This window comes from Vreelandella sp. L-25 (assembly GCF_056857535.1).
In genome coordinates this window covers 1-50,184 of sequence record NZ_JBSXNH010000073.1, presented here as the reverse complement: position 1 = coordinate 50,184, position 50,184 = coordinate 1, and the positions used below count along the sequence as shown (strand labels likewise).

The 50,184-nt window shown below is 57.0% G+C and carries 45 protein-coding genes and 1 other RNA gene; 19 read left to right on the top strand and 27 right to left on the bottom strand.

The window, feature by feature from the left end; all coding sequences use genetic code 11:
• The first annotated feature begins 311 nt into the window (after positions 1-311).
• Positions 312-1,337: an aspartate carbamoyltransferase gene (locus AC13CN_RS12245; RefSeq protein ID WP_044628642.1), complete on the top strand. Its 1,026-nt coding sequence runs from the start codon at positions 312-314 to the stop codon at positions 1,335-1,337.
• Positions 1,338-1,349: 12 nt separating this feature from the next.
• On the opposite strand, the gene ruvX is transcribed toward AC13CN_RS12245, so the two are convergent.
• From ruvX to AC13CN_RS12210, 7 genes are all read right to left on the bottom strand, one after another.
• A complete protein-coding gene (gene ruvX / locus AC13CN_RS12240; RefSeq protein WP_062361456.1) occupies positions 1,350-1,805 on the bottom strand; it encodes a Holliday junction resolvase RuvX in 456 nt (151 codons plus the stop codon).
• A gap of 28 nt (positions 1,806-1,833) precedes the next feature.
• Positions 1,834-2,391 carry a YqgE/AlgH family protein gene (locus AC13CN_RS12235; RefSeq protein WP_062361460.1) on the bottom strand — a complete coding sequence of 186 codons (558 nt, stop codon included), beginning with the start codon at positions 2,389-2,391 and terminating at the stop codon, positions 1,834-1,836.
• 67 nt (positions 2,392-2,458) lie between these two features.
• The gene (gene gshB, locus AC13CN_RS12230) at positions 2,459-3,415 is read right to left on the bottom strand and encodes a glutathione synthase (protein ID WP_044628534.1); all 957 of its coding nucleotides are present in this window, start codon (positions 3,413-3,415) and stop codon (positions 2,459-2,461) included.
• Between the two features lie 69 nt (positions 3,416-3,484).
• Positions 3,485-4,189 (bottom strand): CvfB family protein, encoded by a 705-nt coding sequence (locus tag AC13CN_RS12225; RefSeq protein ID WP_062361463.1) that lies wholly within the window; start codon positions 4,187-4,189, stop codon positions 3,485-3,487.
• Positions 4,190-4,327: 138 nt separating this feature from the next.
• Positions 4,328-5,095 (bottom strand): 16S rRNA (uracil(1498)-N(3))-methyltransferase, encoded by a 768-nt coding sequence (locus tag AC13CN_RS12220; protein WP_062375167.1) that lies wholly within the window; start codon positions 5,093-5,095, stop codon positions 4,328-4,330.
• 3 nt (positions 5,096-5,098) lie between these two features.
• The gene (gene secB / locus AC13CN_RS12215; protein WP_044628537.1) at positions 5,099-5,608 is read right to left on the bottom strand and encodes a protein-export chaperone SecB; all 510 of its coding nucleotides are present in this window, start codon (positions 5,606-5,608) and stop codon (positions 5,099-5,101) included.
• Positions 5,609-5,669: 61 nt separating this feature from the next.
• Complete coding sequence (locus AC13CN_RS12210) at positions 5,670-6,092, bottom strand: rhodanese-like domain-containing protein (RefSeq protein WP_074211227.1); 423 nt, start codon at positions 6,090-6,092, stop codon at positions 5,670-5,672.
• Between the two features lie 254 nt (positions 6,093-6,346).
• Between AC13CN_RS12210 and gpmI the strand changes: the two genes are divergently transcribed.
• The 3 genes from gpmI (at position 6,347) to AC13CN_RS12195 (ending at position 10,455) form a co-directional block, all read left to right on the top strand.
• Complete coding sequence (gene gpmI / locus AC13CN_RS12205; RefSeq protein ID WP_228219300.1) at positions 6,347-7,909, top strand: 2,3-bisphosphoglycerate-independent phosphoglycerate mutase; 1,563 nt, start codon at positions 6,347-6,349, stop codon at positions 7,907-7,909.
• Positions 7,909-9,066 (top strand): murein hydrolase activator EnvC family protein, encoded by a 1,158-nt coding sequence (locus AC13CN_RS12200; protein ID WP_054641225.1) that lies wholly within the window; start codon positions 7,909-7,911, stop codon positions 9,064-9,066. The genes gpmI and AC13CN_RS12200 overlap by 1 nt, the downstream gene beginning before the upstream one ends.
• Before the next feature lie 87 nt (positions 9,067-9,153).
• Complete coding sequence (locus tag AC13CN_RS12195) at positions 9,154-10,455, top strand: S41 family peptidase (protein WP_483053175.1); 1,302 nt, start codon at positions 9,154-9,156, stop codon at positions 10,453-10,455.
• On the opposite strand, the gene AC13CN_RS12190 is transcribed toward AC13CN_RS12195, so the two are convergent.
• The 4 genes from AC13CN_RS12190 to AC13CN_RS12175 form a co-directional block, all read right to left on the bottom strand.
• Entirely contained in the window at positions 10,456-11,712 is a 1,257-nt protein-coding gene (locus tag AC13CN_RS12190; RefSeq protein ID WP_054641224.1) for a UbiH/UbiF/VisC/COQ6 family ubiquinone biosynthesis hydroxylase, read from the bottom strand.
• Between the two features lie 42 nt (positions 11,713-11,754).
• Entirely contained in the window at positions 11,755-12,993 is a 1,239-nt protein-coding gene (gene ubiH, locus AC13CN_RS12185; protein WP_074211231.1) for a 2-octaprenyl-6-methoxyphenyl hydroxylase, read from the bottom strand.
• 117 nt (positions 12,994-13,110) lie between these two features.
• The gene (pepP, locus tag AC13CN_RS12180; RefSeq protein WP_062361493.1) at positions 13,111-14,448 is read right to left on the bottom strand and encodes a Xaa-Pro aminopeptidase; all 1,338 of its coding nucleotides are present in this window, start codon (positions 14,446-14,448) and stop codon (positions 13,111-13,113) included.
• A gap of 29 nt (positions 14,449-14,477) precedes the next feature.
• Complete coding sequence (locus tag AC13CN_RS12175) at positions 14,478-15,056, bottom strand: UPF0149 family protein (RefSeq protein ID WP_054641223.1); 579 nt, start codon at positions 15,054-15,056, stop codon at positions 14,478-14,480.
• 167 nt (positions 15,057-15,223) lie between these two features.
• Here AC13CN_RS12175 and AC13CN_RS12170 point away from each other — a divergent pair, with 167 nt between their 5' ends.
• The 3 genes from AC13CN_RS12170 (at position 15,224) to AC13CN_RS12160 (ending at position 16,432) form a co-directional block, all read left to right on the top strand.
• Positions 15,224-15,532: a cell division protein ZapA gene (locus AC13CN_RS12170; RefSeq protein ID WP_044628546.1), complete on the top strand. Its 309-nt coding sequence runs from the start codon at positions 15,224-15,226 to the stop codon at positions 15,530-15,532.
• A gap of 59 nt (positions 15,533-15,591) precedes the next feature.
• Positions 15,592-15,774: non-coding RNA, 6S RNA (ssrS, locus tag AC13CN_RS12165), on the top strand.
• A 7-nt stretch (positions 15,775-15,781) separates the two neighbouring features.
• Entirely contained in the window at positions 15,782-16,432 is a 651-nt protein-coding gene (locus tag AC13CN_RS12160) for a 5-formyltetrahydrofolate cyclo-ligase (RefSeq protein ID WP_233420302.1), read from the top strand.
• A gap of 406 nt (positions 16,433-16,838) precedes the next feature.
• Here the strand turns inward: AC13CN_RS12160 and ilvA are convergent, their stop codons facing one another.
• Positions 16,839-18,353 (bottom strand): threonine ammonia-lyase, biosynthetic, encoded by a 1,515-nt coding sequence (ilvA, locus tag AC13CN_RS12155; protein ID WP_062361494.1) that lies wholly within the window; start codon positions 18,351-18,353, stop codon positions 16,839-16,841.
• A gap of 158 nt (positions 18,354-18,511) precedes the next feature.
• On the opposite strand from ilvA, the gene rpiA reads away from it, so the two are divergent.
• Positions 18,512-19,183, top strand: coding sequence for a ribose-5-phosphate isomerase RpiA (rpiA, locus tag AC13CN_RS12150; RefSeq protein WP_062361497.1), 672 nt, complete (start codon positions 18,512-18,514; stop codon positions 19,181-19,183).
• On the opposite strand, the gene waaA is transcribed toward rpiA, so the two are convergent.
• The 3 genes from waaA to AC13CN_RS12135 are packed head-to-tail and all read right to left on the bottom strand — an operon-like array spanning position 19,178 to position 22,981.
• Positions 19,178-20,464 carry a lipid IV(A) 3-deoxy-D-manno-octulosonic acid transferase gene (gene waaA, locus AC13CN_RS12145; RefSeq protein ID WP_062361500.1) on the bottom strand — a complete coding sequence of 429 codons (1,287 nt, stop codon included), beginning with the start codon at positions 20,462-20,464 and terminating at the stop codon, positions 19,178-19,180. The genes rpiA and waaA overlap by 6 nt on opposite strands.
• A complete protein-coding gene (hldE, locus tag AC13CN_RS12140) occupies positions 20,464-21,894 on the bottom strand; it encodes a bifunctional D-glycero-beta-D-manno-heptose-7-phosphate kinase/D-glycero-beta-D-manno-heptose 1-phosphate adenylyltransferase HldE (RefSeq protein ID WP_172515179.1) in 1,431 nt (476 codons plus the stop codon). Before hldE ends, waaA begins: the two co-directional genes overlap by 1 nt.
• Positions 21,884-22,981 (bottom strand): glycosyltransferase family 9 protein, encoded by a 1,098-nt coding sequence (locus tag AC13CN_RS12135; RefSeq protein ID WP_172515178.1) that lies wholly within the window; start codon positions 22,979-22,981, stop codon positions 21,884-21,886. The genes hldE and AC13CN_RS12135 overlap by 11 nt, the downstream gene beginning before the upstream one ends.
• Between AC13CN_RS12135 and AC13CN_RS12130 the strand changes: the two genes are divergently transcribed.
• Positions 22,980-23,714, top strand: a complete 735-nt coding sequence (locus tag AC13CN_RS12130; RefSeq protein WP_062361512.1) for a 3-deoxy-D-manno-octulosonic acid kinase — start codon at positions 22,980-22,982, stop codon at positions 23,712-23,714. The two genes, AC13CN_RS12135 and AC13CN_RS12130, sit on opposite strands and share 2 nt — an antisense overlap.
• Here the strand turns inward: AC13CN_RS12130 and AC13CN_RS12125 are convergent.
• Positions 23,699-24,799 (bottom strand): glycosyltransferase family 4 protein, encoded by a 1,101-nt coding sequence (locus tag AC13CN_RS12125; RefSeq protein ID WP_054641228.1) that lies wholly within the window; start codon positions 24,797-24,799, stop codon positions 23,699-23,701. The two genes, AC13CN_RS12130 and AC13CN_RS12125, sit on opposite strands and share 16 nt — an antisense overlap.
• Positions 24,800-24,856: 57 nt before the next feature.
• On the opposite strand from AC13CN_RS12125, the gene AC13CN_RS12120 reads away from it, so the two are divergent.
• The gene (locus AC13CN_RS12120) at positions 24,857-25,942 is read left to right on the top strand and encodes a glycosyltransferase family 9 protein (protein WP_228219296.1); all 1,086 of its coding nucleotides are present in this window, start codon (positions 24,857-24,859) and stop codon (positions 25,940-25,942) included.
• Here AC13CN_RS12120 and AC13CN_RS12115 read toward each other — a convergent pair.
• Positions 25,880-26,641, bottom strand: coding sequence for a glycosyltransferase family 2 protein (locus tag AC13CN_RS12115; RefSeq protein WP_062372240.1), 762 nt, complete (start codon positions 26,639-26,641; stop codon positions 25,880-25,882). The genes AC13CN_RS12120 and AC13CN_RS12115 overlap by 63 nt on opposite strands.
• A gap of 75 nt (positions 26,642-26,716) precedes the next feature.
• Entirely contained in the window at positions 26,717-27,637 is a 921-nt protein-coding gene (locus AC13CN_RS12110; RefSeq protein ID WP_062361519.1) for a glycosyltransferase family 2 protein, read from the bottom strand.
• Between the two features lie 144 nt (positions 27,638-27,781).
• Here AC13CN_RS12110 and AC13CN_RS12105 point away from each other — a divergent pair, with 144 nt between their 5' ends.
• A complete protein-coding gene (locus AC13CN_RS12105; RefSeq protein ID WP_062361523.1) occupies positions 27,782-29,434 on the top strand; it encodes a sulfatase-like hydrolase/transferase in 1,653 nt (550 codons plus the stop codon).
• On the opposite strand, the gene waaF is transcribed toward AC13CN_RS12105, so the two are convergent.
• Entirely contained in the window at positions 29,424-30,470 is a 1,047-nt protein-coding gene (waaF, locus tag AC13CN_RS12100; protein ID WP_062361526.1) for a lipopolysaccharide heptosyltransferase II, read from the bottom strand. The two genes, AC13CN_RS12105 and waaF, sit on opposite strands and share 11 nt — an antisense overlap.
• Positions 30,463-31,419 carry an ADP-glyceromanno-heptose 6-epimerase gene (gene rfaD, locus AC13CN_RS12095; protein WP_054641217.1) on the bottom strand — a complete coding sequence of 319 codons (957 nt, stop codon included), beginning with the start codon at positions 31,417-31,419 and terminating at the stop codon, positions 30,463-30,465. Before rfaD ends, waaF begins: the two co-directional genes overlap by 8 nt.
• 109 nt (positions 31,420-31,528) lie before the next feature.
• Between rfaD and glyQ the strand changes: the two genes are divergently transcribed.
• From glyQ to gmhB, 3 genes are all read left to right on the top strand, one after another.
• The gene (gene glyQ / locus AC13CN_RS12090; RefSeq protein ID WP_054641216.1) at positions 31,529-32,500 is read left to right on the top strand and encodes a glycine--tRNA ligase subunit alpha; all 972 of its coding nucleotides are present in this window, start codon (positions 31,529-31,531) and stop codon (positions 32,498-32,500) included.
• Entirely contained in the window at positions 32,500-34,566 is a 2,067-nt protein-coding gene (gene glyS, locus AC13CN_RS12085; protein WP_172415791.1) for a glycine--tRNA ligase subunit beta, read from the top strand. The genes glyQ and glyS overlap by 1 nt, the downstream gene beginning before the upstream one ends.
• Positions 34,567-34,740: 174 nt before the next feature.
• Complete coding sequence (gene gmhB, locus AC13CN_RS12080; RefSeq protein WP_172415790.1) at positions 34,741-35,301, top strand: D-glycero-beta-D-manno-heptose 1,7-bisphosphate 7-phosphatase; 561 nt, start codon at positions 34,741-34,743, stop codon at positions 35,299-35,301.
• Between the two features lie 117 nt (positions 35,302-35,418).
• Here gmhB and gyrB read toward each other — a convergent pair whose 3' ends face one another.
• The 4 genes from gyrB to dnaA form a co-directional block, all read right to left on the bottom strand.
• Positions 35,419-37,839, bottom strand: coding sequence for a DNA topoisomerase (ATP-hydrolyzing) subunit B (gene gyrB / locus AC13CN_RS12075; RefSeq protein ID WP_172415789.1), 2,421 nt, complete (start codon positions 37,837-37,839; stop codon positions 35,419-35,421).
• Positions 37,840-37,878: 39 nt separating this feature from the next.
• Positions 37,879-38,982: a DNA replication/repair protein RecF gene (recF, locus tag AC13CN_RS12070; protein ID WP_054641215.1), complete on the bottom strand. Its 1,104-nt coding sequence runs from the start codon at positions 38,980-38,982 to the stop codon at positions 37,879-37,881.
• Between the two features lie 106 nt (positions 38,983-39,088).
• A complete protein-coding gene (gene dnaN, locus AC13CN_RS12065) occupies positions 39,089-40,192 on the bottom strand; it encodes a DNA polymerase III subunit beta (protein ID WP_044628566.1) in 1,104 nt (367 codons plus the stop codon).
• A gap of 58 nt (positions 40,193-40,250) precedes the next feature.
• Entirely contained in the window at positions 40,251-41,720 is a 1,470-nt protein-coding gene (gene dnaA, locus AC13CN_RS12060; protein ID WP_044628567.1) for a chromosomal replication initiator protein DnaA, read from the bottom strand.
• Between the two features lie 534 nt (positions 41,721-42,254).
• On the opposite strand from dnaA, the gene rpmH reads away from it, so the two are divergent.
• The 5 genes from rpmH to AC13CN_RS12035 all read left to right on the top strand — a co-directional run bounded on the left by rpmH (position 42,255) and on the right by AC13CN_RS12035 (position 47,445).
• Positions 42,255-42,389, top strand: a complete 135-nt coding sequence (rpmH, locus tag AC13CN_RS12055; RefSeq protein WP_009723348.1) for a 50S ribosomal protein L34 — start codon at positions 42,255-42,257, stop codon at positions 42,387-42,389.
• A 13-nt stretch (positions 42,390-42,402) separates the two neighbouring features.
• On the top strand, positions 42,403-42,804 hold the full coding sequence (rnpA, locus tag AC13CN_RS12050; protein WP_082051404.1) for a ribonuclease P protein component: 402 nt from the start codon (positions 42,403-42,405) through the stop codon (positions 42,802-42,804).
• A 115-nt stretch (positions 42,805-42,919) separates the two neighbouring features.
• Positions 42,920-44,602, top strand: a complete 1,683-nt coding sequence (yidC, locus tag AC13CN_RS12045) for a membrane protein insertase YidC (protein WP_044628569.1) — start codon at positions 42,920-42,922, stop codon at positions 44,600-44,602.
• 121 nt (positions 44,603-44,723) lie between these two features.
• Positions 44,724-46,094 (top strand): tRNA uridine-5-carboxymethylaminomethyl(34) synthesis GTPase MnmE, encoded by a 1,371-nt coding sequence (gene mnmE / locus AC13CN_RS12040; RefSeq protein WP_044628570.1) that lies wholly within the window; start codon positions 44,724-44,726, stop codon positions 46,092-46,094.
• Between the two features lie 169 nt (positions 46,095-46,263).
• Positions 46,264-47,445: a site-specific integrase gene (locus AC13CN_RS12035; RefSeq protein WP_062361545.1), complete on the top strand. Its 1,182-nt coding sequence runs from the start codon at positions 46,264-46,266 to the stop codon at positions 47,443-47,445.
• A gap of 41 nt (positions 47,446-47,486) precedes the next feature.
• Here AC13CN_RS12035 and AC13CN_RS12030 read toward each other — a convergent pair whose 3' ends face one another.
• From AC13CN_RS12030 to AC13CN_RS12020, 3 genes are read right to left on the bottom strand one after another with little or no spacing between them, the layout of a single operon-like run.
• Entirely contained in the window at positions 47,487-47,831 is a 345-nt protein-coding gene (locus tag AC13CN_RS12030) for a helix-turn-helix transcriptional regulator (RefSeq protein ID WP_034819415.1), read from the bottom strand.
• Positions 47,832-47,891: 60 nt separating this feature from the next.
• Positions 47,892-49,568 carry a DUF927 domain-containing protein gene (locus AC13CN_RS12025; protein WP_034819416.1) on the bottom strand — a complete coding sequence of 559 codons (1,677 nt, stop codon included), beginning with the start codon at positions 49,566-49,568 and terminating at the stop codon, positions 47,892-47,894.
• Between the two features lie 15 nt (positions 49,569-49,583).
• Positions 49,584-49,781 carry a helix-turn-helix transcriptional regulator gene (locus AC13CN_RS12020; protein WP_034819418.1) on the bottom strand — a complete coding sequence of 66 codons (198 nt, stop codon included), beginning with the start codon at positions 49,779-49,781 and terminating at the stop codon, positions 49,584-49,586.
• Positions 49,782-50,184: the final 403 nt, after the last annotated feature.

The following is a 50,184-nucleotide window of genomic DNA, read 5'->3' as shown; positions in this document are numbered from 1 at the left end:
CCGCTGTTTTCAGCGAGTGAAGCGAGCGATCTAAACAACAAGACGGCTCTAACTTCCTGACAAACCAGAGGTTTTCAACCTCCTTCACCGCTGGTAACGCTTGGCGTCCCCGGCAGCGGATGCGTACTTTACGGATTCGCGGCCGGGTTGGCAAGCGCTAATTATCAAATAGTCGAAAAAAGTTTCTGCCGCCTTACTTGCCCTCTTTTATAGAGCAATGGAAACCGCTTCGGCACGTCTAGTTTGGCGGTTACACTTAGCACTTTATACAGCGCCACCTTCACCCACGCCCACTAAAGATGAGGTCCATGATGAGCCAGCACCTATTAACTGTCGATTCATTAAGCCGCGAGAGCGTTGATCACTTGTTACGCGTGGCGGCACGCATGGAGCCGATTGCTAGCCGTCGCCAAGTCACGCGGGTGTTGGAAGGTGCAGTGTTGGGCAACCTGTTTTTTGAAGCGAGTACTCGCACACGGGTGAGCTTTAATGCCGCGTTCTGCCGACTGGGGGGAAGCGTGTGCGACACCACAGGCTTTACCTTCTCTTCCATGGCCAAGGGCGAGTCGCTTTACGACACCAGCCGTGTAATGAGCGGCTACTGCGATGCGATTGTGATGCGTCACCCAGACCAAGGTTCGGTAGCCGAATTCGCCGCCGCCACCCATGTGCCCGTCATTAATGGTGGCGATGGCCCAGGCGAGCACCCAAGCCAAGCCCTGCTGGACCTTTATACGATTGATAAGGAGTTTCAGCGATTAGGCAAACGCTTAAGCGGGGCGCATATTCTGCTGACCGGTGATTTGAAATACGGTCGCACGGTGCATTCGCTGATTAAGCTGCTGTCACTCTATGACCCGCTGCGTATTACGCTGGTGTCGCCACCAGGGCTGGAGATGCCTTCTTACTTAATTGATCTAGTGGCTTCTCGCGGGCATCGCATTGAGCAACGCGACTCACTGGCCAGTGACTTTGCCGATTTGGATGTGGTGTACACCACCCGCATTCAGAAAGAGCGCTTTACGGATGAAATGAACGAGAGTTTCCAGGGGCTTTCCGACGACTTTATGGTCAACCGTGATTTTCTTGACCAGCGCTGTAGCCAAAGCACGATCGTGATGCACCCGCTTCCCCGCGATAGCCGCCCAGGCGCTAATGATTTGAACGTCGATTTGAACGGCGATCCACGGCTGGCGATTTTCCGCCAAACCGATAATGGTATCCCCATGCGGATGGCGATTTTTGCCACGCTGCTAAAAGTGGATGACCTGATTGAGAAAGACCTGCGCCCGGTCCGCTGGTTCGTGCCTTCCCAAACTGGCACCCTGGACCGTTAATACGGCGGTGGATTAGTAAGCGCTCCGTCCGCCAGGAAGGCCTTCCTGGTGGGCGAACCAACCTTCCAAAATTAACACCGCGGCAATACCGTCTACGCTCTCTTCTCGGTAGTTACCTCGGTGGCCCGCCGTGTGGGCAATCCGCTTGGCTTCTTGAGTCGAGCCACGCTCATCGACCATCTCACAGGGTTTGCCGTAGCGGCCATGCAAGCGATTGCCGAACTTACGCGCCCGGGTACTCATAAGCGACTCAGTCCCATCCATATTGAGCGGCAAGCCGACGACGAACAGATCTGGCTGCCACTCTTCAATAAGGCGTGTGACCACGTTCCAGTCAGGAATGCCGTCACGGGCGGGCAGCGGCGTCAGCTCCCGCGCACTGCGCAGCAGCTCGTTACCCACGGCGACGCCAATGCGCCGCGTTCCAAAATCAAACGCCAAGATCAGGCGCTGCCCGTTATCTGCCATCCCACTTACGCCTCATCCAACCGCACGCTTATGCATGCCCTGCGTTGCGCGTCATTAGGTTTAAATCAACCCCGAGAATACCGGCGGCGGCCGTAAGGCGCTCGGCTGGAGGCGTATCAAACAGCACGCTGCTTTGGCCCTCTACCGTTAGCCAGGCGTTCTCTTTCAGCTCATCCTCTAGCTGACCCACTTCCCAACCTGCACAGCCTAAGCACACCAGAAAGTGTTCGGGGCCAGTGCCATCCGCCAGCGCTTGGAGAATATCCATGGAGGTAGTGAGCGCAATGCCATCTTCCACCTGGATGCTGGAGTCCCACGCTTGGCTGTCGCCAACGTGAAGAATAAAGCCGCGATCTTTATGCATGGGGCCGCCGTAGTAGACCGGCGCATTACGGTGGGGACTGTCGTCACCGCCGAGTGAGAGCTGCTCAAACAGCGCATCCAGGGTAATTTCCAGCGGGCGGTTGGCAATCACGCCCATACAGCCATTGTGGTCATGGTCACATAAATAAATCAGGCTGCCCGTGAAATTAGGGTCTTCCATGTGGGGCAGCGCCATCAAAAAGTGGTGTTTTAAGCTTTGCATGCGTCTCCTACGGCTTGCCGATGGCTCGGCAAGCCTTACGTCATTTGGCGAATAGAACGTTCACCGATTAGGCCAAGCGACGTTCGATAGCGTCTAACAGCATTCCGGAAATATCGGTGCCGCGTTGATCGTCGATCTCACGGACACAGGTGGGGCTGGTGACGTTGATCTCGGTAATGTAATCACCGATGACATCCAGGCCGACAAACATCAGACCCTTCTCACGAATCATCGGCTGCACCTGTTGAATCAACCAGTGGTCGCGCTCGGTCAGTTCGCGGCTCACACCGCGACCGCCTGCGGCTAGATTGCCGCGGGTTTCGCCCGCCGAAGGGATTCGCGCTAGGCCAAACGGCACCGGCTCGCCATCGACCAAAAGAATCCGCGTATCGCCATCCTTGATTTCCGGCAGGTAGCGCTGAGCCATGATTTGGCGCTGGCCACGCAGCGTCAGTTGCTCAATCACCGCGCCAATATTGCGGCCATCGGGGCCGATATGAAAAATGCCCGTGCCACCCATGCCGTCGAGTGGCTTGAAAATCACATCGCCGTGCTCGGCATGAAAGGCGCGCAGTACATCATCACGGCTCGCCACAACCGTCGGCGCGCAGCACTGGGGAAACTGCTGGGCAAAGAGCTTCTCATTACACTGCAACAGCGCAGCAGTGGGGTTTACCACCAGCACGCCCTCGCGCTCGGCAAAGCCCAGCAGATGCACCGCGTTAATAAACTCCGCATCCACCGGCGGGTCTTTCCGCATCAGCACCACATCCAGCTCGGCCAACGGACGCTGAATCGCCTCGCCCAGGTCGTACCAGTGCTCTGGGTTACGGTGCACGGTGAGTGGACGCATCCGCGCGTAGGCTTTGCCCGCCTGTAAGAACAGGTCGTCCTGCTCCATGTAGTGCAGCGTATAGCCGCGCTCTTGAGCGGCCCACAGCATGGCTAAGGTGGTGTCTTTCTTGTACGCGATGTCGCTGATGGGATCCATCACCACACCGAGATGCAACGTTGATTGGCTCATCGAAATACAGTCCATGCAGGATCAATAAGTCATCAGTATGCCGCACTGCAGGCACGGCTCCAACCGCGGCTATTGATCCGCCGGGTCGGAGAGCGCACCGGGCACTAGGCGGATCGCATCTGGCGCCAGAGTGATTAGCTGCTGCTTATAGAGACGGCCAATCGCCTGCTTAAAAGCGCTCTTGCTAACTCCCAAGCGGGTTTTGATATCGTGCGCCGAGCTTTTATCACCCAGCGGCAGATAGCCGCCGCTCTCACGCAGCGCTTTCAGCACTTTATCACCCACCACATCCAGGCGGGCCGCGCCGGGCGGTAGCAGTGAAATATCCACTCGACCATCCTCGCGGCGCTGTTTCACAAAGCCTTTCAGCGACTGCCCACGGCGCAGTGGCTGAGTAATATCGTCCTGGTAGATCAGCCCCCAGTAGCGGTGATTGACCACTACTTTCATACCTAAGTCCGTGCGGTCGGCTACCACCACATCGACTTCGTCGCCTTTCTCTAATGCCCAGGCATCGTCCGTTAAAAAACGGTCAAGACGCATGGTAGCGACCGGCCGCCCCTGGTCGTCGCTATACAACATCACCAGCACCCGCTTACCGGGGTCGGGACGAAAGCGCTGCTCGCTATAGGGCAGCAGCACGTCTTTGGGCTGCCCCCAACGCAGAAAGGCTCCGGTACTGTTCACCGCCGTCACGGTTAAATAGGCCACATCGCCCAGTTGGGCAGATGCATCGCTGGCGGATCGGGGGGTGGAGTGTGACTCACGGACCATGGGTGCCGTCCTTACAAGAAGTAGATCTTCATTATGGTACCTTGCCTAGGCAAGGCAAAGCGGCGTCGAATGACGCCAGCGCTGGGTACAAAAAAACCGCCGCCGCAACAAACACGGCAGCGGTTTGATAGTAAGCGCTTACAAATCGCCGAAGTGGTGCTGCAGCAGCGTGAGCGCGACCACAGGAGCCGTTTCGGTGCGTAGCACCCGTGGCCCCAGCGTCAGTGGCGTAAAGTGGCTGGCGATAGCGGCCTGAATATCCGTATCGCTTAAGCCGCCCTCTGGGCCAATCAACAGTGCGGCGGACGCGGGACGCTCTGGCTGAGCAAAGCCGTTACCTGTCGCTAAGTGCAGCATCAAGCGCAGCGGCTCTTGGCGCTCGGCCAGCCACTCACCTAACGCCTGCGGAGGGTGAACAGGCGGCACCACTGCCCGGCCGCTCTGTTCGCAGGCACTGGCCGCCACGGCCTGCCAGTGCGCCAGCTTTTTCTCTTCGCGGTCGCCTTTCAAACGCACATCGCCCCGCTCGGTATACAGCGGGGTAATCGCCGCCACACCAAGCTCAACGGCTTTTTGAATGGCGTAATCCATGCGGTCGCCCTTGGAAATCGCTTGCCCAAGATGCACCGCCAGCGGCGACTCGCCACTGCCTGACCACACCGCCTCAACAGTAACAGTGGTGTGCTTACGCCCCACCTCCGCCAGCCGAACACCCGCCTCTTGGCCTGCGCCATCAAACAAGATCAGCGGCGCGCCTTCGCCCATGCGCAGCACGCGGGTAACGTGCTTAGCAGGGCCCTCAGGTAGCGTTAAGGTAGCGCCCGCTGACAGCTCAGCAGGCACATAGAGACGCGGCATTTTGCCGTGTAGCGCGATCCAACCAGCGGCGTTTAGCGAACCCGACATAGCTTAGTGCGTGTTCTCAGCCGCTTGGCTTGCCTGCTGCGCTTCGCGCTGCTTGCGCTGGGCGTACATGGCTTCGAAGTTGACCGGCGCCAGCATCAGCGGCGGGAAACCTCCACGGTTGACCAGGTTGTCAACACACTCACGGGCGTACGGGAACAGCAGGTTAGGGCAGAACGCACCCAGCGTTTGCTCAAGCTGTGCGCCTTCGATGCCGGAAATACGGAACAGGCCCGCCTGCTCGACTTCTGCCAAAAACGAGGTGGTGCCAGTTTCGCTGTCGTTGACCTGCGCGGTCACTTTGACGACCACTTCATACTGGTCGTCGGCCACTTTCTGGCTGGTGGTGTTCAGGTCCAGATTCACCTTCGGCTTGAACGCCTGCTTGAACACAGAAGGAGAGTTCGGCGCTTCAAAGGAAATGTCTTTCACGTAAATACGCTGTAAAGAGAATTTCAGCTGGGGCTTTTCGCCTTCTGCGGCACCTGCCTGCGGGGTGTTGTTATCTTCCGCCATGGGAGACTCCTCGTTATTCATTCAATAAAAAAGCGTGCGGCCCAGAGGCCGCTTTCGTCGTTTACTTCTTCACTACGGGAAGACCATCGGCCTGCCACTGCATCATGCCGCCGCGCAGCTTCATCGCCCGTTCAAAGCCCGCTTTTTCCAGCTTTGCCTGGGCAGCGCCCGAACTTTGACCATGCTTGCACACCACGATGATCGGCTGGCTCTTCACTTTCTCCAGCTCGTTCATGCGGCTATCCAGGCTGCTTTGGGGAATGTTGCGAGCGCCAGCGATATGTCCGGCTTTGAAGTCTTTGCTCTCACGAATGTCCAGCACCACCGCGTCTTCGCGGTTGATGAGCTGAGTGGCCTGGGTAGAGGACACCGCATTCGAGGAGGCGCTACGCGTTTCATAAACAATCCACGCTATGAGCACCAGCAAAAATGCCCCCACGAGGAGGGGGTGGTTCATTACGAATTCGAACAGCTGATCGATCATCGCGAACACAATCTCTTGGTCTATGCAGAAAAAAGCGGCCTAACCGCCCTCAGAAACGCGACAAGTATACACGTCACAGGGCATACCGCGCAGGCCATGACGCCCGACGGCTGCCTGCGTTATGATGCCCCAAGCGCGCGCCTGTCGCGACCCCGATTATCAGGTGTTGTCTGAAAACTGGCTGAGCCGCCCTCACCAGCGTTTCAAACTGCACCTCACGTCGCTTGGCTGACTCAAATACGAGGGAATTTTCAATGACAACACCTGCACCGCGCCCCGTTGCGCTGATTATCCTAGACGGCTACGGCCACAACCCCGACAACGCCTACAACGCTGTCGCTGCGGCCAACACCCCAGTGATGGACGCGCTATGGGCCAACCGCCCTCACGCCTTCGTGCATACCGATGGCCGTCATGTGGGGCTACCCGACGGCCAGATGGGCAACTCCGAAGTCGGCCATATGAACCTGGGTGCCGGGCGTATCGTTTACCAGGACTTCACGCGCATCACCAAAGCCATTGAAGATGGCGACCTGGATACCAACGAGGTGCTCACCAAGCCTATCGACGCAGCAGTCGCCAATGGCCGTGCCGTGCATCTGCTGGGCCTACTCTCTCCAGGCGGTGTCCACAGCCACGAAGACCACTTTATCGCCATGGCCGAGCTGGCAGCGCGGCGCGGTGCCCAGCGCATCTACGTGCACGCCTTTCTAGATGGCCGGGATATGCCGCCGCAAAGCGCACTGGCGTCTATCGAGCGCGCCAACGCTCGCCTTTCAGAACTGGTCGGTGCCGATAACGGTTTTGTGGCTTCCATCATTGGCCGCTTCTTCGCCATGGACCGCGACAACCGCTGGGAGCGCGTTGAACAAGCCTACCGCCTGCTCACCGACGGCCACGCCGATCACACCGCCACCAGCGCGGAAAGCGGACTACGCGACGCCTACCAGCGCGGCGAAACCGACGAATTTGTGGCGGCGACCAGCGTGCCGATTAACGGTAACGCCATCACATTACAAGATGGCGACGCAGCGATATTCCTAAACTTCCGCTCCGACCGCGCTCGTGAGCTGACCCGCGCCTTCACCGATGCAGAGTTCACCGGCTTTGAGCGCCGTGCGCGCCCAACGCTTGCCGGTGATGGCTTGGTCATGATGACGCGTTACGCAGCGGACATCGCCGCGCCAGCCGCGTTTCCGCCCATCGACTTAACCGACACCCTAGGCGAAGTGGTCGCTAAGCGCGGCCTCACCCAACTGCGGATTGCCGAAACAGAGAAGTACCCCCACGTGACGTTCTTCTTCTCCGGCGGTAACGAAGCTGAGTACGAAGGTGAAGAGCGCATCCTGGTGCCGTCGCCTCGTGATGTGAAAACCTACGACGAAAAGCCGGAAATGAGCGCCTATGAGATTACCGATAAGCTGGTAGAAGCCATTGATAGCGGCCGTTTCGATCTCATGGTGTGCAACTACGCCAATGGCGACATGGTAGGCCACACTGGGGATTTCGACGCCGCCGTGAAAGCGATTGAGACCGTCGATATTTGCGTTGGCCGCGTGGTGGAAGCGATTGAGCGCGCGGGCGGTGCCTGCCTGATCACTGCCGACCACGGCAATGCCGAGCAGATGGTTCACCCGGAAACCGGTGCACCGCAAACTGCCCACACCACCTTTGTGGTGCCGCTAGTGTACGTTGGTGAGCGCGCCGCCCAGCTCGAAGATGGCCGCCTGTGTGACCTTGCCCCCACGCTGCTGACCATGATGAATCAGCCACAGCCTGAGGCGATGACCGGAACTCCGCTGCTGCGCTTCGAGTAATGCCCATGTGGCAACGGCTAGCTCGAACGGCCTTATTAACGACGGCCTTGCTAACGCTGGGCTATTCGTCAACGGCGATGGCACAACAGGACGAACAGGCTGCCAGAGAGCAACTTGACGCCATCGGCCAAGAAATTGATGCTATGGTCAAGCGGCTGAGCGCCACGGACCAAGCGCGGGACAGCGCCCAGCAAGAGCTAAGGGAAGTGGAAACAGAGCTGGCCCAGACCCACCAGCGGCTGGACCAGCTACAGGCCGAGCGACGCCAGCTCGCCGATGAAACCACCCAGCTACGCCAGCACCGCGAACGCTTAGAGGGTGAACGCGATGCCCAGTACGCCGCGCTAGGTCAGCAGCTTGCCGCGCTTTACCGGCTGGGGCCAACGCCCCAGCTGAAGCTGCTGCTCAACCAAAGCGATCCCGCTGAACTTGACCGCATGCAGGCCTACTTAAACCGGCTAACACAGGCGCGCCAGCAGCGCTTGACCGATATCGCCCGTCTGGATACCGCGCTTGTGGATACCGAGCAGGCGCTGGCCGAGCGCCAGACCCGGCTGGATGCCCTGGCGGACGAACTGGAAGCGCAAAGCGCGCTGCTGGCCCGCCGTACCGAGGAGCGGCGCAGCGTCGTGACCACGCTGGATGATCGTTACGAGAGCGAAGCCGACCGCCTGGCCGATCTCAGCCAGAGCCGCGAACAGGCCGAGCAGCAGCTCCGCGCGATTCAAGCCGAACTGGCGCGGCTGGCAGAGCCCACGCCTACCACCAACATCACCCGCACCCAAGGCGATTTGCCTTGGCCCGTGCAAGGCAGCATCACCGCCAGCTTTCAGCGGCGGAACGGGGTTCACTACAACGGCATCGTGATTCAGGCCAGCGAAGGCACGGCAGTCACGGCGGTTCATTCAGGCCGTGTGGTGTTTGCCGACTGGATGCGAGGGTTCGGTAACTTATTGATCATCGACCACGGTGACCAGATCATGACGCTCTACGCCCACTTGCAGCAGTTCAGCGCCCGCCCGGGGCAGCAAGTGAGCCGTGGCGATGAAATTGGCCGTGTAGGCAGTAGCGGCGGCCAAGCCAGCCCCTCGCTTTACTTTGAGGTGCGCCACAGCGGCGAACCAATTAATCCGCAACGTTGGATTGCGCGCCGTTGACGGGATAAGCTGGTGATAGTGGCTTTATGATGAACGTCTCAACCTGAGCAGCGCGGCTGGCGCTGCCTTTCGCCTAGCGGAGTCCGCATGACGCTATCTGTTACCGAGGTATCGGCCCCTGCCAAGCGCTTCTTGGCTACCCTGCTTCCGCTCGCGCTACTGGCTGCCCCGCTACCCTTGGCAGCCCAACCGGCGAACAGCGTTGCCGACGACCTGCCACTAGAAGAGATTCAAACGTTCGCGGAAGTATTCGAGCGCATCAAACGCAGCTATGTAGAAGAAGTGGATGACCGCACCTTACTGCGCAATGCCATGCGCGGCATGCTCAACGAGCTAGACCCTCACTCGGCCTATTTAGACGAGGAGGAGTATCAGAGCCTGCGAGAGTCTACCCAAGGTGAGTTTGGCGGTATCGGCATTGAAGTGGGCACCCAGAATGGCCAACTGATGGTCGTCACGCCCATTGATGACACGCCCGCTTCACGGGCCGGCCTGCTGTCTCAGGATATTATCGTCGCCATCGATGGCACCCCCACCGATAGCCTATCGCTGCAGGAAGCCGTCAACTTAATGCGCGGCGAACCCGGCACGCCACTGCGTTTAACTATTTTGCGCTCAGGTGAAGAGTCGCCCCGCGAGTTCACGCTCACCCGTGAAGTGATCCGCAGTGAGAGTGTCAAACATGAAACGCTGGAGCCAGGCTACGGCTACCTGCGTATCAGCCAGTTTCAGTCACGTACCCCCGAACAGGCGCGCCAAGCCATTGAGCGCATGATGCGCGATCAGCCGCTGGAAGGTTTAATTCTGGATCTGCGTAATAACCCCGGTGGCGTTCTTCAGGCGGCGGTCGGAGTGACGGATCTCTTTCTGGATGAAGGGCTGATTGTGTATACCGAAGGGCGACTCTCGGATACCGAAATGTCGTTTTCTGCCTCTCCGGATACGCCCGCTGGCGACATACCGCTCGTGGTGCTGATCAACAGCGGCAGCGCATCAGCGGCTGAAATTGTCGCAGGCGCTCTGCAAGACCAGCGCCGGGGCGTCATCATGGGCACTGAAAGCTTTGGTAAGGGCTCGGTACAGCAGATCATGCCGTTGGGCAACGGCGAAGGTTTGAAGCTCACTACCGCCCTTTACTACACTCCGAATGGCCGCTCGATCCAGGCGCAAGGCATCGAGCCGGATGTCGAGGTGGTACGCGGCCGTCTGGAAGTCGCGGAAGGGCGTCGTGAAATTCGCGAAGCAGATCTAGACGGCCACTTAAGCAGCCAAGACGATATGCCCCCGGAGCGCGCCGCCATGTCTCAGCGGCTGCGCGACGACTACCAGCTCAGCGAAGCCCTTAACCTGCTGAAAGCGCTGAACGTGGTGGATCGCCGCCGCGGCTAGCTAGCGGCACGACGCCGGCAGGCGGCCCCGCTCTCCGGTCGCCTGCCGCATCACCACACGCTTAAGCGGCACGAGCTGGTTCATGCCACTCATCCCCAGGTTGCGCGCCAGCGTAAACACTGGCTGATGGCTGCCAAACAGCACCTTAAAGCCTTTCATTAAGCCCAGCATGGCCGTGTTATCCAAGCGCCGACGGCGCTCATAGCGACTCAGCGTGGCCAAGCTACCCCAAGGGGCACCCCGGCGCCATGCCGCCACCACCTCTTCGGCTAATACCGCCGCGTCCATTAATCCCAAATTAACGCCCTGCCCGGCCAGCGGATGAATGCTATGGGCGGCATCGCCTACTAGAGCCAAGTTGGGCTGCACATAATGCTGGGCGTGGCGTTGCACCAGCGGAAACCGATAGGCGCTATCCACGGGCATGACATCGCCCAGGCGATGGTCGAAAGCTTCGCCAAGGGCCTTCCCCAGTGCCTCAGCAGAGTAAGCGGTGAGTTCACAGGCATGCTCAGGCGTTGTGGACCATACAATGGAACAGAAGCGATCATCTCCATTGACAGTGAGCGGTAAGAAAGCCAGCGGACGACCACCGATAAAGGCTTGGCGAGCGGTAGCGCCGTGGGACTGTGCGCAGCGCACCGTGGTGACAACCGCCTCTTGCTCCATGGACTCCTCCGCCACCGAGATGCCTGCTAGCGCTCGCAAGGCAGAGCGTGCGCCGTCGGCAGCGATCACCAGCGGCGTTTGTAGCTGGCTACCGTCCTCCAGTACCAGCCAGCGGCCGCTGGCAGTCGTCTGTAGCGCCGATACGCTGACGCCATCGAAGCGTGTCAGGGTCGGCTGCTTGGCAACTTGCTGATTCAGCGCGGCCTGTGTGACATCGTTTTCTACAATATGGCCGAGCACGGCGGTGCCCGCTTCGTCCGCCGAGAAGTGAATATGGCCACTACCCTCAGCATCCCACACCTGCATATAGCGGTAAGGCGTTACCCTTGCCGCCGCCATGGCGGGCCATACGCCCAAATGCGTGAGCAGCCGTTGGGACACCGGGGTCAGCGCGCTAACGCGGGGGGCAGGAATCTCGCCAGCGACGTCATCCAGGCGCAGCGGCGATGCCTTGGCTTCCACCAGCGCCACCTGCATTCCCGCTTCTGCCAGTAGCCCGGCCAGCGCAGCGCCCACCATACCCGCGCCAACAATTACCGCATCGAAACGCGTGACGGGCGGCTTAGCTGCTTGTGATTGCGTTGTCATAACACTCCTTGGCTTGGGTCATTGAGGGCACTGATAAGAGCGTCAGCGCTCCAGGCCCATCGCGCGGCGTGCCAAGCCACGGCGCAGCGGGCCAATCAAATTAAGGCCGATCAACCCAGCGCCACGGGCGTGGGGCAGCAGCGGCAATGAGTAACCAAACAGCCGCACTAAGCCGTCACTAAAGCGGATCACATTGGCGCGGTCTTGGGCGCGGCGGCGCTCAAACGCCTGCAACGTGCTCATATCTCCCAAGGAGTGCTGCTGCTGAGCACCTTGGGAGAGCGCTTCAACCAAATCCATCACTGAACGCAGCGCTAAATTGAAGCCCTGGCCAGCCACCGGGTGCAACGCATGGGCCGCATTGCCCAGCACGGCTAAGCCGGGGCGCACAGGCTCTTCTGCGGTGACCAGCGAAAGCGGATAGCTAAACCGCTGGCCAATGCGGGTAAAGCGCCCGACTCGGTCGCCAAACGCCTGCTGAAGCTGGCTCAAGAAGGCATGATCCGGTAGCGATAATCGTGCTTGCTCGCTACCGCTGGCATGGGTCCAGACCAGCTCCATAGCCTGCCCCGGCAGTGGCAGCAGCGCGATGGGTCCCTCGGAGGTAAAGCGTTCGTAAGCAATCCCTTGATGGGGCTGGCTAATGCCCACATGGGCAATGACCGCCGTCTGCTCATAGGAGTGGCGGCGGCTAGCAATCCCTAGCTGTTCCTTCAGCCCCGAGCGGCCGCCATCGGCCAAAATGGTCAGCGCGGCCGTTAGCTCGCTGCCATCGGAAAGCCGCAAATGGTGGCCGCTGGCCGTGGGAGTCACCTGTGCCACCGCAGCTGGGCAGTGCCACTCAATGGGTAATTGCTGCAGCTTCTGATGCAACACGCGTCCCATCCAAGCGTTGGGTATCACGTGACCCAAGGCAGCGACGCCTAGCTCTTGTGCATTAAGACGCGTCGCGCCCAAACGGCCCCGCTCGCTGATATGAATACGATTAATCGGTGTGGCCTCGACCTGCATCGCTTCCCACACGCCTAGCTGTCGAAAGCGCTGTGCCGAGCCTTCAGCAATGGCGCTGGCGCGGGCATCAAAGCTTGGCTGCCACGTCGTTTCCTCGGCGCTCTGCGGTAGCGCATTGGCCTCAATGATGGCGACGCGCCAGCCATAGCGCTCAATCAGCGGTGCCAATGCACAGCCCAAGCTAGCACCCACCAGCCCACCGCCCACAATCACGATGTCATGGGTAGGCGACTGCTGCTGTGCAGGCGTTACCTGTTCTGCCCCATGCATTGGCTTCTCCTCATCACAATACGCGCTTATATAGCGCACTTACACGATAAGCACCTTGGCTAAACGTAATTTCGTAACGTAGTTTACATAAACAAAAAAACAGACCGTTTTTGCTGGTTATTTCTTAACCATTAACTGCTCTATTTCTACTATCAGTTTCGGCACGCCATCAGTGAGAATGTCATGCCCCTGTTCGGTAACCACAACGTTATCTTCAATACGAATGCCGATACCGCGATAGGCAGCGGGAATATCGTCTTCATCAGGGATATAGAGCCCAGGTTCCACGGTAAGCACCATGCCTGGGGCAAGCAGGCGCGGCGTCGCTTCGTCCAAGCGGTAGGTGCCCACATCGTGTACATCCAACCCTAACCAGTGAGAAGTGGAATGGAGGTAAAAGCGCCGATAGCTTTCGTCATCAATGCGCGCCTGAACGTCTCCCTCTAAAAGCCCCAGCTCAATCAGGCCAGCCGTTAGGTCATGCACCACGCCCTGATGGATATCCGCTAGCGTAGCGCCAGGCGCAATGGCATCCACCGCACGCACCTGGGCATCTAACACCACTTGGTAAAGCGCCCGTTGAGCATCATTAAAGCGCCCACTCACCGGGAAGGTGCGCGTGATGTCGCCCGCATAGAGATCAAACTCTGCACCAGCGTCAATCAGTACCAGCGTGTCCTCCTCCAGCACATCACTGTTCTCAATATAGTGCAGCACACAGGCATTGGCGCCGCCGCCCACAATCGTGCCGTAGGCAGGCCCGCTAGCGCCGTGCCACACAAAAGTGTGCTCCAGCTCGGCCTGAAGCTGGTACTCACTTAGCCCGGCTTGGCAGGTGCGCATAGCGCGTACGTGGGCCTGGGCTGAAATGGCTGCTGCGTGACGCAGCAAAGCAATTTCAGCGGGGCTTTTGATGAGGCGCATCTCGTGAATCAAGGGGCGGCTATCCAGCCAGCCTTTTAGTGCGGGCCTGCCTCGGCGCATGCCCGCTTGGGCATGGGCAAGCGCCTCTTCAGCGATGCTCACCGCGTCGGGGTTATCCAGCGGCGCATAGAGCAGCTCACGGCCATCCAGCAGCTCTGCCAGCAGGTCGTCGCGCTCAGCGTTCTCGAACGCTTGGTCGATACCATGCAGGCTGACAACGCCCTGCGCTCCTAGTCGTCGGCCGGTCCAGGCTTCCATGGTGGGGTCGCGGTCTTGGCAGAACACTACACTTTGCCCTTCAGCGCGGCCTGGTAGCAGTATCAGCAGCGCGTCAGGCTCTTGAATGCCCGTTAGATAGTAGAAGTCGCTCTGCTGGCGAAAAGGGTATTCGCTGTCGTGGGAGCGGGTGACGAGCGACGCCCCAGGCACCACCAGCGCGGCGCTGGTTGGCAGCTGTGCCATCAGCGCCTCTCGGCGCCGACGATACTCGTCTGGTTGAATAGCAGCAGGGCGAGGCAGTGGCGTGAGCATAACGGCTCCTATGCAAGCGTGAAGTAGGTTCAATGAACGGGGGCGTCGGTTTGCTCTACCTGTGGCTTACCCGGGTGCTGTTCGGTGTACAGCAACATGGCCGCCATTCGGGCATGCTCGGTTAAAGCAAACAGGTCGTTCTCGTTTTCCGTGCTATCGTCGATATCGGTCTCCATCTGGCCAAGGCCCTCCAGATCATCAATCGCTTCTTTCAGCGTTTGCGACCAACGCTCCCGAAGGGTGTCATCGGCGACTTCATCCACTACTTCCATAAAGCCAAGTGTCCACTCTTTCAGCCCTTGGGCCTGTTCTGCCAAAGAGAACAGCTCATCGGGAAGTAATGGCGCGTAGTTCAGGTCGCTAGCGCTCAGCGCTTCTAGGGTTTGACGACGCCAGCCTAGCAGCCGCTCGGCACTGGCCGGGTCACGGGGTTGCTCTACCCCCAAGCTGAGACACACTTCTTCCAGCCACGCCTCGGCGGTCACGTCCCGCAGAGCCAATAAGCCGCACAGCCGTCCATCCAAAAACGCAGGAGACTGCATACTACCGTGAAGTAAAAATACATCCGCTATGTCAGAAAAGTCCTGGCGCTCGTCAATCAATGACATGATTCATGCTCGCTTTATACAGTGTAAAGATAAGACCACGAGGATAGGCGGGCGAGCCTGCGCGTTGACCCCGCACAAGCGGCTCTCTTATAGTGAACCCCGTCTATCCTTCCTATGTAGTGATGTTAACGCATCGGGCCCCTTGCTGGCCCGTGCTGGAGCCATTGATGAGTAACGCAAAGCGGCCAACGAAAGAGATCACCCTACTGGGTCGCAGCTATATGATTGCCTGCGACACGGGCGAAGAAGTCCAGCTTGAACGCGCTGCTCGCTATTTGGACCGCGCCATGCACGGCATTCATGCCCAAAGCAGCGTGCTGGGCAGCGAGCGTATCGCGATTATGGCGGCGCTAAATATTACCCACGAGCTGCTGGAAGCGCTGGATGAGCACCGCGCCGGAGAAGCCAACCTCAACCGCTTAAATGATCGGCTTGAGCGAGCACTTGCGGGCACTCGGCCGCGCAAAGAGCCTTAAGCCCTTCAACATCTTCAACCGATACTTTGGCATTAGCGGTGGCTCTGTTAGGATAGCGGTGTTCTCTGGGGTGTACGCCAGTCGTTATAGTCCCTCGAGCCTATGCGCAGTACCCAGGGGGCCAAATGCTAGCCAGACCCGTGTGCATGTCCGTGCGTCGGAAAGCCTGACGGTTTGGCTGCGGCCACCCACCTGAACCAGTAGGTTCAGGGCCAGAACGACAGCGGCATTCTGGGGAACACTCTTTTAATGGCCTACCGCGTTATGACCCACACCACGCCTAGCGATAAGCCTGCACTACGTCGAGAATTAAAACGCCGACGCCGCACTCTCACCGCCGAACAGCAAAAGCAGGCGGCTCTGGCACTTTGCCAGCGTTTAAAACAGCTTCCTGAAATCCGCCGCACCAAGCGTATTAGTCTTTATCTGCCGGTCAACGGTGAGATCGACCCCACGCCGTTAATTCCTTGGCTGCGCCAGCGCCGGGTGGCGATCTACTTGCCTGTTTTACGCCCTTTTAGCGATAACAGCCTTTGGTTTGTGGCCTACGGCGATACCACGCCTATGGTCAAAAACCGCTTTGGCATTGCTGAACCTTGCCCGCGCTTTGCTGCTCACCGGCACAATCGGCTGCCTGCCTGGGCGCTGGATACGCTGATTGTGCCGCTGGTAGGGTTTGATCAATACGCTAACCGGATGGGCATGGGGGGCGGCTTCTATGACCGCAGCTTGGCCTTTATGCGTCGCCCTGGGCCTGCGCCCTCGCTGATTGGCGTGGCCCATGCCTGCCAACAGGTGGATGCCCTGCCAATCGAACCCTGGGATATCCCGCTCAACGCGGTAGTCAGCGATACTGCTGTTGTACGGCCAACCAATGCAGGGCCAACAAAAACGGGCTGATCGCTATGATCAGCCCGTTTTATTGATTCACCTAGCAGGTGCAGCGTCGATACCGTTAGCGCTGTTGTTAACCGTTGGTTAACTCCCCGACAGCGCTTGCGCATATCCAGTGGCTAATACGCCGAGTAAAAACACCACTGTTAACGCCATCACCATATCAGGCTTTCTACGCCGCATGCTTCTTCTCCAACGTGTTTAACAGTTGCCAAATGCCCTTAGTGCGTCACCAAGTTTTTCATTTTGAGGAGATGACCCACTTCACTAATTTCGCTCACGACTATAGGGCCATAAGGGGCTCAATGACAACTGCTAATAGCACTATTTTGACCCCTTAATTAAACGTTTCAACAAACACCTCTCTGCCTAGCAGCTCTGGCATGCACCGTTAGTAAGCACTTACATAGTGTTACGCCATAAAGAGCCGGTAAGCGGGGTTATCACTCTCTTGCCAGTAGCGGTAGCCAATCGCGTCTAAATACTCCGCAACATGGGTACGATCTTCACTGGGCACCTGCATGCCCACCAGAACGCGGCCATAGGCAGCCCCGTGGTTACGATAGTGAAACAGCGAAATGTTCCAGTCGTGTGGCAGCTGAGTTAAGAAGTTCATCAATGCGCCAGGGCGCTCAGGAAACTCGAAGCGGTAAAGCTCCTCTTCAAAACGTTCGCTGGGGCGGCCACCGCTTAAGTGACGAATATGCAGTTTCGCCAACTCGTTATCGGTTAAGTCTTCTACCTGATAACCACCCTCACGCAGTTTATCAATTACTGCTTGGCGATCTTCCCCACCAGGCTTGACCTGCACACCCACAAAGATATGCGCTTCGCTATCATCAGCGTAGCGGTAGCTAAACTCGGTAACCATACGCTTGCCCAGCGTGCGACAGAATTTCTTAAAGCTGCCGGGTTTTTCTGCAATGGTGACGGCCAGAATGGCTTCGCGCTGCTCACCCAACTCGGTGCGCTCGGCAATATGCTGCAAGCGGTCGAAGTTGGTGTTGGCGCCAGAGTTAATACACAGCAGCGTCTCGCCTTCCGCCCCGGTTTGCTGAACGTATTTTTTGAGACCCGCCAGCGACAGCGCCCCTGATGTTTCTGCCACCGCGCGGGTATCTTCAAAAATATCTTTCACCGCGGCACACATCTCATCGGTGTTAACAGTGATCACATCGTCAACAAGGTCACGCACCAGCGAGAACGGGACCTCGCCAATTTGCGCCACCGCCACACCCTCGGCAAAGACGCCCACCTGGTCCAGCACCACGCGCTCACCGGCTTCCAGCGCAGCTTTCAAGCAGGCGCTATCCTCCGCTTCCACACCGATGATTTTGATATCCGGGCGAAGGTACTTCACATAGGCAGCCACCCCGGCAATCAGCCCGCCACCGCCTACGGGGATAAAAATCGCATCTAACCGGCCACTATGCTGGCGCAGAATCTCAACGCCAATGGTGCCTTGGCCTGCCACTACGTCGATATCGTCAAACGGCGGAATATAGGTGTAGCCGTGCTCTTTGATCAGCTCCTGGGCATGCTCGGCGGCGGCGGCAAAGGCATCACCTTTTAGCACCACTTTCGCCCCACGGGCACGCACCGCCTGCACTTTGATGTCCGGCGTAATGCGCGGCATGACAATCACCGCTTTCACGCCCATCAGCTTAGCCGCCATGGCTAACCCCTGGGCGTGGTTGCCCGCCGAAGCAGCGATCACGCCTTTGGCTTTCTGCTCATCGGTCAACTGGGCCATTTTGTTGTAGGCCCCGCGGATTTTGAACGAGAACACTGGCTGCAAATCTTCGCGTTTAATCAAAATCTGGTTGTTGAAACGACGCGACAAAAAGGGAGCGGAAGAAATAGGCGTCTCGCAAGCGGCTTCATAAACGCGGGCTTGGAGGATCTTTTTGACGGTTGCTTCGAGCATGCTGACATCCCAGAAAAATGACGTGACCCTGACGGGTGCGAACAAAACCTTTATTGGTAGCAGATTACGCCTAGCAACGTCTAGCGGCGTTTCCATCGGCAGCCAGCGATTAGGTCGTTATACTAAGGGCGACTGCCTCTCCTGATACTGGAACCATCATGACACAAGATGAACTAAAAGCTGCCGTGGCGGATGCCGCCATTCGCGAAATAGAGCCTCACCTGGATAAAGACACGGTGCTGGGCATCGGCACCGGCTCGACGGCCAACCTATTTATCGACCGCTTAGGCCCTCTACGCGACCGGTTTAAAGGTGCTGTTGCCAGCTCGGAAGCCAGTGCCGAACGGCTGAAAGGCCTGGGTATCGAGGTGTTTGAACTGAACCATGTGGGCGACGTGCCTTTCTACATCGATGGTGCGGACGAAGTAAATGCTCACTTACATATGATCAAAGGCGGCGGCGCAGCGCTGACCCGTGAAAAGATTGCGGCCGCTTGCGCCAAACGCTTCATCTGTATCGCCGATGGTTCCAAATACGTGGCACAGCTAGGCCGCTTTCCGCTGCCGGTGGAGGTGATTCCCATGGCGCGCTCCTACGTGGCGCGGGAGCTGGTCAAGCTGGGGGCAGAGCCCGTGTATCGCCAAGGGGTGGTGACCGATAACGGTAACCATATCATCGACTGCTTTAATTTTATGATTGATGACCCGGTCGCCATGGAAGCGCGCATTAATGCCATTGTCGGCGTGGTTACCAACGGCCTGTTTGCCGCACGCGGCGCCGACATACTGCTGCTGGGCAAGACTGATGGCGTAGAGCGGACGGCGCTATAAGTAGCGGCCAAGCCCATCCAGGGTGCGCGACAGCGCCCCGCGATGGGCTTCGATCACCGCCTGCCCTGCCTCACCCGCCTGCCGAGCACGCTGGGGGCAAGCGATATGCTCTGCCAAGGTGCCTGCAAGCGCCTCTGGGGAATCAACCACGGTCAGCGCCTTGGCCGCCAGCAGCGGCTCGGCAACATCACTGAAGTTCTCCAGCGACGGCCCACACAGCACGGGCTTACCCAGTGCGGCAGGCTCTAACACGTTGTGCCCACCCAGCGGTACCAGGCTGCCGCCCACGTAAGCCACGCTCCCCGCACCGTACAGCGCTGACAGCTCGCCTAATGTGTCGCCCAAATACACTTGAGTGGAAGGCGTGACAGGCTGTTGCTGGCTACGGCGACTGACCTTCCAGCCCTCGCGCTCGCACAGTGCCGCCACCTCGTCAAAGCGCTGAGGGTGGCGAGGCACCAGCACCAGCAGTGCGTCTGGAAAGCGTTTGAGCAACTGCCGGTGGGCCGTAAGCAGCAGCGCTTCTTCCCCATCGCGGGTCGAGCCCGCGACCCAGACGGGTCGCTCTCCCCAAGCTTGAAGTAAGTGCTCACTTTCCGCCAACGCCTCTTCAGGCAGTACCTGTTCAAACTTCAGCGACCCCACCACGGTGGTGGATTCAGCCGCACACCCCAGTGCCTGGAAACGCTCGGCATCCTGTGACGACTTGGCAGCCAGCCACGTCACATTGGCGAGGGCGCTTTCCATCAGCGGGCGCAGCCGTTGGTAACGGCTAAACGCACGGGGCGATAGCCTGCCGTTGACCACTGCCACCGGCACTGCCTGCCGTCGACAGGCATAGAGCAGGTTAGGCCACAGCTCGGTTTCAAACAGGATGGCCAGGGCAGGTCTTACGCGGGCCACAAAGCGCTTGGCCGCGCCGGGAAAGTCCAGCGGAAGAAAACGGTGGGCAAGACGAGGCTGATCGGTAGCGCCCTGTTCTGCTATCAGCGCCAACGCCTGCTGGGCACCGGTGGCGGTCATGGTGGTCAACAGCAGGCTATAGTGGGGAAAGCGCGCCAGCAGCCCTTCGATCAGCGGGCGGGCAGCGCGTACCTCGCCTACCGAGGCACAGTGCAACCAAATGCGCGGTGGGGGCGGCAGCGGTTCGAGGCACAACCCCAGCCGCTGGAGCCGTGAGTAAGTGGGCACTTGCTCACGCCAGATGCGCCAGCCAATCAGCGGCGCTAAGCCATACAGCGCCGCTGAGTAGGCCAGCCGTGGCCAGCGGGGGGCTGCCATTAACTTTCGCGGTCCAGAATGGAGCTGATCATCGCCGTGGTGGAAACGCCATCTTCAAAGCCCAGCACTTTCACCTCGCCACCGTTGGCAATCACGGCGCTGCCGCCAGCGATATCCTCGGGGCGGTAGTCGCCGCCTTTAACCAGGATATCCGGCAGTACTTGCTCAATCAGGGCGGCGGGCGTGTCGTCACTGAACGGCACCACCCAATCCACCGCACCGAGCCCGGCCAGCACTTGCATCCGTCGGTTCAACGGGTTGATGGGGCGCTTCGGCCCTTTCAACCGGCCAATGGACGCATCATCGTTCACCGCCACGACCAGCCGGTCACCCAGGCGCTTGGCCTGCTCCAGGTAGGCCACATGGCCTGCGTGGAGAATATCGAAGCAGCCATTGGTCATCACCACCCGCTCACCGCGCAGCTGCGCAGCGCGAACGGCATCGACCAGAGGCGCTGGCTCGATCACGCCGAACTCGGCCAGCTTGTCGCCATGCAGCGCGGTGTAAAGCTCGGCAATGGAGAGCGTGGCGGTACCCGGCTTGGCCACCACCAGGCCCGCGCCCAAGTTGGCCAGCATCATGGCTTCCGGCAGCGCATGGTTAGCGGCCAGGGCCAGGCCCATCAGGCCAATCACGGTATCGCCGGCCCCCGTGACATCAAACACTTCCTGGGCACGGGTGGGCAGGTGCAGTGGTGCTTGGCCTTCACGAATCAGCGTCATGCCCTTCTCACTGCGGGTAATCAGCAGCGCTTCTAACTCAAGTTCAGCACGCAGCGCTTCGCCTCGCTCGGCCAGTATGGCGTCGGTGGCGCATGGGCCCGCCACGGCTTCAAACTCGGTTAAGTTGGGGGTAATCAAGCTGGCCCCCCGGTACTTGGTGAAGTCTTGGCCCTTGGGGTCGATCAGCACTCGCTTGCCGTGGTAGCGAGCCATCTCGATCAGCCGCTCCACTTGGTTGAGCGTGCCCTTGCCGTAGTCCGATAAAATCACCACGTCACACTCAGGCAGGGCTTGCTCAACCTGTGTCAGCAGGCCGCTGGTATCCACACTGTCGAGGCGCTGCTCAAAGTCCAAGCGCAGCAACTGCTGGTTACGGCTCATCACTCGCAGCTTGGTGATCGTGGGAATCTCGGCACTGCGCTGAAAGTGAGTGCTTACATCAGATGCAGCCAGGCGTTTGGTGAGCAGCTCGGCATTGTCATCCTCGCCCACCACGCCCGCCAGTGCCGCATGGCCGCCTAATGACGCCACGTTGAGCGCTACGTTGGCTGCGCCACCGGGGCGGTCGTCGGCATCTTCCACGCGTACCACGGGCACCGGCGCTTCTGGGGAGATCCGCGAGGTGTCGCCGTGCCAGTAGCGGTCGAGCATGACGTCGCCTACCACCAGTACGCGGGCATGTTCCAGGGCGGTTAAATCAACTTTCATCCGAGGGTCCTGTTGTGGTCTGCGCTGCGGTGTGCGCCAACAGCGCGTCTAGCTTGGCAATCACATCGTCAGCCTTGATCAAGTCCATGGCATCGGCATGGCGTACTCGCTGTCCCCAGCTCACCTCGTCCACCGATTTATGCAGGTAGGTGCGTACCGCATCGGGGTAAGCATTGACGGCAAAATCGCGCCACAAGTAGGGGGCGGCCCGCTGAGGGTTGGTGGTGGCATAGAGGCCAAGCGTCGGCGTGCCCATGGCGTTGCCCATATGCGCAGGCCCCGTATCCGGGGCGATCACCGCGCGGGCGTTATCGATCAGCGCCAATACGCCTTTCAACGAGGTGCCGCCAATGGCGTTGATCACGCTACCTGACTGGCAGAGCGCTTCGATATGGTCACCCATTTCCCGCTCAAGCGGGCTGCCGCCACCGGTGAGTACGCTCTTAAGACCGTGCTGCACCCACGCGTGTTCAATCACGCTGGCGTAGCCTTCCACCGACCAGTTGCGGAAGTTGCGCAACCGCGCGTTGCTACAAGGGTTAATCACCAAATAAGGCGCATCGCCACTAATAGCGCGGGCTTCCTCATAGGCCACTGCGGGCACCGCGAGATTCCACTCTAGGCGGTCGTCTTCGACGCCCAGCAGACGCGCAAAATCCATGAACGACTCCAGCACATGGGCGTTCTCGTGGGGGGCTAGCTGGTGTTGGGTAAACCAGTGCTGGGCATCTTTGGCGCGGGCTTTGTCATAGCCGACGCGCACATTGGCTTTAAGCCCGAGCGAGAGCACGCTGGCGCGAATGGCCTGCTGCATATGCAGCAGCACATCGAAGCGGGTATCCGCCAGCTCGCGCCAGATAGCACGCATACCGGAGAGCCCCGTCGATTTGTCGTACACGACGAACTCGACCCCGGAAAGCCCGGCCAGTAAACTGTGCTCCCCCTTGCCGATAATCCAGGTAATGCGCGCGTTCGGCCACTGGCGCTGCAACGCTCGCACCGTGGGCACGAGATTGCATACGTCTCCCAATGCGGAGAGGCGCAAAATGGCAATATGGTTTGGTTGAGCAGGCAGAGAGGGCTTCATGCGCTTAGCGGCACTCCAGCAGACAAATGGGCTGATTTTACATGATGTAGACAGTTTAAGTGACGCCTGTGCATCACACCAACTGTCCTCCCCGACTCACCCACTGAACACGGTGCTATTCGAGGCAGATTACTGGCAATCGCGAGGCCTGGTAGTCGGCGAAGCGCCGGGGCGTGGTAGCAGTTTGTTCCTGCAAGCACGCGACCACGAGCAGTGGGTGCTGCGCCCTTACCAGCGCGGCGGGCTCATCGCCAAGGTCAGCAAGCAACGCTATGTCTGGCTGGGGGCAGAGCGCACACGAGCGTTTCGTGAAGTGCGCTTGACCGCCGCGCTGTATGAGCAAGGGCTTCCCGTGCCTCGCCCAGTGGCCTGCTGCGTCACTCGGTTCGGTTTGACCTATGAGGCGGCCCTGCTGACCGTACGCATCCCGGGCGCCCGAGCGCTCGCCTCCTTACTGAGCGCCGAAGAGGCAGACGAGGCACTGTTGATGCGCGTTGGCGCAATGATCAAGCGTTTTCACCAAGCAGGCCTGGACCATGTCGACCTCAACGCCCGCAACATTCTGGTGGATGAAGCAGGCAAGCCCTGGCTCATCGATCTCGACCGCTGCCGACTGCGCCCGCCAGGCAAATGGCAAGCGGGCAACTTGCAGCGGCTGGAACGGTCTGTGGTGAAGTTTGCCAGTGCACGCCCGCACACTCACATCGTGGCGGGCTATCACTCGGGCAGTTGATATTCACGCAGCAGTTTTTTCGCGTGCACATCGAGCGCCATATGCGCGACCACCCATCGACGCGCCTCTTCACCCAGCACCCGCCTGGTCTCCGGCGCATCGATCAGTTCTTTCAGGGCAACGGACCACTCTTCAGCCGATAGCGGGTCGGCCAGGCGACCTCTTTGCTGGTCTATCAATTCAGGGATAGCACCGCTATTGGCCCCCACGACAGCACATTGGGCAGCCATGGCCTCGATGACGGTCAGCCCAAAGGCTTCATTACGCGAAGGGATACACGCGATATCGATGGCCTGGAGCAGCGCGGGTAAGTCCTGGCGAAATCCGAGAAAGTGGACGCGCTCTTGCAAACCAAGTGCTGCGACCTTTTGCTTGATCGCCGCCACAAATGATTCGTCAGCCCCTTCATCGGCAGTGACACCGCCAATGATCAAGCCATACCACAACGCTTGGCGATCCAACGATGCCAATGCTTCCAGCCACACCTCATGCCCTTTGCCGGGCGTCAGACGTCCTGGCAGTGCAATCAAACATCCGTCCTCAGGAAGGCCGAGCGCTGATTTGGCGTGCACCGCCCCTTGGTAGGCATCCACGTTCACGCCCAGCCCAAGGCAGTGAAGGCGCGCCTCCGAGACGGGCAATGCCTGCTTGTTACGTTGATAGGTCGCCCGACTGATCGAAAAGACTCTGGTTACCCGCGAATAGGCCAAACGGTGATACACACCTTTCTTGGGCCGTGTCACTCCCATATGCTCGGTAAAAAACAGCTTTAAGCGAGGACGAAAGAGGCTGAGCAGTGCCGCAACACGCAGGTCACTTGACTTATGGCAGTGCACGATATCGATACAGTGTCGGTCTATGTAACCCAGCAACGCGGGTAGTGAAAGGAGTGCTCGGGCGTTACTCGGCACCGTGAACACACTTGCCCCAGTTCCCTCTATACTGCTGGCGACACGCGACCCGGCGATGGCAAGGCCATGGTTCACCACTCCCAGGCGCTGCAATTCAGGCATAATACGCGACGGGTACATCTCCAGTCCGCCCCACCCTTTGGACATACAGACCTGCATAATATGGTGAGCCACTAATACCTCTCTGCCATGACGTTGACACGGTTGACCATTATCACCCAAGGAGCCTTCATGAATCATCCCCAGACTGCGCAACCTCGTATTTTAGTGGTCCGCAATGACAAGATTGGAGATTTCATGCTGGCTTGGCCAGCCCTAGCATGTTTGAAGCAGGCAACACCTGAACCCCACGTCACTGTGCTGGTTCCTGCCTATACAGCTCCCTTGGCCAAGGCGTGCCCATGGGTAGATGAGGTCATTATCGACCCTGGCAGCCAGGCCGATAAAGCAGCGCAGCAGGCGCTATTGTTTCACGTGAAACAATCGAAATTCGATGCACTGCTAACGCTGTTCTCGACACCGCGCATTGGTTGGCTAGGCATGAAAGCAGGCATTCCGCTGCGCGTTGCCCCGGCGACCAAGTGGGCGCAGGTGTTCTATAACGTACGGGTACGCCAGCGCCGCTCGCAATCAGCAAAGCCGGAGTACCAGTACAACGTCGATTTGGCCTGTGAACTGCTGGCTCGCCTTTCGCTAACGCTTTCCACCCTGCCCTCGCCCCCCTTCTGGCCGATGGATTTCGCGCAGCGTTATGAACAGCGACAAACGTTGGTCAACGACGCTTCAGAGCACGTGGTGGTGATTCATCCTGGCAGCGGCGGCTCGGCTGTGAATCTATCGGTAGCGCAGTACGCCGCGCTGATCACTCAAGTGCACCAGCAGTGCCAGCACCTACCACTACGCTGGCTGATCAGCGCTGGCCCCAGTGAGCAGCCCCAGGCACAAGAGTTGAGGGAGCAGCTTGCCACAAATGGTGTTGTAGCAGACCACTTCCCCGACACCGCAGGTGTCGACGCCTTTGCCCTACAGCTTGGCGGAGCGGATATGCTGATTGCCGGCTCAACCGGGCCGCTGCATATCGCAGGCTGCCTGGACATTGCCACGGCGGGGTTTTATCCGGCCAAGCGCTCAGCCACGCCGCTGCGCTGGCAAACCTGCAACCGGGCGGAAAAGCGCCTGGCGTTTAGCCCACCTTCAGGCGCTGACACACAGGACATGACCGCCATCGATCTCGACGCGGCAGCCCACCAGATCTCAGCGCTGCTTCTCGGAGGTCTGCGTACGAACCCAGAGATCCGCGTACTTAGCGAAGGTTGAGTGAGCGGACAGCAAGGCTAACAACAGCCCCTGCTTGCCATCTTTAAACCCCGCCTTAAGCACATACATTTTGAGAAAGCAGGCCAGCCCGTGGCTAATGCCCTGCCACAGCGTGGCCGTTTTCCCCTGTGCGGCGCGCTGCTCTGCCCAGGCCTGGGCGTAATGCGCAGATTTTTCAAGATAGTGGCGCAGGTCGCGGTAGGTGTAGTGAAGCAGGTCGCCGGATAACGGCTTTTCAGCCAGCCCGGCTTCTACCACCAGCTTTTCATGCACCAGCGCAGCGTTATAGCCCGCCTGGTGTTTCGGGTAGAGGCGCAGCACGCGGTCTGGGTACCAGCCAGAGTGGCGAATAAAGCGGCCAAAGCACCACGACAGGCGGCTCACGCTATAGGCAGCAGGCGGCTGCTGAACAGCATCTTTAATGCTGTCGCGCAGTTCAGGCGTTACGCGCTCATCAGCATCAACCATCAAAATCCACTCACTGCTTGCCAGGGCTTCCGCCCTCTGGCGCTGAATACCAAAGCCTTGCCAATCGGCATTAACGCTCACATGGTCGGTAAATTCACGCGCAATCGCGCAGGTGTCATCCTGGCTACCCGCATCCAGCACCACGATTTCGTCGGCCCAGGTCAGCGTTTCCAGGCACTCACGTAAATGGTGCGCTTCGTTTTTGACAATTAACACAGCGGAAATAGACATAAAAAGTCCTATCAAAAACAAATAAAATTAAGCCGTCTATAAAATCACGCCTCTCTCTCATGCCAGCACTTAAAATCAATCTTTTTTTATTACCTGCTTGTACCTCAAGCTATCCTTTTTAGCAAACCCACCCAACATAGACGCAAAAACCCTTAATCCATTTCTACGTTTAAACACTCTAAAGAACAGCTTGAAAAAGAGAGCTAACTTTAGCAGCCCTCTTCCCAGCCTATTATAATGCTTATCTAGCAAGTGAAAATACGATATGTAGTACTCTTTTTCTAAAGAAGCTTCTTGACTAGAGCTCCCGCCTGAAGCGTGAAAAACCCGTGCAGAAGGAACAAAATAAACCTCACTACCTTGATCCCACACTCTCTTAGAAATATCCTCTTCCTCACAGTAAAGAAAGAAAACTGTATCAAAACCACCAATTTTGCAAAAAACTTTAGCATCAAAAAACATGCAGGCTCCACTAACAACTTCAACTTTTGCAGGGTGCTCAAGCTTCACTTTGTTGCTAGGAAATTTTCTCTTTGAAAAAATCCTCTGTATGCTATTTCCAAACAACTGCTTTGCTATATGCGGAAACTGCTTGTAAGAAGACGAGAACCGATTCTCTTTATCTAGTACACTCCCTGTTACCAACGCTGTTGTTGGATGGGTAATCAAAAATTTTTTAAAAATGCTCGCCGCATCATTAAGAACTTCACAATCATTATTTATAAAAAAATAGTAACGCCCCTTCGCAGCAGACACACCAAGCATATTTCCACCGGCAAAACCAAGATTTATAGGGCTTCTGATTATTTTAATATTTTCACCACTAAAAAAGTCGACATTCAAATTTTCAAAATCCTTCTCCTCTGAGGCATTATCTATAATTATAACTTCATAAGAAACATCCTTCGTATTTAATAAAATACTGCTCACCAAAGATTTTGTATAATTTGATGAATTATAATTAATTGTTATAAAAGAAACTTCAATATTTTCCATAGGAAATACCTAGTAATTAATAAGTGTCTATGTGGGTAGCTGGACGCAAAATATCTTATCATCCATAATCACACCATGAGTTAAAAGATATTTTTTTCGCAAACTGTATTCATACTTAATTTCTTAATGAACCAAGGATACGGCATGCCCGCCTTAAGGTCACTCAAGCTTACCCCCTGGCTGCCTCTGGTTGTGATTGGCCTCAGCCTCGGCTATGCCGTTACTGTGCTAACTCGCCTGCCCTGGTGGACACTCTTTTTGACCGCAGCCGTATGGATTGGGGTCGGCCTAAAACTGCGTTGGGGTGCACCGCTCAATGCTCGCTACCGGGCTATGTGGCCGTGGTCGCTTGCGCCACTTAGCCTATTTAGCATCTATGTTTATTTGGCCGACAGCTTCGGAAACGTCGACCTCGGGGCGGTGTTTTTTCATTTACAGGCGGGCATGGCGGAGCATGGCGGGGCAGGTAAAATGCTGCTGGCACTGTCCTACACGCTCACCGTACTGGCGGTGCTGGCATCCGTAACGTGGTTGTCGCGCCACGATCAGCGCTGGCGATTAACCGAGCGCTTCTTTGCCATTGCGCTGCTGGCGGCTAACCCGCTGCTCTATGGCATTGGCCAGCGCAGTGCCGCCATTGTGACTGACGACGGCGCGTGGTTAGACCGCCGCTATGTGCCACCGCCTACCGGCGACCAGCCCGATGCCCCCAACCTACTGCTGATGTATTTAGAGAGCATAGAGCGCACCTACAGCAATGAGCTGTTTGGTGATGCGTATGCGGACTTAACCGCGCTAGGCGAACGCGGGCTGGTGTTTGAGGGCATTCACCAGATGGAGAATACCGGCTGGACAATGGCCGGGATGATCGCCAGCCAGTGCGGCGTGCCGCTTATGCCTGCGGGGCTTCTACACGATAGCCAGTTTGAACCGCTTTCCAAGGTAGTACCTGGCGTTGACTGCTTGGGAGATGTGCTGGCTGAACAAGGCTATCGGCTTAGCTTTTTGGGCGGTGCCAGCACGCAGTTTGCCGGGAAGGGGCTTTTCTATCGCGGCCACCAGTTCAATACCGTGAAAGGCAAAGAGGAGCTGCTGCCTGAACTCGATGACCCAGAGTATGTGAATAGCTGGGGGCTGTATGACGATACGCTATACGACTTTACTGCTGACGAAATACGCCGCCTGAACGAAGAAGATAACGGCCCCTGGGCGGTGGTGAACTTGAGCATCGCGGGGCACGCGCCTAGTGGGTTCCCCTCACAGACCTGCCAGGACCGCCAGGGCGAATTTGATGGTCAGGATATTCTCTACTCGGTGGAGTGCTCTGCGCGCCAAGCGCGTGATTTTATCGAACAGTTAGAGCAAGAGGGGCTGCTGGAGAATACGCTGGTCGTAGTGTTAAGTGATCATCTCACCATGCGCGTATCGGTATGGGATCAACTCACCGCGCTGGATCGCGACAATACGCTCATCATGCTAGGTGATGGCATTAGGCCACAGCGGGTGCGTCGAAGCGCTACCATGCTGGATGTGTTTCCCACTATTTTGGATGCCATGGGCCTGCCGCTAAACGATAACCGTGCCGGGTTAGGTGCGTCACTGCTGAGCAGTCAGCCCACGCTGGTCGAAACCCATGGGCTTGAGACGCTGAATGAGCGGCTACGGGAGGAGACAGCCCTCCAGCATCGACTCTGGGAAGGGCTCGCCCCACAGCGGCGTGAAAGCGAAGAGAGCATCGCTGAACAGGTCACAGAGACACCCGCCGATCTCGCCGACGAAGTAGAGATTATGCACTAACGATCACCCCGTTAGCGTTCTGCCGGTCAGCACGCATGGCTTGGTAAACGCGCTCTACGTCTAGCTCATTTAAGCAGTTGGTGTGGCCCAGGGGGCAAGTTCGCTGAAAGCACGGAGAGCAGGAGAGCCCCAGGTAGTGAATTACCGCATTGTTCGTGAGCGGTGGCGTGTAGGCAGGTGAGGAGGAGCCATAAAGCGCATGGATTCTTACGCCCACGGCGGCTGCCACATGCATCAGGCCCGAATCGTTGGTCACAACCTGACGGCAGTCGGCCAGCAAATCCACCGCATCCGCTAGCTGCGTTTTTCCACATAGGTTATGCGCGTGAGGTAAGCCCTGCACAATGGCTTGCCCCGCCGCCTGATCTTTGGCCCCGCCCAGTACGCGCACCTCAAAGCCATCTTTGATCAGCCTTGCTGCCAGTTGGTGGAAGTACTCAAGCGGCCACTGTTTGGCCGGGCCATACTCTGCGCCCGGCATCATGCCTATGGCGGGGCGTGATGACAGTGCGTGGGTAAGACGCAGGTTCACCAAATTATCCCGATCAATGGTGAGCCGTGGTTTGGGGATCGCAAACTGACCGGTTTGCGCCTCCTCCAAAGGCAGCCCTAGTGACACAAAGCGTTTAACGGTTTGGTCCAGCACCTGCTTGTCTAGCTTGCGGCGCTCTTTTAACAGCCCGTAGCGGTGCTCACCTAAAAAACCCACCCGCTCGGGAATGCGCGCCATAAAGGGCACCAGCGCTGCTTTCCAGGAGCGCGGCAGCACGATGGCGCGGTCAAAGCGGCCGCGTAATCTGGCCGCCAGCTCGCGGCGGCTTGCCAGCCCAAACTCACCGTGGCCCACCGCCAATGGCAACACCTCATCTACTTCTGGCATACGCTCAAGAATCGGCTGAGACCAAGCGGGGGCGACCACCCCAAGGGTGGCACCCGGGTAGCGCGCTTTTAAGGTCATAAACAGGCTCTGTGCCATGACCATATCGCCTACCCAGGAGGGGCCTACTACCAGCAGTCGCTTGGCAGAGTTAGCCATTTAGCCACTCCAAGTACGCCTTAACGCCCTGGGCGACAGTTTTGAATTCCACGTCACAACCTGCCGCACGCAGTTGGCTAATATCGGCACGCGTGTAGCTTTGGTAGCGCCCTTTCAACTCTTGGGGGAAAGGAATGTAGTCGATTTCGCCCTGGCCATAGAAGTCGATGACCGCTTCGCCAATCGCCTTGAACGGCTCCGCACGGCCAGTCCCCAAATTGAAGATGCCCGAGGCGCTGGGGTTGTCCAGGAACCAGAGATTTACATCGACCACGTCACCCACATAGACAAAATCGCGGCTCTGCATACCGGCCTCATAGCCGCCGTAAGCACCGAACAGCTTCAGCGTTTCGCCGTTACGGATCTGCAGGTGGTTGTGGTACGCCACGCTGGCCATCTTGCCTTTATGCTGCTCTCGCGGCCCGTAAACGTTGAAGTAGCGGAAGCCCACCACCTGCGTGGTCAGCTCGTTCCAGCGCGAACGCACGTGCTGATCGAACAGTAGCTTGGAGTAGCCGTAGACGTTAAGCGGCTTTTCATACTCTGGCGCTTCCTTGAACACCTCGCTGCCGCCGTAGGTCGCCGCTGACGACGCGTACAGAAAAGGAATGCCCAGTTTTTCACAGTAGTTGAGCAACACTTTGGAGTACTCGAAGTTATTCTCCATCATATAGTGCCCATCCCACTCGGTTGTATCCGAGCAAGCCCCTTCATGGAAAATCGCATCGATGGTGGGCAAGTCCACCGTTTCACCACGTAGCGCGGCTTTCACGCGGGCGATGAAATCGTCTTTATCCAAGTAGTCAGCCAGCGTGCAGTCCGCCAAATTGACGAATTTGGTGCCATCGCGCAGGTCGTCGACCACCATCACATCGTCACGGCCGCGAGCATTTAGCGCTTTGACAATATTGGCGCCGATAAACCCGGCACCGCCTGTTACCACGATCATCTCGTTCTCCTTACCAAAAGCGGCTCTTTGGCTAACGTGCCTATAACCCATCTGCCTGTGATTGTATACTTGACGGCTTATGAATTCATGGCCAACGGTGCTTTCCGCGATGAGTGTTTCGACAAACCAATCGACACCCGATGTGTCGACCTTTCAAGGCTTGATCCTTGCTCTGCAACAGTACTGGGCAGAACAGGGCTGCGTCATCCTCCAGCCCCTCGATATGGAAGTCGGCGCGGGCACCTTCCACCCCGCCACCTTCCTGCGGGCGATTGGCCCAGAAACTTGGAACGCTGCCTACGTTCAGCCTTCCCGCCGTCCAACCGACGGCCGCTACGGCGAAAACCCCAACCGCCTGCAGCACTACTACCAGTTTCAGGTGGTGATGAAGCCCTCCCCCAGCAACCTACAGGATCTTTACCTAGGCTCGTTGAAGCGTTTGGGGCTCGACCCGCTGATCCACGACGTGCGCTTCGTGGAAGACAACTGGGAATCCCCCACGTTAGGTGCCTGGGGCCTTGGTTGGGAAGTATGGCTCAACGGCATGGAAGTGACTCAGTTCACCTACTTCCAGCAGGCGGGCGGCATCGAGTGCTACCCCGTCACCGGCGAGCTGACCTATGGGCTTGAGCGTATCGCCATGTACCTGCAGAACGTCGATAGCGTTTACGACCTGGTATGGGCCATCGCGCCGGACGGCAGCAAAGTGAGTTATGGCGATGTCTACCTGCAAAACGAGCGCGAGCAGTCTGCGTATAACTTTGAGCACGCAGATGTGGATCAGCTCTTCGCGGCGTTTGATCACCAGGAAAAAGAGTGCAGCAAACTCTTGGCCGCAAGCCTGCCGCTGCCCGCTTACGAGCAGGTGCTGAAAGCGTCCCATACGTTTAACCTGCTGGACGCACGCCACGCGATCTCCGTCACGGAACGTCAGCGCTTCATCCTGCGCGTACGCACCATGGCGCGTGACGTCGCTACCGCCTACTTCGAGTCTCGTAAAGCAGCAGGCTTCCCCATGGCACCGGAAGCATTACGCCGTGAACTGTTACAAGAAGAGCTCGCCGAGCAGGGAGACGCATAATGGCCGTTGATACGCTTTTATTAGAACTGGGCGCAGAAGAACTTCCGCCAACCGCGCTGGACGCGCTCTCAGACGCGTTTGCTGCCGGCATTGAAAAAGGCCTACAGGAAGCCGAAATTCCCTTCCAAGCGGTGACCGCCTACGCCACGCCGCGCCGCTTAGCCGTACAAGTCACCGGGCTTGCCGACAAGCAGCCAGACCGTGAAGTAGAGCGCCGAGGCCCTGCCCTGGCCGCCGCGTTTAAAGACGGTGCCCCCACCAAAGCGGCAGAAGGTTTTGCCCGCTCCTGCGGTGTCAGCGTGGATGATCTGATCCACCTGGAAACCGATAAGGGCACCTGGCTTGGCTACCGCGAACAGCAGCAGGGCGACAGCGTTCAAGCGCTACTGCCTGAGATGGTGCGTAAAACACTACAGTCGCTGCCGGTGCCCAAGAACATGCGCTGGGGTGCGTCCCGCGTTGAGTTCTCGCGCCCGGTTCACTGGCTGGTGGCGCTGTATGGCAACGAGGTGATTGCCGCCGAAGCCCTTGGCCTTCAAGCCAGCCGTACCACCTACGGCCATCGCTTCCACGCGCCGGATGCAATTCAACTTGAGCATGCCGACGACTACCTTGCGGCACTGGAAAATGCCTACGTATTGGCAGACCGCCAGCGTCGCCGGGAGCGTATTCGTGAGCAGGTGCTCGCCGAGGCCGAAGTCCAGGAAGCCAACGCCGTCATCGACGAGGACCTGCTGGTAGAGGTCAGCGGTTTGGTGGAGTGGCCCGTCGCACTGACCGGCAGCTTCGACGAGCGCTTTTTGGAAGTGCCCGCGGAGTGTCTGATCTCCTCCATGAAGGCCAACCAGAAGTACTTCCACCTGCTGGATGATCAGGGCAAGCTGAAGCCGTTGTTCATCACTATCTCGAACATCGAGAGCCAAGACCCTGATCAGGTCATCTCCGGCAATGAAAAGGTCATTCGCCCACGCTTGGCGGATGCGGCGTTCTTCTACGATACCGACCGCAAGCACACGCTGGCCTCGCGCATTCCGCAATTAGAAAGCGTGGTCTTCCAGCAGCAGCTGGGCACGCTGGCGGATAAAGCCCGCCGCAGCACGGCCATCGCCACTTTCATCGCTGAGCGCATCCAGGGTGACGTGGCTCATGCACAACGCGCCGTGGCCCTGGCCAAATGTGATCTCGTTACCGAAATGGTACTCGAATTCCCCGAGCTGCAGGGCATTATGGGCCGCTACTACGCCGAGCAGGATGGCGAACCGGCGGAAGTCGCCCAGGCGTTAGAAGAGCAATACCTGCCCCGCTTTGCCAGCGACGCGATTCCGCAAAGTTTGACCGGCCAAGCGCTGGCACTAGCCGATCGTTTAGATACCCTGGTGGGCATCTTCGGTATAGGCCAACGCCCCACGGGCGCAAAAGACCCCTTCGCCCTGCGCCGCGCCTCCATTGGCGTGCTGAACATTCTGGTGAAAGGCGAGCTGAATCTCGACTTGCGTGAACTGCTGCAAGTGGCGGCTGATCAGCACCAGAATCTGCCAAAAGCCGACGGCCTAGTAGAAGACGTACTGACGTATATGCTCGACCGCTTCCGCGCCTGGGGCCAGGAGGAGGGTATCTCTGCTGAGATGTACCTCGCCGTTCGTGCGCGCCCGGTGACCAAACCGCTGGATTTTGCGCGTCGCTTACGTGCCGTCAAAGCCTTTGCTCAACGTGAAGAAGCCGCAGCCCTGGCCGCTGCCAACAAGCGTGTTTCCAACATCCTGAGCAAGCAGGAGCATGATGGCAGCACTCAGGTAGAAGCTTCGCTTCTTCAAGAAGCGGCGGAAAAAGCGCTGTTTGAAGCGGTCACGGCTAGCCAGCAGCAGGTAGCCCCGTTGTTTGCCAAAGGCGATTACCAGCAGGCATTAGACGCACTGGCCACGCTGCGTGAGCCGGTCGATGCCTTCTTTGATCAAGTGATGGTCATGGCGGATGACGATGCCATTCGCCGTAACCGCCTTGCCCTGCTTGCCAGCCTGCAGGCGCTGTTCCTGGAAGTGGCCGACATCTCTCAGCTACCCCAGTGATACGATGAGTGTTTAGAGCGTCGACTGCTCTGAAGGCGTAACCGATAGCCCGGCTTTTGATAAGTCGGGCTTTTTATTGAGCACATGAATGTTTCACGTGAAACACTCGCTCATTCGCACTTCAGGGCTTACGCTAATGTTGACGTTTTTGCCCACCGCATTAAGAGGAGCCCCATGATTACTGCTCAGCAGCTTGTGATACTGGATCGCGATGGCGTGATTAATCACGACTCGGATGCTTATATCAAATCCCTTGCCGAATGGATCCCCTACCCTTCTGCCATTAGCGCGATTGCCCGCCTTACCCAGGCAGGCTTTACCGTGGCGGTGGCTACTAATCAATCCGGCATCGCCCGTGGCTTCTACGATGAAGCTACGCTGAACACTATGAATGAGCGCTTACATGGGCTGGTGGAAGCGGAAGGCGGCCAAATTGCCCATATCGCTTACTGCCCTCATGGCCCCGATGATCAGTGCGGCTGCCGTAAACCGCTTCCTGGGTTATTTACCGAGATACAGGACAAACTAACGCTTTCCAGTCTGAAAGGCAGTTGGATGGTGGGCGATAGCCTACGCGATCTGCAAGCGGGTGAATCGGTGGGATGCCGTAGCGTTCTCGTGAGAACGGGTAAAGGGGAAAAGACCCTCGCAAAAGGGGACGGGCTAGAGCATGCCTTGGTCTACGCTGATTTAGCTGCCTTTGTTGACGATTTAATCGCAGGTGTCTTGGACTAACCTTTCCACAATTTTCATACTAGCATTGAACACCACCATCCATAAAAAAACCGCAGGCGCTTCGCCTACGGTTTTTTGCTTTTCAATGTTTCACGTGAAACACATTGAAGAGGCTTTTTAGATATCGAGGTTAGCAACGAGTGCGTTGGTCTCGATAAAGTCGCGACGCGGCTCAACTTCATCACCCATCAAGGTGTTGAACATCATATCCGCCGCTACCGCATCTTCAATAGTAACCCGCAGCATACGACGGCTATCCGGATCCATGGTGGTTTCCCACAGCTGGTCTGGATTCATCTCACCTAGCCCTTTATAGCGCTGCACAGAGAGGCCACGCTGGCCTTCCTGCATTAGCCAAGTCAGCACTTCAGAGAAGTGTGCAACGGGCTTCTGGCGCTCACCACGGGCGATGTAGGCACCTTCATCCAACAAGCCGTTGAGGGTTTCCCCTAAGCCTGCCATGGCGCGGTAATCAGCACTTTCAAAGAAGTCCAGGCCCCACACGTATTCTGTGGTGACGCCGTGGGCAATCAGCGATACCGCCGGTAAATGCAGGCCACGCTCTGTGTCTTCTTGCAAGTAGAACTGATAGCGCGGGCCGCCTTCATAGGCCACCATGTCATCCATGGCTTTCTGCAGCTCGGCAATCCAGTTTTCCATGGTGACGCGGTCTTTCAAGCTAGGCTCACCCTGTAGCGCGGTAGCATGTACTACCTGCTTCAATACTTCGATGGGGTAAACCCGCGCCAAACGGTCAATTCGCTTCATCACGTTGCGATACTGATTTACCAGCGCTTCTAGCTGTGAGCCAGCAATGCCCGGCGCATCCGCATTAACGTGCAGCCCTGCCCCATCCAGCGCGGTGGTGGTCAGGTAATCAATCATGGCCTGCTCATCTTTCAGATAGAGCTCTTGCTTACCACGTTTGATTTTATAAAGCGGCGGCTGGGCAATAAAGATATGCCCACGCTCAATCAGCTCGGGCATTTGACGGAAGAAGAACGTCAGTAGCAGCGTACGAATATGCGAACCGTCTACGTCGGCGTCAGTCATGATAATGACCGAGTGGTAGCGCAGCTTATCGGGATTAAACTCTTCCCGACCAATGCCGCAGCCCAGCGCCGTGATTAGCGTGCCCACTTCAGCGGAGGAAAGCATTTTATCGAAGCGCGCTTTTTCGACGTTCAGGATTTTACCTTTCAACGGCAGAATGGCCTGGGTACGACGATCACGCCCCTGCTTGGCACTCCCCCCCGCCGAGTCACCCTCCACCAGGTAAAGCTCTGACTGGCTTGGGTCTTTCTCCTGGCAATCGGCTAGCTTGCCCGGCAAACCCGCGACATCCAGAGCGCCTTTGCGGCGAGTCATGTCTCTAGCTTTTCGCGCCGCCTCACGGGCACGGGCCGCGTCCAGCATCTTGTTGACGATGGCTTTGGCTTCGTTGGGTTTTTCGATCAGGTAGTCGGCAAACAAGCGACCCATCTCCTGCTCCACCGCCGTCTTCACCTCGGACGAGACGAGCTTGTCCTTGGTTTGCGATGAAAACTTCGGATCGGGCACTTTGACGGAGATGATCGCCGTCAGGCCTTCACGGGCGTCGTCGCCCGACGTGTTCACTTTGGCTTTTTTCAGCAGACCTTCCGCTTCGATATAGTGGTTTAGCGTACGCGTTAGCGCAGCGCGGAACCCTGCCAAGTGGGTACCGCCATCCCGCTGAGGAATGTTGTTGGTGTAACAGAAGATGTTCTCTGTGAAGGCATCGCTCCACTGCATTGCCACTTCGACTTCCACACCATCATCACGCCCAGCGTTGAAGTGAAATACCGGGTTCAGAACGGTTTTGTTTTTGTTCAAGTGGTCAACGAAGGCTTTCAAACCACCTTCGTAATGGAACAGCTCCTCTTTGCCGCTACGCTCATCCATCAGGCGAATGGCTACACCCGAGTTGAGGAAGGAGAGCTCACGCAGGCGTTTCGCCAGAATATCGTAGTGGAATTCGATGTTGGCAAACGTCGCCGGAGACGGGCGAAAATGCACGCGGGTACCGCTTTTTTCCGTTTTTCCTACGACGCTTAGCGGCGCTTGCGGAACGCCGTGATGATAAATTTGCTCAAACACCTCCCCTTGGCGCCAAATCGTCAGGCGCAGCTCTTCTGAGAGCGCGTTCACCACCGACACACCCACGCCGTGCAAGCCGCCCGATACTTTATAAGAGTTATCGTCGAACTTACCGCCCGCGTGGAGCACCGTCATGATGACTTCCGCCGCAGAGACGCCCTCGCCCTCGTGTAGCTCGGTCGGAATACCCCGGCCATTATCGCTCACGGTTACCGATTCATCCGCGTGGATGACCACTCGAATTTCGCTACAGTGGCCTGCCAAGGCTTCATCGATGGAGTTATCCACCAACTCGAAAACCATGTGGTGCAGCCCGGTGCCGTCGTCGGTATCACCGATGTACATGCCTGGACGCTTACGTACTGCGTCTAGCCCTTTGAGCACCTTGATGCTTGATGAATCGTAAGCCTGCTCGCTCATTGACCACTCCGTCGTGAAGTCTGTCTCGTTCCGTGTCGTCTACCCATCTGGCTGGCACTGGCTAAACCCTTGCTCGGAGTGTTTCACGTGAAACATCTCAACGGCAGTAGTGGGCTGCCAGACATCGCTTAGCGCGGTGGGCTCGACGCTGGTAATAAATGCTTGGCACTGCATCTCTTCAAGCAAAGCGCAGAACTGGCGGCGGTGATGCTCGTCCAGCTCTGCCGGTAAATCATCTATCAAATAAATGCAGTGCCGCTGTGCGGTACTTTCCAGAAGCCTTCCTTGAGCGAGCTTTAATGCACTCACTACCAGCTTCTGCTGGCCTCTGGAAAGCACCTCAATTGCGGGCTGCTTGTTCAACCGAATACGCAAATCGGCGCGCTGTGGGCCCTGCTGCGTAAACCCCATCTGCTGGTCGGTTTCTCGGCTATCGTGCAGTACATCTGCCAGCGAGCGTTGTTTATCCCAGCCTCTGGCATAGCGGAGTGTTAACCCGGGCAGCGGCAGCAATTTTTTCAGTGTTTCATCAAATACGGGCAAGAACTCACTAAACCATGCTTGGCGTAGCCTATCCATCTGCTCTCCCCAATGGGCAAGCTCCTGCTCCCACACCGCTATTTCACTGGCCGCTATTCTACCACGCCTAAGAAGTGCATTCCGATGTTTCACCGCCCGGCGAGTCCGCTGCCACGCGTCTAGGAAGTGATGTTTCACGTGAAACACTCCCCAGTCTAAGAACTCACGGCGACCAGCGGGTGACCCTTCCAGCAAACGAAAAGCATCAGGATTAATAAGCTGGAGCGGCATAGCTTCTACCAGCTCAGCCAATCGGACACCCTTTTCGCCACGCAAACGCAGCTCCAGCTCACGCTGAGCCCGCATTCGCCTTACCCCCAGCGTCACCTCAGGATCTCCTGCCAAGCGGCCGTACAGCGTCATATACGGCGCCTCTGACTGAATGGCATTCTTCAGCTGACGAGTACGAAAAGAGCGTCCCATGCCCAGAATATGAATACCTTCCAGAAGACTGGTCTTACCGCTACCGTTCACGCCATAGATAACATTGATACGTGGTGACGGATGGATCGTAACCGGGGCCAAGTTACGCAGTCCGTGAAAAGTGAGTTGTGTCACGCTCATCCGCGAATGCTACCTAGTAAGACCATAAAACGCGCTATCCGTTGCCAAATGCGAAAACGGCGCTTCTGACAAGTAGAAGCGCCGTTTTCATTCAGTCCCAATGCGGTTATAAGCGCATCGGCATAACAACATACAGCGCATCACCACCGCCAGGCTCTTCCAGCAGGGCACTGCTGTTCGGGTCGGCTAGGGTAATTTGTACGCGCTCTTCATCAAGCACAGAGAGCACATCCACCAGATAGCCAACGTTAAAGCCCACTTCCATGGCGCTACCGCTGTACTCCACGGCAATGTTCTCTTCCGCTTCTTCCTGCTCAGGGTTGTTGGCCATTACTTTGAGGTTATTTTCCTCAAGATACAGCCGAACACCACGGTACTTTTCGTTGGAGAGAATGGCGGTACGTGACAGCACTTGACGAAGCTCGGCACGCTCGGCAATCAGCACCTTATCGCCATTGCGCGGCACTACGCGCTCATAATCGGGGAATTTGCCGTCAATAAGCTTAGAGGTAAACGTGAAGTCACCTGTATGCGCACGAACATGCGTTGATCCCAAGGTAAGGCTGACAGGTTCATCGCTGTCATCCAACAGGCGAGAGAGCTCTAGGATACCTTTACGGGGCACAATCAGCTTTTGAGACTGGCTTACTGCCACGTCAATGGGACGCGAGCACATCGCCAAACGGTGTCCATCGGTCGCGACCGTACGCAGCAAATTGCTCTGAATTTCCAGCAGCATACCGTTTAGGTAATAACGCACATCCTGCTGCGCCATGGCAAAGGAGGTGGACTCAATCAAATGCTTAAGCGTGCCACGCGGAACGCTGAGTTCCTGACTGCCATCGGCATCTTCAATATTAGGAAATTCTGCTACAGGAAGTGTAGAAAGTGTAAAGCGCGAACGACCACTACGTAATATCGCGCGCCCCTCTTCGACCGCTAACTGAATGTCGGACTGATCGGGCAGCGATTTACAAATATCCATCAGCTTTCTAGCCGGCACCGTAGCAGCGCCCGCTTGGTCAACTTGGCTGGCGACCGTGCGGCCTACTAGCTCAACTTCTAGATCCGTACCGGTCAGAGCGACCTGATCGCCTTCAACTTGAATCAGTACGTTAGAGAGCACAGGCAGCGTTTGGCGCCGTTCTACTACGCCCGCCACCAGAGTCAGCGGGCGAAGCAGCGCCTCTCGGGAAATGGTAAATTTCATCGAAACTCCGGTTTTCTATCCTGAAAGGCCTGCCCATGGCAGGCGTAAACAAAAAAGGTTAACTGGTTAGCAGACGAAGAAGGTTTTTGTAATCCTCACGGATATCCGCATTCTCTTCCTGCAGTGCTTTTACTTTTCGGCAGGCGTGCAGCACGGTGGTGTGGTCGCGGCCCCCAAATGCATCGCCAATCTCAGGCAGGCTATGGTTGGTTAGTTCTTTCGCCAGCGCCATAGCGACCTGTCGCGGGCGCGCTACCGAACGGGAGCGCCGCTTAGAGAGCAGATCCGCCACCTTGATTTTGTAATATTCAGCCACCGTGCGCTGAATATTATCCACCCCCACCTGCTTATCCTGCAGCGCCAGTAGGTCTTTCAGCGACTCGCGGATAAAGTCTTGAGTAATGGTTTTACCCATAAAGTGGGAGTCGGCAATGACCTTTTTCAACGCGCCTTCAAGCTCACGCACGTTAGAGCGAATCTTCTGAGCGATAAAGAAAGCCGCATCGTGGGGCAAATCCACTTTTGCTTGATCGGCTTTTTTCATCAAAATCGCCACTCGTGTCTCAAGCTCCGGCGGCTCAATGGCGACGGTCAGCCCCCACCCAAAGCGCGACTTCAGCCGCTCTTCAACGCCACTGATCTCTTTGGGATAGCGGTCAGAGGTCAAAATCATCTGCTGACCGCCTTCCAACAGCGCATTAAACGTATGAAAGAACTCTTCTTGAGAGCGCTCTTTACCGGCAAAAAACTGAATATCGTCAATCAGCAGGGCATCAACGCTGCGGTAGAAACGCTTAAAGTCGTTAATCGCATTAAGCTGCAGCGCTTTTACCATGTCGGCCACAAAGCGTTCGGAATGCAGGTAGACCACGCGGGCATTTTCACGTCGGCCCGCCAGCGCATTACCCACCGCATGCATTAGGTGCGTTTTACCTAAGCCAACACCACCGTATAAAAACAGCGGGTTATAAGCGCCACCAGGATTTTCGGAGACCTGACGAGAAGCCGCACGCGCCAGCTGGTTAGACTTACCTTCCACAAAGGTGTCGAAGGTAAAATTAGGGTTTAGGCCACTGCTGTGCTTCAAGCTGCCTTCTACCTGCACCTGGCGCTCGTTACCACGACGGCTAGGGCTACTCTCTTCACGTAGCTGGTCGATTTCACGCTCATCGCCAATATCGCCCCGGGGGGGCGTATGGACAGCAGGTGAAGCCGGTTGAGCGGGAGCTGCCGAGACCGGATTGCCAAGCTCTCTAGGCTGTGGCGCAGGGGCTGCCGCTCGTCGGCTGCCCACGGTCAGGCTCACTTTGGGAGGCTTAGAAGGGGCAAGCTCGCGCATTAGCTCACTAATACGCTTGGCGTACTTATCACTCACCCAGTCGCGCACAAAACGATTCGGCGCCAACAAGCGTAGCTCATTGGACTCTCCTTCTTCTGCCTGCAGCGGACGTATCCAGGTATTGAACTGCTGTGAATTCAGTTCGTCCTGCAGGTAGTCCAGGCACTGTTGCCAAAGCGCGAGTGACACTCATCTCACCATCGGTTGAAAACGGCCGACCATTGTAGCGCCCAACGAAGTGGTTATCCACACGCACTAACGGCTCTTTTTCACCTGTGGACAACTTTAGGTAAGGGTTCAGGAAAACCCAGTGATGCCATGGGTACAACTCTATTTTGGGCTGTTTTGTCTTCGGTTGACCACATCAAACTCACAGTTTATTCGCTCGTTATTCGATGCTTATACACAGATTTTTTATTATTTTAAGCTGTTGATAAAATTGTGCTAAAACCACTTATCCACAAATAGTATCCCCACTATTAATAACAGTAGGTTTTAAATAACTTCATTAGTAATAGTAGTGTGCCCCAAGTTGAATCGACTCCACAGCGGAGACGCGCCGCCATTGCCTTTTTCGAGCTTTTTATGCAAGGAAAAATTGCACCCGGCGCGGGAAGTCTCTACAATTTCCGGTCTTGAATTGAAACTCCCCGGCTAGTTCCTCACTGGACCGGGTCTTTTGGAATTCACTTTCCGTCCTAAACCACGTGGGAATAACGAGTTATGAAACGCACTTTTCAACCTAGCGTTCTCAAGCGCAAGCGCGCGCATGGCTTCCGTGCTCGTATGGCAACCAAAAACGGCCGTGCCGTGATCGCACGCCGCCGCGCCAAAGGCCGCAAGCGTCTGAGCGCCTGATCTCGGATTGCGTGTGTCGCCTCAAGGCTTTCCCCGGTGCTTACGTTTGCTAAACGCTGGGGATTTTAGTCACGTGTTTGAACAGGCAGACCTGAAAGTTCATGGCAAAGGTATGATGGCGCTCGCGCGCATGAGTACCCGGGGACATCCCCGCATTGGACTGGTGGTCAGCAAAAAAAATGTGAAGCTCGCTGTTGATCGTAACCGCTTCAAGCGACTCGTTCGGGAATCTGTTCGTCTGCGTCAAGATCACTTACCCTCTGTGGATATTGTGATATTGGCAAAGCGCGGCGCTCAGGATATCGATAACGAAACGCTCACTCGCCAGCTACACGGCATGTGGAAACGGCTTCAGCGCGACGCACAGGCGGTGTCTGCACCTCCCCCGCCTAATGGCGTAACACGTGACGCTTGACGACGCACCTCGCCGCTCGACCTTGGCCTGCCGCTTGGCAGGCTTTCGTGTGTCATGGGTCGAGTAAATGACACTGCGCCATTAGCATGTTCACCACCCATCGGGCAGAACCCTCATGGACGTAAAACGACTTTTATTACTGATTCCACTGGCCGTACTAGCCTACCTTCTGGTTATACAGTGGAATCAGGATTACGGGCAGACTACCTACGATTCGACGCCAGAGATCACCCAAAGCAGCAATGGGGCTCCTGCGAACGAAAGCGGTAGCGACGATCTCTCCGTCCCCAGTACTTCTGCGCCTAACAACGCTATTAGCGAAGGCGTTGGCGATGAGCAAAGCGACACCGCCAGCCGTGATTTCATTGCGGTCACCACGGATGTTCTAGACGTACGCATCGACCCCTTCGGTGGCGATATCGTCTACGCAGCCTTGCCGCAGCACAAACTAACGCTGGATTCCGACCGTAATTACGTGCTGTTGTCAGATAACGCCACGCGCAGCTATGTTGCTCGCTCCGGCCTTCAACTGGATGGTCAGGCAAGCCGCATTGCTTTTACTCCCGAGCGTAACGAGTACCGCTTGGGCGATGACGAAGAGCAGATCAGCGTCGATTTGACAGCTAACGTGAATGGTGTCGACGTCATCAAACGTCTGACATTCGAGCGCGGTAGCTATGCGGTCAATGTGAGTTACTACCTGGCCAACAATACCGAAGCACCGGTTTCCGCTCGATTCATTGGCCAGCTGGCTCGCGACAATAGCCCGGACCCGTCTAGCGGTGTGGCCATGGGGATGAACTCCTACCTGGGGGCCGCCTATTCCACGCCTGAAGCGCGCTACGAGAAGATCGATTTCGATACGATCCAAAAACGTAACTTCGAGAATCGCGAGGCCCAAGGCGGATGGATAGCGATCATCCAGCACTACTTTGTGTCCGCCTGGGCACCGCCTCAAAACCAGCAGAATCTCTACTACGTAACGACCGATTCTCGAGATCGTAACGTAGTGGCCTTCGCTGGCCCCACCAGCAGCGTGGCTCCCGAGGGTGAAGCCACGCTGAGCGCAACGCTTTACATGGGCCCGAAGGTGCAAGACTACCTCGAGCAAGTCGCACCGAACCTCAAGCTCACCGTGGATTACGGTTGGTTGTGGTTCATTGCCAACCCGCTGTTCTGGCTGCTGGATAAGATCCACGACATCGTGGGCAACTGGGGCTGGTCCATCGTACTACTCACCGTATTGGTGAAGTTGGTGCTGTTCCCGCTCTCTGCGAAGGCCTACAAGTCGATGGCGCGTATGCGCAAACTGGGCCCAGAGATGCAGCGTCTTAAAGAGATGTATGGCGATGACCGCCAGAAAATGTCTCAAGAGATGATGAAGTTCTACCAGAAAGAGAAGATCAATCCGCTGGGTGGCTGTTTGCCGATTCTGGTACAGATGCCGGTATTTATCGCCCTTTACTGGATGCTGCTGGAATCCGTTGAGCTGCGCCACGCGCCGTTCATATTCTGGATCCAGGATCTCTCGGTGAAAGACCCCTACTTCATCTTGCCGATTCTGATGGGTATCTCGATGTTTGTTCAGCAGATGCTGAACCCGACACCGCCAGACCCCATGCAGGCGAAGATCATGAAGATGCTGCCGATTATCTTCACCTTCTTCTTCCTGTGGTTCCCGGCAGGCTTGGTCATCTACTGGGTGGTCAACAACATCATCTCGGTGGCGCAGCAGTACTTCATTACGCGCAGCATCGAGAAGGATCCAAGCGTCGGCAAAGGGATGCGAACCAAGTAATCGCCCCCTCTGCTACTCCCAGACCCCCGCCTTTGCGGGGGTCTGGCGTTTTAGGGCGAAGGTGCTCATCATGAGCGCCATCGCGAAACACTCTCTCCCTCTTTCGTCTTTAGGAAGCGTCATGGCCGACCGACTCTATACCCAAGACACCATTACCGCCTTGGCAACCCCCCCTGGCCGTGGCGGCGTGGGCATCATTCGCGTGTCAGGCCCCGCCTGCCGCTCGATAGCCGCTGAGATACTGGGTGACTGCCCTGCTCCTCGTCACGCCCACTATGGCCCGTTTCATGGCGCTGAGGGCACTATTGACGAGGGCATCGCGCTGCTGTTCAACGGCCCTCACTCCTTCACCGGTGAAGACGTGCTGGAGCTGCAGGGCCACGGCGGCCCCATCATTATGGATATGCTGCTTGAGCGCTGCCTGCAGCTAGGCGCTCGCCTGGCACGGCCAGGGGAGTTCTCCGAACGGGCGTTTCTAAACGACAAGCTGGATTTAGCCCAAGCGGAAGCGATTGCCGACCTGATTGATGCTACCTCCCGCTCCGCCGCTGAAAACGCCGTGCGCTCGTTACAGGGCGAGTTCTCACAGCGGGTCTCCGCCCTGGTCGAACGGCTGATCGAACTGCGCGTTTACGTGGAAGCCGCCATCGATTTCCCAGAGGAGGAGATCGACTTTCTCGCCGATGGCCATGTCGCCACGCACTTAGAGAGTGTTCAGCAGGCGCTGGTTGCTGTTCGTAAGGCCGCAGGGCAAGGCGCTCTGCTACGCGAGGGCATGAGCGTGGTGATTGCAGGACGCCCCAATGCAGGTAAATCGAGCCTACTGAACGCGCTGACCGAGCAGGATACGGCTATTGTGACGGACATCGCGGGCACCACTCGTGACGTACTCCGGGAGTACATTCACCTAGACGGCATGCCGCTGCATATTATTGATACCGCCGGGCTGCGTGATACGCCCGATGCAGTAGAGAAAATCGGTGTTGCCCGGGCATGGGAAGAGATCGAAAAGGCCGACCGCGTACTGCTTATGGTGGATGCTTCCACCACAGCGGCTACCGACCCAATGAGCATCTGGCCTGAGTTCGTGGAGCGCCTCCCCGATCAAAGGAGGCTTACCCTGGTGCGTAATAAAATCGATGCCAGTGCTGAAGCGCCGGGCATTGAATTATCCACAGCCACTCCGATTATTCGGCTATCTGCGAAAACCGGAGAGGGTGTGGATAGTTTGAAAACGCATCTGAAAGAGGTGATGGGCTTCTCTGCAACCACAGAAGGCCGCTTCTCCGCCCGCCGCCGCCATCTGGATGCCCTTGACCGCGCCATGGCTGCACTCGATACCGGGCGAGCACAGCTAGATGGCTACGGGGCAGGCGAGCTGCTTGCCGAAGACCTAAGGGATGCTCAGCAGGCGCTAGGAGAGATCACCGGTGAATTTAGCGCCGATGATCTGCTCGGCGAAATTTTTGGCAGCTTCTGTATCGGGAAGTGAAACGGCCAAAAAGATCGAAAAGCATCCAATCAAATACAAATAAGCCTTTTTTTTATAAATAAAATTATTCTATTTCTTTGCAGGCAATTTGATCCGTTTTGCCCCCTCTTGCTCCGTGTGTGCTCCGAGTATAAGTTTTCGGAGCACTCGGAGCACAAAAGGAGCAAACATGAAAATCACTATCCAGAAACGCGAACCAGACAAGAACGGCCACCGTGCCTTGCGACTGGTCTACTACCACGGTTCCAAGACAGGCCAGAACGGTTCTCGGGCGCAGAAGCGCTCGTATGAGCCCCTGAACCTGTTCCTCTACGACAAACCCCGCCTTCCGGCGGAGCGTGAGCACAACAAGACGGTTAATCAGAAGGCTGAGGCCATCAGGGCAAAGCGGCTGTTGGAAAGCGAGTCGTCACGACATGGATTGGATGATCGGACCAAGCTTTCTGCCAGCTTCTTCGATTACTTCGACCAGCTGACCGACGAGAAAGCTTCCGGAAGCAAATCCAACCATTCGATCTGGATCTCCACCCGTCATCACCTGCACCGCTACCATGGCTTGTCTGAACTGACCTTTGAACAAGTCGATAAGCGATTCCTGGAGGGGTTTCGGCACTACCTTCAGCATGAAGCCACCACCAAATCCGGTACCAAACTGGCCAAGAACACGACCAGCAGTTACTTCAACAAGGTTCGGGCAGCGCTCAACCAGGCCTATCGGGACGGCATTGTCCGCGACAACCCGGTTCAACAGGTTAAGTCCATCAAGCCGGAAAACACGAAACGGACTTACCTGACCCTGGAAGAGGTCCGGGCTCTGACCAAAGCCGAATGCCGGTATGACGTGCTGAGGCGGGCTTTCCTGTTCTCCTGCACTACAGGCCTTCGCTGGTCAGATATCCACAAGCTGGTCTGGGGTGAGATAGAGGAATTCGCCGATGGCCACTACCGCATCATTTTTCGGCAGAAGAAGCTGGTGAACGCCGGGAACTCGCTGCAATACCTGGATCTTCCAGACTCAGCGGTGAGATTGTTGAATCTGGAGAATCGCGGAAAGCCAGGTGATCGCGTATTCAAGGGTCTGAAGTATGACTCCTATACCAACGTTGCGTTGGCACAATGGGTCATGCGCGCGGGTATCACCAAGAGTGTGACTTTCCATGCCGGACGGCACACCTTTGCGGTCAATCAACTGGCCAGGGGTGTGGATATCTACTCGTTGTCCCGGCTTCTGGGCCACAGCGAGCTCAGAACCACGGAGATCTACGCGGACATACTCGAAACTCGCCGTACAGAGGCCATGAGGAGTTTTCCTGACATATTTGAGGAGACACTGGACGGAGAGCCTAAGTGACGAGAGGGGCTTTCACAGCCCCTCTTTCCTCCTGCCCCACATCAAACACTCCGCCGTCCTGGTCTTCGGTGGCTCACCAGGTGCTGAGCAGCCGACTGCTCGATCTCGTCCGCCGTCGCGATCCGGTTGGACTGGAGCCACTTCAAGGTGTCTGCGCGGCGAAAGAAAATCCGGTGACCATTTGGCTTGAAATGAGGGATCTTCTTTTGGGAGGTTAACTGGTACAGGGTGCTTTTCTTCAGCCCAGTGTATTCCGCACACTCCTCAAGGCTCATGATCTCCTTGTCGGCCTCCGGGGCCTTGCTACCATTAATATGGTCCAAAATGATTTTTTTGAGGACCATCATGTCCTGCAATACTCGCTGTAACATTTCTTTTTCTGTCATCGCTATACCTCTACACCGCCATAACCAAAGTGGGAAAACTGGGAAATTGGGAACACCGTGTCAGTCCTCATGCTCAATCCTCTCCAGTTCTTCAAGTTGCCGTCTAACTTGGTCAGGCCTGAGCGCGAAAAATCGCTGCAAATCTCCATTGACTCTGGTTTTGTAGGTCCCACGGGAGCGCTCATTACTCACCAGGCAGTCACGCTGTAACAGCACCTCCACTTCCCTCATGTAATGGGTCGGCAGCCCGAGCCGCTTCAGGAAGTGCGATTTATAGATCAACCACAACTCGCGTCCCTCGTGTGAGCGTCGAAAACCAGCTCCCCCCTGGCCACTCGCTTGTTCAATATCACTGAGACTGCGCTCCCAGACTTTCATGGCCCGCTCCAGCGCTTTGAGAAGCCGGAATTCCTCCGAATTTCTGGAGTGGCCTCTATTATCCAGCCAAGCCTTCAAGGTTCGGTGGACGGCTGCCAAGGACTCTTCCTCGCTCCAAGGGAGAATGAAATTCCTACTACCGAGACAAAGTGCCGCCCCTATGAGCGCAAACCGCCTGATGACCCGTTGCACCTGCGATGCCATCTGGTCTCGTGTCCAAATACCGCTTAGGCGACCAATTTCGTGACTCAGGTAGCTGTTCAGCTCGTCATGACGCTCGGTCAGTAAAGAGATCCACTCGCGAATTATGGTGCCGTGGTAGCGCTGACAAGCTGATTTCATCTCGTCCACAAACTGCTGAGGGTGCTTATGACCGTGTAGTTCATCGAACGCGCCGTAGGTCCCAAACACTGGGAGCTCCACCAGTCGAATCTGCTGGCCTGCACGTAACGGCTTACCGATCTGCTGGAGTAGCTCAGCAATCCAGACTTCACCGCTGCTCAACACCAGCGTTCGCCAATGCGAGGTCGCGGCCAGCTCGCCGGAGACGTTAGCCCGTAACTTTCCTGATCCGTTCATGATCTGATAGATCGCCGTATCGATGTCTTCTGGGCGAGCCATGCCAATCTCATCTAACGGCAACAACATGTCGTTGTGCTCTGATGAGACTGCCGCTAACCCGTTACTGGTTGAGATCCAACTGCGAACATAGCGGTTTCCCCCATACACGCTAGCCGCCAACTGCAACAAGGTGGTCTTTCCGGTCGACGATGCTCCAACCAAGTGGATGGCGCCATTTTCCATCCCAGCAGAGGCAATCAATGGCGCAGCCAGCGCCGTGCCAATACTGAATATTGCTAACGGGTTGCCTCGGCATAGCTGACCGACATAAGTCTGCCAGTCGCTGAGACTTCCAGACTCCTCTAACGTCGCAGAGCCTGATAATTGGCCTACGAAATGGTGCGGCTCGTCAGCGGAGCCGATAGTCCAATTACTGGTGGCAAATACTCCATCGTGCCAACCCGTTCGATTAACCACCGTCGCCGGTTCGGCCAGAGCCATCTGTTCCAACAGATAGTGCTGAAGCCGGCTCCAACTTGCCTGCCCGGGTGTCAGTGGATAACCGGTATCAACCAGCATATCTCGCACCTGTCGGGCATTATCGCTGTTGAGATCTCGGGCATAGACGACCTCGCGTAGCTTCACACCATCGAAATTCTGCCATTCCAGCAACGCTCCGTGTCCGTGCCGCCTGTCGGTTAACCTGGTGCGAGCCATTACCTGAATCCAGCCGCCGACACGCTGCCAATGGTCCCCTGATAAGGCATAGAGCCCGTCATCTTGCAGTTTGTATTGCATATCACGCAGCTCCTCTCACAGCTTGTCCAGCCACGCTTTTACGTCCTGGTAGCGAAAGCGAACGGCTCGCCCATGGGGATTCGGCTTCACAGGTGCCGGGAACCGCCCCTGTTTTACATAGCGGCGCAGCGTTGCCTGCGATGTTTTCAGGACGGTGCAGACTTCTTCATAAGTCAGTAGACGCTCAGTCGAGGTATTTGATTGTTTCTTCATGACTACTCCAGTTCGGTTGTGAATCGTTCGGAGCAATCATCGGAAATATTCGTCTTAGGGGAGAACCGCGGAATTGCCCAAAAAGGGCGCAAAGGAGAGGTCGGCTAATAAGCCATTGATTATTAATAGATAAAAATCACAAGAAACCAGAAAAAGAACGTCATAATCGCAAAATTAGGGCTTACATGAGTGGGTTTTGTGCATTTAATGACCAAGTTAGCTGCATGGCTTTCACATGTGAAAGTCATTCTCCGGTCTCAGATGCGTATTCCGGCGAACGTGACCGGTCATTACGGTGATCGTGACCGATTTGCACACGGCCTTCACGCTGGAGAGAGTTTTGTACGCTGAGCGGTCACGATGGGTCAACCGATTCCGTTTTTTGTGCGTTGGTTTTTCTCAG

Excerpts from the sequence above, each read along its gene's own strand:
- AC13CN_RS12035 (WP_062361545.1), top strand. The coding sequence starts at position 46,264 with ATGAAAATCACTATCCAGAAACGCGAACCAGACAAGAACGGCCACCGT.
- AC13CN_RS12115 (WP_062372240.1), bottom strand. The coding sequence starts at position 26,641 with ATGTCTATTTCCGCTGTGTTAATTGTCAAAAACGAAGCGCACCATTTA.
- AC13CN_RS12105 (WP_062361523.1), top strand. The coding sequence starts at position 27,782 with ATGCCCGCCTTAAGGTCACTCAAGCTTACCCCCTGGCTGCCTCTGGTT.
- AC13CN_RS12225 (WP_062361463.1), bottom strand. The coding sequence starts at position 4,189 with ATGGTCCGTGAGTCACACTCCACCCCCCGATCCGCCAGCGATGCATCT.
- hldE (WP_172515179.1), bottom strand. The coding sequence starts at position 21,894 with ATGAAAGTTGATTTAACCGCCCTGGAACATGCCCGCGTACTGGTGGTA.
- gpmI (WP_228219300.1), top strand. The coding sequence starts at position 6,347 with ATGACAACACCTGCACCGCGCCCCGTTGCGCTGATTATCCTAGACGGC.
- AC13CN_RS12110 (WP_062361519.1), bottom strand. The coding sequence starts at position 27,637 with ATGGAAAATATTGAAGTTTCTTTTATAACAATTAATTATAATTCATCA.
- AC13CN_RS12235 (WP_062361460.1), bottom strand. The coding sequence starts at position 2,391 with ATGCAAAGCTTAAAACACCACTTTTTGATGGCGCTGCCCCACATGGAA.
- AC13CN_RS12020 (WP_034819418.1), bottom strand. The coding sequence starts at position 49,781 with ATGAAGAAACAATCAAATACCTCGACTGAGCGTCTACTGACTTATGAA.
- ubiH (WP_074211231.1), bottom strand. The coding sequence starts at position 12,993 with ATGCATGGGGCAGAACAGGTAACGCCTGCACAGCAGCAGTCGCCTACC.
- waaA (WP_062361500.1), bottom strand. The coding sequence starts at position 20,464 with ATGGCAGCCCCCCGCTGGCCACGGCTGGCCTACTCAGCGGCGCTGTAT.
- waaF (WP_062361526.1), bottom strand. The coding sequence starts at position 30,470 with ATGGCTAACTCTGCCAAGCGACTGCTGGTAGTAGGCCCCTCCTGGGTA.
- secB (WP_044628537.1), bottom strand. The coding sequence starts at position 5,608 with ATGGCGGAAGATAACAACACCCCGCAGGCAGGTGCCGCAGAAGGCGAA.
- rpiA (WP_062361497.1), top strand. The coding sequence starts at position 18,512 with ATGACACAAGATGAACTAAAAGCTGCCGTGGCGGATGCCGCCATTCGC.
- AC13CN_RS12130 (WP_062361512.1), top strand. The coding sequence starts at position 22,980 with ATGCGCTTAGCGGCACTCCAGCAGACAAATGGGCTGATTTTACATGAT.
- AC13CN_RS12030 (WP_034819415.1), bottom strand. The coding sequence starts at position 47,831 with ATGACAGAAAAAGAAATGTTACAGCGAGTATTGCAGGACATGATGGTC.
- AC13CN_RS12195 (WP_483053175.1), top strand. The coding sequence starts at position 9,154 with ATGACGCTATCTGTTACCGAGGTATCGGCCCCTGCCAAGCGCTTCTTG.
- gshB (WP_044628534.1), bottom strand. The coding sequence starts at position 3,415 with ATGAGCCAATCAACGTTGCATCTCGGTGTGGTGATGGATCCCATCAGC.
- pepP (WP_062361493.1), bottom strand. The coding sequence starts at position 14,448 with ATGCTCACGCCACTGCCTCGCCCTGCTGCTATTCAACCAGACGAGTAT.
- AC13CN_RS12245 (WP_044628642.1), top strand. The coding sequence starts at position 312 with ATGAGCCAGCACCTATTAACTGTCGATTCATTAAGCCGCGAGAGCGTT.
- gmhB (WP_172415790.1), top strand. The coding sequence starts at position 34,741 with ATGATTACTGCTCAGCAGCTTGTGATACTGGATCGCGATGGCGTGATT.
- ilvA (WP_062361494.1), bottom strand. The coding sequence starts at position 18,353 with ATGCTCGAAGCAACCGTCAAAAAGATCCTCCAAGCCCGCGTTTATGAA.
- rpmH (WP_009723348.1), top strand. The coding sequence starts at position 42,255 with ATGAAACGCACTTTTCAACCTAGCGTTCTCAAGCGCAAGCGCGCGCAT.
- AC13CN_RS12200 (WP_054641225.1), top strand. The coding sequence starts at position 7,909 with ATGCCCATGTGGCAACGGCTAGCTCGAACGGCCTTATTAACGACGGCC.
- recF (WP_054641215.1), bottom strand. The coding sequence starts at position 38,982 with ATGAGCGTGACACAACTCACTTTTCACGGACTGCGTAACTTGGCCCCG.
- glyS (WP_172415791.1), top strand. The coding sequence starts at position 32,500 with ATGGCCGTTGATACGCTTTTATTAGAACTGGGCGCAGAAGAACTTCCG.
- AC13CN_RS12220 (WP_062375167.1), bottom strand. The coding sequence starts at position 5,095 with ATGTCGGGTTCGCTAAACGCCGCTGGTTGGATCGCGCTACACGGCAAA.
- AC13CN_RS12175 (WP_054641223.1), bottom strand. The coding sequence starts at position 15,056 with ATGTCATTGATTGACGAGCGCCAGGACTTTTCTGACATAGCGGATGTA.
- AC13CN_RS12160 (WP_233420302.1), top strand. The coding sequence starts at position 15,782 with ATGGCCTACCGCGTTATGACCCACACCACGCCTAGCGATAAGCCTGCA.
- AC13CN_RS12120 (WP_228219296.1), top strand. The coding sequence starts at position 24,857 with ATGAATCATCCCCAGACTGCGCAACCTCGTATTTTAGTGGTCCGCAAT.
- AC13CN_RS12170 (WP_044628546.1), top strand. The coding sequence starts at position 15,224 with ATGAGTAACGCAAAGCGGCCAACGAAAGAGATCACCCTACTGGGTCGC.
- AC13CN_RS12210 (WP_074211227.1), bottom strand. The coding sequence starts at position 6,092 with ATGATCGATCAGCTGTTCGAATTCGTAATGAACCACCCCCTCCTCGTG.
- rfaD (WP_054641217.1), bottom strand. The coding sequence starts at position 31,419 with ATGATCGTGGTAACAGGCGGTGCCGGGTTTATCGGCGCCAATATTGTC.
- AC13CN_RS12025 (WP_034819416.1), bottom strand. The coding sequence starts at position 49,568 with ATGCAATACAAACTGCAAGATGACGGGCTCTATGCCTTATCAGGGGAC.
- yidC (WP_044628569.1), top strand. The coding sequence starts at position 42,920 with ATGGACGTAAAACGACTTTTATTACTGATTCCACTGGCCGTACTAGCC.
- AC13CN_RS12190 (WP_054641224.1), bottom strand. The coding sequence starts at position 11,712 with ATGACAACGCAATCACAAGCAGCTAAGCCGCCCGTCACGCGTTTCGAT.
- glyQ (WP_054641216.1), top strand. The coding sequence starts at position 31,529 with ATGAGTGTTTCGACAAACCAATCGACACCCGATGTGTCGACCTTTCAA.
- dnaN (WP_044628566.1), bottom strand. The coding sequence starts at position 40,192 with ATGAAATTTACCATTTCCCGAGAGGCGCTGCTTCGCCCGCTGACTCTG.
- mnmE (WP_044628570.1), top strand. The coding sequence starts at position 44,724 with ATGGCCGACCGACTCTATACCCAAGACACCATTACCGCCTTGGCAACC.
- AC13CN_RS12135 (WP_172515178.1), bottom strand. The coding sequence starts at position 22,981 with ATGAAGCCCTCTCTGCCTGCTCAACCAAACCATATTGCCATTTTGCGC.
- ruvX (WP_062361456.1), bottom strand. The coding sequence starts at position 1,805 with ATGGCAGATAACGGGCAGCGCCTGATCTTGGCGTTTGATTTTGGAACG.
- gyrB (WP_172415789.1), bottom strand. The coding sequence starts at position 37,839 with ATGAGCGAGCAGGCTTACGATTCATCAAGCATCAAGGTGCTCAAAGGG.